This window comes from Edaphobacter sp. HDX4, assembly GCF_036877565.1.
Classification (GTDB): domain Bacteria; phylum Acidobacteriota; class Terriglobia; order Terriglobales; family Acidobacteriaceae; genus Edaphobacter.
Genome location: NZ_JAEDXW010000003.1, coordinates 173,015 through 230,685, shown reverse-complemented (window position 1 = coordinate 230,685; position 57,671 = coordinate 173,015). Strand labels below are relative to the sequence as shown.

The 57,671-nt window shown below is 59.6% G+C and carries 51 protein-coding genes (2 of these 51 running past the window's edge); 27 read left to right on the top strand and 24 right to left on the bottom strand.

The window, feature by feature from the left end; all coding sequences use genetic code 11:
- The 4 genes from fdhF to JAO29_RS05155 all read left to right on the top strand — a co-directional run.
- A protein-coding gene (gene fdhF, locus JAO29_RS05170; RefSeq protein ID WP_334267119.1) for a formate dehydrogenase subunit alpha crosses the window boundary here: on the top strand, positions 1–1,188 show its end. It extends 1,851 nt beyond the left edge of the window; 1,188 of the gene's 3,039 nt are visible here — the last part of the coding sequence; its start codon lies off the left edge, out of view; its stop codon occupies positions 1,186–1,188.
- Positions 1,189–1,256: 68 nt separating this feature from the next.
- The gene (locus JAO29_RS05165; RefSeq protein ID WP_334267118.1) at positions 1,257–1,715 is read left to right on the top strand and encodes a DUF1641 domain-containing protein; all 459 of its coding nucleotides are present in this window, start codon (positions 1,257–1,259) and stop codon (positions 1,713–1,715) included.
- 39 nt (positions 1,716–1,754) lie between these two features.
- Positions 1,755–2,312, top strand: a complete 558-nt coding sequence (locus tag JAO29_RS05160; RefSeq protein ID WP_334267117.1) for a GNAT family N-acetyltransferase — start codon at positions 1,755–1,757, stop codon at positions 2,310–2,312.
- A 17-nt stretch (positions 2,313–2,329) separates the two neighbouring features.
- Positions 2,330–2,713: a VOC family protein gene (locus JAO29_RS05155; protein ID WP_334267116.1), complete on the top strand. Its 384-nt coding sequence runs from the start codon at positions 2,330–2,332 to the stop codon at positions 2,711–2,713.
- A 10-nt stretch (positions 2,714–2,723) separates the two neighbouring features.
- On the opposite strand, the gene JAO29_RS05150 is transcribed toward JAO29_RS05155, so the two are convergent.
- Together JAO29_RS05150 and JAO29_RS05145 are read right to left on the bottom strand one after the other, a co-directional pair.
- Positions 2,724–3,182 carry a MarR family winged helix-turn-helix transcriptional regulator gene (locus JAO29_RS05150; protein ID WP_334267115.1) on the bottom strand — a complete coding sequence of 153 codons (459 nt, stop codon included), beginning with the start codon at positions 3,180–3,182 and terminating at the stop codon, positions 2,724–2,726.
- Positions 3,183–3,191: 9 nt separating this feature from the next.
- Complete coding sequence (locus tag JAO29_RS05145; protein ID WP_334267114.1) at positions 3,192–3,596, bottom strand: hypothetical protein; 405 nt, start codon at positions 3,594–3,596, stop codon at positions 3,192–3,194.
- 104 nt (positions 3,597–3,700) lie between these two features.
- Here JAO29_RS05145 and kdsA point away from each other — a divergent pair, with 104 nt between their 5' ends.
- Complete coding sequence (gene kdsA, locus JAO29_RS05140; protein WP_334267113.1) at positions 3,701–4,537, top strand: 3-deoxy-8-phosphooctulonate synthase; 837 nt, start codon at positions 3,701–3,703, stop codon at positions 4,535–4,537.
- Positions 4,538–4,769: 232 nt separating this feature from the next.
- Here kdsA and JAO29_RS05135 read toward each other — a convergent pair whose 3' ends face one another.
- Positions 4,770–5,693: an OmpA family protein gene (locus JAO29_RS05135; RefSeq protein WP_334267112.1), complete on the bottom strand. Its 924-nt coding sequence runs from the start codon at positions 5,691–5,693 to the stop codon at positions 4,770–4,772.
- 236 nt (positions 5,694–5,929) lie between these two features.
- Positions 5,930–6,523: a DUF2393 family protein gene (locus JAO29_RS05130; protein ID WP_334267111.1), complete on the bottom strand. Its 594-nt coding sequence runs from the start codon at positions 6,521–6,523 to the stop codon at positions 5,930–5,932.
- A gap of 176 nt (positions 6,524–6,699) precedes the next feature.
- On the opposite strand from JAO29_RS05130, the gene JAO29_RS05125 reads away from it, so the two are divergent.
- On the top strand, positions 6,700–6,897 hold the full coding sequence (locus JAO29_RS05125; RefSeq protein ID WP_334267110.1) for a hypothetical protein: 198 nt from the start codon (positions 6,700–6,702) through the stop codon (positions 6,895–6,897).
- Between the two features lie 14 nt (positions 6,898–6,911).
- On the opposite strand, the gene JAO29_RS05120 is transcribed toward JAO29_RS05125, so the two are convergent.
- Together JAO29_RS05120 and JAO29_RS05115 are read right to left on the bottom strand one after the other, a co-directional pair.
- The gene (locus tag JAO29_RS05120; RefSeq protein WP_334267109.1) at positions 6,912–7,670 is read right to left on the bottom strand and encodes an ATP-binding protein; all 759 of its coding nucleotides are present in this window, start codon (positions 7,668–7,670) and stop codon (positions 6,912–6,914) included.
- Between the two features lie 258 nt (positions 7,671–7,928).
- Positions 7,929–10,472: an ABC transporter permease gene (locus JAO29_RS05115; RefSeq protein ID WP_334267108.1), complete on the bottom strand. Its 2,544-nt coding sequence runs from the start codon at positions 10,470–10,472 to the stop codon at positions 7,929–7,931.
- An 885-nt stretch (positions 10,473–11,357) separates the two neighbouring features.
- Between JAO29_RS05115 and rpmE the strand changes: the two genes are divergently transcribed.
- On the top strand, positions 11,358–11,591 hold the full coding sequence (gene rpmE, locus JAO29_RS05110) for a 50S ribosomal protein L31 (RefSeq protein WP_334267107.1): 234 nt from the start codon (positions 11,358–11,360) through the stop codon (positions 11,589–11,591).
- A gap of 82 nt (positions 11,592–11,673) precedes the next feature.
- Positions 11,674–13,050, top strand: coding sequence for a tRNA dihydrouridine synthase (locus JAO29_RS05105; protein WP_334267106.1), 1,377 nt, complete (start codon positions 11,674–11,676; stop codon positions 13,048–13,050).
- A gap of 155 nt (positions 13,051–13,205) precedes the next feature.
- On the opposite strand, the gene JAO29_RS05100 is transcribed toward JAO29_RS05105, so the two are convergent.
- The 6 genes from JAO29_RS05100 to JAO29_RS05075 form a co-directional block, all read right to left on the bottom strand.
- Positions 13,206–14,051 carry a glycoside hydrolase family 16 protein gene (locus tag JAO29_RS05100; protein WP_334267105.1) on the bottom strand — a complete coding sequence of 282 codons (846 nt, stop codon included), beginning with the start codon at positions 14,049–14,051 and terminating at the stop codon, positions 13,206–13,208.
- 18 nt (positions 14,052–14,069) lie between these two features.
- On the bottom strand, positions 14,070–15,692 hold the full coding sequence (locus JAO29_RS05095) for a hypothetical protein (RefSeq protein ID WP_334267104.1): 1,623 nt from the start codon (positions 15,690–15,692) through the stop codon (positions 14,070–14,072).
- A 74-nt stretch (positions 15,693–15,766) separates the two neighbouring features.
- Positions 15,767–16,189 (bottom strand): GNAT family N-acetyltransferase, encoded by a 423-nt coding sequence (locus JAO29_RS05090; protein ID WP_334267103.1) that lies wholly within the window; start codon positions 16,187–16,189, stop codon positions 15,767–15,769.
- A 5-nt stretch (positions 16,190–16,194) separates the two neighbouring features.
- A complete protein-coding gene (locus JAO29_RS05085; RefSeq protein WP_334267102.1) occupies positions 16,195–16,728 on the bottom strand; it encodes a YfiT family bacillithiol transferase in 534 nt (177 codons plus the stop codon).
- A 233-nt stretch (positions 16,729–16,961) separates the two neighbouring features.
- Entirely contained in the window at positions 16,962–17,396 is a 435-nt protein-coding gene (locus JAO29_RS05080; protein ID WP_334267101.1) for a fosfomycin resistance glutathione transferase, read from the bottom strand.
- Positions 17,397–17,449: 53 nt separating this feature from the next.
- Positions 17,450–18,838, bottom strand: coding sequence for a sensor histidine kinase (locus tag JAO29_RS05075; protein WP_334267100.1), 1,389 nt, complete (start codon positions 18,836–18,838; stop codon positions 17,450–17,452).
- 410 nt (positions 18,839–19,248) lie between these two features.
- On the opposite strand from JAO29_RS05075, the gene tldD reads away from it, so the two are divergent.
- Positions 19,249–20,706 carry a metalloprotease TldD gene (gene tldD / locus JAO29_RS05070; protein WP_334267099.1) on the top strand — a complete coding sequence of 486 codons (1,458 nt, stop codon included), beginning with the start codon at positions 19,249–19,251 and terminating at the stop codon, positions 20,704–20,706.
- A 20-nt stretch (positions 20,707–20,726) separates the two neighbouring features.
- Here the strand turns inward: tldD and JAO29_RS05065 are convergent, their stop codons facing one another.
- The 3 genes from JAO29_RS05065 to JAO29_RS05055 form a co-directional block, all read right to left on the bottom strand.
- Complete coding sequence (locus JAO29_RS05065) at positions 20,727–21,734, bottom strand: potassium channel family protein (RefSeq protein ID WP_334267098.1); 1,008 nt, start codon at positions 21,732–21,734, stop codon at positions 20,727–20,729.
- A 653-nt stretch (positions 21,735–22,387) separates the two neighbouring features.
- Complete coding sequence (locus JAO29_RS05060) at positions 22,388–23,608, bottom strand: PQQ-dependent sugar dehydrogenase (protein WP_334267097.1); 1,221 nt, start codon at positions 23,606–23,608, stop codon at positions 22,388–22,390.
- Positions 23,609–23,850: 242 nt separating this feature from the next.
- Entirely contained in the window at positions 23,851–24,894 is a 1,044-nt protein-coding gene (locus JAO29_RS05055) for a ThuA domain-containing protein (RefSeq protein WP_334267096.1), read from the bottom strand.
- A 121-nt stretch (positions 24,895–25,015) separates the two neighbouring features.
- Between JAO29_RS05055 and JAO29_RS05050 the strand changes: the two genes are divergently transcribed.
- The 3 genes from JAO29_RS05050 (at position 25,016) to JAO29_RS05040 (ending at position 28,701) form a co-directional block, all read left to right on the top strand.
- A complete protein-coding gene (locus tag JAO29_RS05050) occupies positions 25,016–25,570 on the top strand; it encodes a hypothetical protein (RefSeq protein ID WP_334267095.1) in 555 nt (184 codons plus the stop codon).
- A gap of 328 nt (positions 25,571–25,898) precedes the next feature.
- Positions 25,899–27,167: an MFS transporter gene (locus JAO29_RS05045; protein WP_334267094.1), complete on the top strand. Its 1,269-nt coding sequence runs from the start codon at positions 25,899–25,901 to the stop codon at positions 27,165–27,167.
- A 43-nt stretch (positions 27,168–27,210) separates the two neighbouring features.
- Complete coding sequence (locus tag JAO29_RS05040; protein WP_334267093.1) at positions 27,211–28,701, top strand: hypothetical protein; 1,491 nt, start codon at positions 27,211–27,213, stop codon at positions 28,699–28,701.
- 199 nt (positions 28,702–28,900) lie between these two features.
- On the opposite strand, the gene JAO29_RS05035 is transcribed toward JAO29_RS05040, so the two are convergent.
- Positions 28,901–29,320 (bottom strand): ester cyclase, encoded by a 420-nt coding sequence (locus JAO29_RS05035; protein ID WP_334267092.1) that lies wholly within the window; start codon positions 29,318–29,320, stop codon positions 28,901–28,903.
- Between the two features lie 336 nt (positions 29,321–29,656).
- Here JAO29_RS05035 and JAO29_RS05030 point away from each other — a divergent pair, with 336 nt between their 5' ends.
- From JAO29_RS05030 to JAO29_RS05010, 5 genes are all read left to right on the top strand, one after another.
- Complete coding sequence (locus JAO29_RS05030) at positions 29,657–31,045, top strand: TldD/PmbA family protein (RefSeq protein WP_334267091.1); 1,389 nt, start codon at positions 29,657–29,659, stop codon at positions 31,043–31,045.
- 17 nt (positions 31,046–31,062) lie between these two features.
- Positions 31,063–32,451, top strand: coding sequence for an excinuclease ABC subunit C (locus JAO29_RS05025; RefSeq protein WP_334267090.1), 1,389 nt, complete (start codon positions 31,063–31,065; stop codon positions 32,449–32,451).
- 83 nt (positions 32,452–32,534) lie between these two features.
- Complete coding sequence (gene rpe, locus JAO29_RS05020; protein WP_334267089.1) at positions 32,535–33,221, top strand: ribulose-phosphate 3-epimerase; 687 nt, start codon at positions 32,535–32,537, stop codon at positions 33,219–33,221.
- A 55-nt stretch (positions 33,222–33,276) separates the two neighbouring features.
- A complete protein-coding gene (locus tag JAO29_RS05015) occupies positions 33,277–34,542 on the top strand; it encodes an outer membrane protein assembly factor BamD (RefSeq protein WP_334267088.1) in 1,266 nt (421 codons plus the stop codon).
- Positions 34,543–34,712: 170 nt separating this feature from the next.
- Positions 34,713–35,078: a hypothetical protein gene (locus JAO29_RS05010; RefSeq protein WP_334267087.1), complete on the top strand. Its 366-nt coding sequence runs from the start codon at positions 34,713–34,715 to the stop codon at positions 35,076–35,078.
- Between the two features lie 87 nt (positions 35,079–35,165).
- On the opposite strand, the gene JAO29_RS05005 is transcribed toward JAO29_RS05010, so the two are convergent.
- On the bottom strand, positions 35,166–35,702 hold the full coding sequence (locus JAO29_RS05005) for a hypothetical protein (protein ID WP_334267086.1): 537 nt from the start codon (positions 35,700–35,702) through the stop codon (positions 35,166–35,168).
- A 104-nt stretch (positions 35,703–35,806) separates the two neighbouring features.
- Between JAO29_RS05005 and JAO29_RS05000 the strand changes: the two genes are divergently transcribed.
- Positions 35,807–36,514, top strand: a complete 708-nt coding sequence (locus tag JAO29_RS05000; protein WP_334267085.1) for a class I tRNA ligase family protein — start codon at positions 35,807–35,809, stop codon at positions 36,512–36,514.
- Positions 36,499–38,583 (top strand): valine--tRNA ligase, encoded by a 2,085-nt coding sequence (locus JAO29_RS04995; RefSeq protein WP_334267084.1) that lies wholly within the window; start codon positions 36,499–36,501, stop codon positions 38,581–38,583. The genes JAO29_RS05000 and JAO29_RS04995 overlap by 16 nt, the downstream gene beginning before the upstream one ends.
- On the opposite strand, the gene JAO29_RS04990 is transcribed toward JAO29_RS04995, so the two are convergent.
- A complete protein-coding gene (locus JAO29_RS04990) occupies positions 38,573–38,998 on the bottom strand; it encodes a hypothetical protein (RefSeq protein WP_334267083.1) in 426 nt (141 codons plus the stop codon). The genes JAO29_RS04995 and JAO29_RS04990 overlap by 11 nt on opposite strands.
- A 65-nt stretch (positions 38,999–39,063) precedes the next feature.
- Between JAO29_RS04990 and nadC the strand changes: the two genes are divergently transcribed.
- From nadC to JAO29_RS04950, 8 genes are all read left to right on the top strand, one after another.
- Positions 39,064–39,948 (top strand): carboxylating nicotinate-nucleotide diphosphorylase, encoded by an 885-nt coding sequence (gene nadC, locus JAO29_RS04985; RefSeq protein ID WP_334267082.1) that lies wholly within the window; start codon positions 39,064–39,066, stop codon positions 39,946–39,948.
- A gap of 2 nt (positions 39,949–39,950) precedes the next feature.
- The gene (locus JAO29_RS04980; protein ID WP_334267081.1) at positions 39,951–40,754 is read left to right on the top strand and encodes a biotin--[acetyl-CoA-carboxylase] ligase; all 804 of its coding nucleotides are present in this window, start codon (positions 39,951–39,953) and stop codon (positions 40,752–40,754) included.
- Between the two features lie 57 nt (positions 40,755–40,811).
- Entirely contained in the window at positions 40,812–41,531 is a 720-nt protein-coding gene (locus JAO29_RS04975; protein ID WP_334267080.1) for a hypothetical protein, read from the top strand.
- Between the two features lie 16 nt (positions 41,532–41,547).
- Positions 41,548–42,843: a 23S rRNA (uracil(1939)-C(5))-methyltransferase RlmD gene (rlmD, locus tag JAO29_RS04970; RefSeq protein ID WP_334267079.1), complete on the top strand. Its 1,296-nt coding sequence runs from the start codon at positions 41,548–41,550 to the stop codon at positions 42,841–42,843.
- A gap of 44 nt (positions 42,844–42,887) precedes the next feature.
- On the top strand, positions 42,888–45,587 hold the full coding sequence (locus JAO29_RS04965; protein ID WP_334267078.1) for a ComEC/Rec2 family competence protein: 2,700 nt from the start codon (positions 42,888–42,890) through the stop codon (positions 45,585–45,587).
- A gap of 111 nt (positions 45,588–45,698) precedes the next feature.
- The gene (locus tag JAO29_RS04960; RefSeq protein ID WP_334267077.1) at positions 45,699–46,259 is read left to right on the top strand and encodes a CHRD domain-containing protein; all 561 of its coding nucleotides are present in this window, start codon (positions 45,699–45,701) and stop codon (positions 46,257–46,259) included.
- A gap of 96 nt (positions 46,260–46,355) precedes the next feature.
- Positions 46,356–46,640, top strand: a complete 285-nt coding sequence (locus JAO29_RS04955; protein ID WP_334267076.1) for a hypothetical protein — start codon at positions 46,356–46,358, stop codon at positions 46,638–46,640.
- Positions 46,641–46,684: 44 nt separating this feature from the next.
- Positions 46,685–47,194, top strand: coding sequence for a GNAT family N-acetyltransferase (locus JAO29_RS04950; protein ID WP_334267075.1), 510 nt, complete (start codon positions 46,685–46,687; stop codon positions 47,192–47,194).
- 3 nt (positions 47,195–47,197) lie between these two features.
- Here the strand turns inward: JAO29_RS04950 and JAO29_RS04945 are convergent, their stop codons facing one another.
- The 6 genes from JAO29_RS04945 to pgl all read right to left on the bottom strand — a co-directional run.
- A complete protein-coding gene (locus tag JAO29_RS04945) occupies positions 47,198–47,833 on the bottom strand; it encodes a pyridoxamine 5'-phosphate oxidase family protein (protein WP_334267074.1) in 636 nt (211 codons plus the stop codon).
- A gap of 189 nt (positions 47,834–48,022) precedes the next feature.
- On the bottom strand, positions 48,023–51,790 hold the full coding sequence (locus tag JAO29_RS04940; RefSeq protein ID WP_334267073.1) for a TonB-dependent receptor: 3,768 nt from the start codon (positions 51,788–51,790) through the stop codon (positions 48,023–48,025).
- A gap of 348 nt (positions 51,791–52,138) precedes the next feature.
- Complete coding sequence (locus JAO29_RS04935; protein WP_334267072.1) at positions 52,139–53,437, bottom strand: MFS transporter; 1,299 nt, start codon at positions 53,435–53,437, stop codon at positions 52,139–52,141.
- On the bottom strand, positions 53,410–56,013 hold the full coding sequence (locus tag JAO29_RS04930) for a M1 family metallopeptidase (RefSeq protein ID WP_334267071.1): 2,604 nt from the start codon (positions 56,011–56,013) through the stop codon (positions 53,410–53,412). The genes JAO29_RS04935 and JAO29_RS04930 overlap by 28 nt, the downstream gene beginning before the upstream one ends.
- 62 nt (positions 56,014–56,075) lie before the next feature.
- Entirely contained in the window at positions 56,076–57,119 is a 1,044-nt protein-coding gene (gene glk / locus JAO29_RS04925; RefSeq protein ID WP_334267070.1) for a glucokinase, read from the bottom strand.
- A protein-coding gene (gene pgl / locus JAO29_RS04920) for a 6-phosphogluconolactonase (RefSeq protein WP_334267069.1) crosses the window boundary here: on the bottom strand, positions 57,120–57,671 show its 3' portion. It continues 240 nt past the right edge of the window; the window shows 552 of its 792 coding nt (coding positions 241–792); its start codon lies off the right edge, out of view — the gene reads right to left on this strand; its stop codon occupies positions 57,120–57,122. It abuts the gene before it with no gap.

Below are 57,671 nucleotides of genomic sequence, written 5' to 3'. Positions count from 1 at the left end.
ATGCCCAACGTCTACTCCGGTTATCAGAAAGTCGACGACGAAGCTATTCGCGCCAAGTTCGAGGCCGCCTGGGGAGTCTCTCTGCCTACCACCACCGGCAAAGACAACCACGAGATGATCGACGCCATCCTTGAAGGCTCTCTCAAGGCCCTCTACATCAAGGGCGAAGACACCATCACCTCCGACTCCAACGCAAACTACGTAGCCGCAGCTCTCTCAAAGCTCGACTTCCTCATCGTTCAGGACATCAACTTCTCTGAGACCTGTCGCTTTGCCGATCTTGTCCTCCCCGCGGCCGCCTCTCTCGAAAAAGACGGCACCTTCACCTCCACCGAGCGGCGCATCCAGCGCATCTACAAGGCCCTCGAGCCGCTCGGCGAATCCAAGTCCGACTGGGAGATCATTCAGCTGATCGCAAACCGGCTGGGAGCGAACTGGAAGTACAAGCATCCCTCCGACATCATGGACGAGATCGCCTCCGTGACGCCTCTATTCGCTGGGGTCACCTACGAGCGCCTTGAAGGCTTCAACAGTCTGCAGTGGCCCGTCGCCGCCGATGGCAAGGACACACCGCTTCTCTTCACCGAGAAGTTCCACTTCCCTGACGGTAAGGCGCGCTTCTACCCCCTCAAATACGTTCCGCCCTCCGAGGAACGCAACGAGACCTTCGATCTCCACCTCAACAACGGGCGCCTGCTTGAGCACTTCGAGCAGGGATCGATGACACGCCGCACCCCCGGCATCCATGCCATGACTCCGGACAACTTTGTAGAGGTCTCTCCAGAGCTCGCAAAGGAGCGCGGCGTCACCACCGGGACTCACGTTCTGCTCCGCTCCCCCTACGGCGAATCCCGCCTCCAGGTTCTTGTCACGGATCGCGTACAAGGCAAACAGCTCTATATGTCGCTCAACTCCGTCGACGAGCCCGTAAACCGCCTCACCAGCAGTCACACCGATCGCGCCACGCATACACCGGCCTTCAAGGAAGTCTCGGTTAACATGACCATCCTTCCCAACCAGGCAGCGTACGAAGATAAAGGTCCGCTTCCACGCGGCAACTTCCGCTTCGGAACGCGCACGCCGCAAAAGGGAGTGGAGATCGAGCGTAAGTGGGCGCGGCCGGACTATTACCTGCCCGGCACCGGATCGAACGACGACCTCATCCACATCAAAACGACTCAGGTCTGATACGGTCGCTCTACTTACCGTTGTCATGTACCAATCCGGCAGACCAGTCCGGCAGAAAGGATCTCCCGATGGCCATTCCTCTTAGCTTCAAGCCGCAACTCCTCGATCCGCATCTGGAGCTTGAACGCCGCCTGGCCAGTGCGCCGCGAGAACATGCCGAGGCGCTGCTGGTCGTCTATGACATCCTTCAGGCTGCCCACGAGAACGGCACCCTCGACGCCGTCCATGGTCTCGTCAGCGCTCGCGATAAGATCGCGGGGCGTCTGGCCGAATATGCCGGAACCCCGGAGGGCAAGACCGCCCTGCTCAATCTATTGGAGGCCGGCAAAGTGCTCGCCTCCCTCGATCCCGCCGTCCTCGCTCCTCTCTCCCACGCGCTGCACCAGGGAGCAGAAGAACACAGGCGCGAAGACACTCCTCCTTCACTCTGGCAGCTCTTCCGCCGCGCCTCGAGCAAAGAAGGCCGTCGCGGACTCTCTTTCTTCACTCTCATCCTCACCAATCTCGGTCGTTCCCCGAAGCGCTAAACTACTTCCGGACTCGGATTTCAGCCACACCGAACGATCATGGCAATCCATTCGCCCTCCGCCGACGACGGCACCAGACAGATTGCGCAGCCAGACGGAAAAAGCCTTCTGCTGCGCACCCACCGCCCCGGCGACATCGGCTGGGTCGTCGAACGTCATGGCCTGCTCTACTCGCAGGAATATGGCTGGGACGAACGATTCGAAGCTCTCGTAGCTCGCATCGCTGCTGACTTCATCGACAACCTTGAGCCGGAACGGGAACGCTGCTGGATCGCAGAGCGTGATGGAAAACGCCTGGGATGCATCTTCCTCGTGCGGGACCGGGAGCAACCCGCCACAAGTCCTCTCACCGCACGCCTCCGCCTGCTGCTGGTTGACCCATCCGCGCGCGGTCTGGGTCTCGGACGCACGCTCGTCAGCCAGTGCACACTCTTCGCGCGCGAAGCCGGTTATCAGCGCATCGTGCTGTGGACGAACAGCGTCCTTGATGCCGCACGTCACCTCTACGAAGAAGAAGGATATCGCCTCGTGCAGCAGAAGCCGTACACTGCCTTCGGCAAGGAGCTCATCTCTCAGGATTGGGAGCTCAGGCTGTAACGAAAAGGAGCGCCGCCGTGCTTCCCCTCAACGATCCCATCGCCTTTATTCCCATCATCGACGCCAACAGGTCGCGGCAGTTTTATGTCGAGATCCTCGGCCTCAACTTCCTATCGGACGACGGCTTTGCTCTTGTCCTTCGCTCCGGCGCCATCGATGTCCGGCTCGTGCGCATGGGATCTTTCTCTCCCACGCCTTACACCATCTTTGGCTGGAAGGTTCCCGATATCGACATTGCTGTTCGTGAACTCTCCCAGCTTGGGATCTCCTTTGAAAAATATCCATTCCTCGAGCAAGACGTCTCCGGCATCTGGTCTGCACCAGGAGGGGCAGCACAGGTGGCCTGGTTCAAAGACCCGGATGGAAACATCCTCTCCATCTCGCAGCACCTTCAATCCTGAGCTGGGGGATCTAGCGACGGTTCCTTCGCTCCTCCGCCTTCGCCACGGCCCTGTGGATCGCCTCCAGGCTCGCCCACATCCCGGCCCACTCACGTTCCGTCATTCCCTTGCGCAGCTCTTCCCCTGCCTTACGCCAGCCTGGCCGAGCCTCCCGCACTCGCGCTCTGCCCTCCGCCGTCAGCGAGATGCTTCTCCGCCGTGCATCCTTCCCCGGGGCCGACTCTACCCAGTCTTTATCTCGTAGAAGCTTCAGATTCCGGGAGAGCGTCGTCTTATCCATCCCCAGCATCTGCGCCAGTGCCGCCTGTCCGATCCCCTCGGTCGAATCCAGTGTCATCAGCAACGCAAACTGCGCAGCCTCGATGCCTGCCTCCGACAGGCAGGCATCATAGAACTGCGTCATCAGGCGAGCCGTGCGCCTCGTCGCGGCCAGCGCGCATGCCGGATCATTCGTCCGTCTTCCGTTCATTGCTTAACCCTACTTCGCTTCAGTCTCACCCGTCTGCGGCTTCGTCAACAGTCGCATCGGAGCCAGTGGCCCCACCGGAATGAACTCCAGATCGACCATCCCCGCCTTGTCCAGCGGCAAAGCTCCCATCATCGCCTTGGCCTCGTCCACCGTTTGGCAACGCAGCAAGAAGACCACGCCCTTGCCATCGGCGCGGGAATACCACTGATCGATCTTTCCGTTCAGATACAGCAGCATCGTCTCCCGAGCCTCTTCCGGCAACACCTTCATCAGATCGGGCATACTGACGCTCGGCTTTCGCGTAAGCAGCACCATCACGTCGGTTACCGGTACAGGAGGAGGTGCAGGAACAGCGGCGCCCTGTGCCTGCATACCCACACCAAGAACAAGTGCAGAAAGACTGAGAAGGCTCATGGAAACTCTCCTTTGAAAGTTGCATATGCAACATTTCCACTCGTTGTAGATGCAACTTTAGCGGGTTCGCTCCAAAAACTTTCCGCCGTGGTCAAATATCTCTTGTGAGCAACGCTACCAACCACCCCTTCGATATCGGCGAAATCTCCATAGGCCGGGGAAAGCTCTTCCTGATCGCCGGGCCTTGCGTCATCGAATCCGAGCACCACGCCCGCAGCATGGCCGACGCAATCCAGCGCATCACCTCTGATCTCTCCATTCCCGTTATCTTTAAAGCCAGCTACGACAAAGCCAATCGAACCTCCATCCACAGCTTTCGCGGTCCGGGAGTCGTAGAAGGAACAAGAATTCTGGGCTCGATCGCCAAAAGTACCGGCCTGCCGGTGCTCACCGACGTGCACACGGCGGAAGACTGCGGCCGCGTCGCAGAGGCCGTGGATCTCCTCCAGATCCCCGCTTTTCTATGCCGCCAGACAGATCTGCTGATCGCAGCTGCGGAAGCCGCTGCCAAAAACCATCGTGCCATCAACATTAAGAAGGGGCAGTTTGTCGCTCCAGCCGACATGCGTCACGCTGTGGAAAAAGTCAGGGACAGCGGCTGCGGCCGGGTCTCCCTCACCGAGCGAGGCACGAGCTTTGGCTACAACAACCTGGTCGTCGATATGCGCGCCCTCCCCATCCTGCGGGAGTTTGCCCCCGTCATATTCGACGGAACTCATTCAGTCCAGACACCTTCTGCCGCAAACGGCGTCTCAGGCGGCCAGCCGGAGTTCATCCCCGTCCTCGCCCGGGCGGCCGTCGCCGCGGGTGTCGATGGAGTCTTTCTGGAGGTCCATGACAATCCCCCTCAGGCGAAATCCGACGGTGCCAACGCCCTGCACTTGAACCATCTTCGGGGCGTTCTTGAACAACTTCTTGCAATTCACTCTGCGGTAACCTAGCATCTCTTTACAACTTAGCAACCACTCTCCTTGGTTCTCCTTTCTGTAGTTGTCACTTCCTCAAAAAATGTAAAAAAAAACGGCCCCTCGCTCGAGGGGCCAATCTGCCTTGGTTCTCTCTGGTTAGGAGAGTCTATTGCGGGAGCGATCTAGGCCGCTCACCAGCAAACCGTTCAATCTTGCGGGCGACACAGAGAGTGTCCATGCCGCCCTTTGGGGGAGGGCTATACGTTTACTGATTGGCCTCGGGTGGTGCGCTGACGCCCGACGTGGAACTCTGGGGCGAGGCGGGTACGTTGTTGGATGCAGAGCTGCTGTCCATGGTTGCCAGACTGTTGTGCAACAATGTCACGCGAACTCCATTGACCACGGCCTTCTCTCCATTGTCGGACTTCGCAACATTGCGTCCGAGGCCGGTGCGATAAATACGGTAGACGGGAACCTGATGCTCGGTAACGAGATAACGGGCAACTGCATCTGCCATCGCCTGCGACGTCTGCACGCCCGACCGGCTATAGCCCTGAACCTCGACGATATAGCCCTTCTCGCTCGCCAGCTTGGCGGCGACATCGTCCAGCTCAGCCTTCGCCTTGGGACCAAGGCTCGTGCGTCCCTGAACGAAAGGAACGGAAGCGGAGGAGATCTCCGAGTACTGGTCCAGGTTGGTGACCGTGTTGTTCAACGAGGTCGTGCGGTTGCTTGCATTGCTTGCCAGCTGCTGTGCGGCATTTGCCTGGTTGGCGGCTGCGGCGGCATGCTGGTCAGCAAGCTGTGCGGCGCTCTGGGCCTTGTTGATCCCGGCCGTGGCGCGGGAGTCTACGTCGCGGATGTCGTTTGCATTCTTCGCTTGAAGCTGGTCAAGCTCGTTGGTGCGATCCTTGATCGGATCCACCTGCCTATGAACCCACTTCTTCCGGGCCAGCGGATTCATATGACCCCAGAATCCTTCCTTGGACTGTGATTCCAAGGGCTTGCCCGTTGCATAAGTCGACTTGTCATCGACACTCATCTGGCTTGGTGCTCCAGACGCCGAGGCAGAGGTCGTGTCCTGTGCCGGCGGATTGGCTTGGGTTGCTGACTGCGCGAGTGCGCTCATACCCATTGCGGTGCCGAGTACTACAACTGAGAGACCAAATTTAGTTCCGGTTTTCATCATGTCTTCGCTCCTCATGCACTGCGCCTGCCGTTTCAGACGCCTGTACACCCTGATCTCTAGCATGTAGCGTGCCAAACTCCTTTCACGCTAACTCGGTTGAAAACAGGAAGCTTAGACGACCGGCTCAGATGGGAAAAAATCTCCCTCCCCAGAAACGTCTGCAATTTCTTCCGGGAGCCCGGTAAGTATTTCTGGGAGACTATGAAAGCGGGAAAAAGATATCTGCTGAGAATGCCTTACCGCTTCTCGACTTTGATCACGCGGATCTCCGGCATCTGCATATTCCAGTTCGCCGGAATCGACTCGAAGATCAGCCGAAACTCCCGCTCATCCCCGGACTTCAACGGCTCCGCACGCACCGGTTCCGTGTCGACATAAGGCTCGCGGGTGCGGATGAGCGTCAGCGGAACAGTCTCCACCTGGGGAGGCATCTGCTCCTCATTCTTAAACAGAACCTGAACCGTCACCCCCGTCACCACCGCCGAACCCTGGTTACGGATATGTCCGTCGATAAACGTCGACTTGCCTCCGGAGAGACTCGTCGATTCGCTCATCTGCAGCTGCGTTAGAGGAAGGTTTGCGGCATACGCATCCGCAGGCTGAACTCCCGTGACGACCGGAGCCCTGCGATGGCCCAGGAGCAGCAGTGCCGCCACAATCGCGAGAACGACCGCACCTGCAATCAGCCACGCCGAAAGCGGCATCCCGCCGGATCGCTCCGTAGGCGAAACAAGGATGGTTGGAGCCTCCGCTTGCTCGCCGGAGACGATCTTATCTCTGTGCGACCTCGTCTCCTCAGCTGCTCGCTCGATCTTTTCTTCGTCGCTCATCTCTGGCCGAAATTCTATACCGTCTGCTCCACTCGCAAGTGCGGAACCGTCATCACTACGAACCTCCAAAGCTTCATACGCCCGGGGTTATCGCAATTTTCATCACAATAATCAGCAGGAGGGTGCATCATCATGACAAGCATCGACATCTACTGCTTTAGAGCAGGAGAACGGGCATGACTCCCCTTTTCGCATTCCGTACATCTAACTCGTCAGATCCCAAGGGAGCACTCCCCGAGATTCGCCCCGTCGCAGCCTGCGCAGGAGCGAAGACGGTGCTCAGTACTCCTGCGACCTCATCCCGCGCTGCCGATTATGCCTATCGCATTGCCACGCTCACGGCGGGGCTGGTCCTGCTTGCCACAGTCATGTAAACCGCGTCCTTCCGCTACGCGAAACTCGCACGTTTGACCTTCTGGCGGAAGTCTTCTCCCTGCATCTCCATCACCACGCACATCTCCTGCAGGCGCGATCGCATGCGCTCTCCGATGCGATCCCCCAGGGTCTCTTCACGCAGACGCACTGCCGCATCTCCCCCAACGGTTCCCAGCGGAGGCAGATTGGCGTAGTTGGTCGTGATGATGGTCGTGCGGCGATCGTTGTAGCGCGTGTTCAGGATGTGGGCCACCGTATCCCACACCCAATCCGTCGGTTTGGCAGCCCCCAGCTCATCCAGCACCAGGACCTCAGCATCAAAAACCGGTCGTAGCACCTCGAGCTCGGTCTGCCGAACCTGCTGGTTGTAGCTGTTCTGCACCTGCTTCAGAAGGTCGCGGTAATCATAGAAGAGTCCGCTCGCCCCGCGCTCCACCACCAGGGCCTGAAGAATCCCCACCGCCAGATGAGTCTTGCCCACACCGATGTTTCCCGTCAGCAGCAGTCCCGTCCCATCCGTCTCCAGCGGATAGCTCTCGACAAAACGCTTCGCCCGCAGCAGCGCCGACCCAAGAGAGCGATGCGACGAAGGAAATTGCGTATCGTAGCTTTCCAGCGTGCAGTGCTCGTACCGTCGTGGAATACCCGCCCGCTTGATGCGCAACTGGGCACGATGGGCGATGCGGCAGACACAATCCTCCGCAAACCGGCGGCCGTCGCGCTCGACGACCCGCAGCCCCGCGCCCTCGCAGATGGGACAGATCTCAGCCATTGGTCCCTCTAGTATCGCAGCACCCGCGCCTCCGTGCCTCTGTGACAATCCCCACCCAATCAAGGAAATCTCCCCCAGGCGTTTCGACCTGAATCTCCACAGGAATCGACCTACAAATGAGAAAGCGAAGCGCAGCCACTTTCAAACGTGTCATCCTGGCGAAGTGCAACGCAGCCACTTTCGCAGGTGTCATCCTGAGCGAAGCGGCGCAGCCGCGCAGTCGAAGGATCTGCGGTTCTGCCCCACCCCAGATTCAACCTACTCCGCCCGCAGCGCCTCCATCGGATCGATCGACGCCGCCCTCTTCGCCGGAATCAGCCCTGCAACGGCCGCCGCCACACCCAGCGTCGCCAGCGCACCCAGCAGAATCCTCGCATCCACCTTCGTCACTTCATACAGCTGCGACGTCACATAGCGCACGCACAGCAAAGCCACAGGGATTCCGATCGCCAGCCCCACCGCCGCCTGGACCATCGCGCCGCGCAGAATCATCGTCACCACACCGCCGCGGTCCGCTCCCAGCGCCATGCGTATCCCGATCTCCTGCGTCCGCCGCACCACCGTATAGGTGGTCACGCCATACAGTCCGATCGCCGCCAGCAGCAGCGCCAACCCTCCAAACAGCGTTGTCAGCCGCGCCACCAGCCTGTCGTTGTTAAAGCGGTCATTAATCTGCTGCTGGAACGTCTGAAACTTCACCACCGTCAGGTTGGGATTGATCCCCGCAAGCGTCCTCCGTGCCGCAGTCTCCATCTCCTCCATCGGCCGGTCCGTCTCAACCACAATGGCTGCCGCGTACAGGCTCAGATCGTCGCCGATCCGTTGCTGGTCCATCCGGCTCGGCCTCCGCTGCGTCATCGGCAGAAAGTACATGCTGTGGTCCTTCAGGCGCACGTCGGTATACGCCGTGTCTTCCACCACCCCCACAATCGTGAAGTCGGTCGAGTCCTTCGGACCGACGCCCCCAAACCTCATCCCGATCGGATTGCGCCCGTCCATGACCTTTTTCACGAACGTCTCGTTCACCACCGCCACCGCCGGCGCCGACGACGTGTCTTGGACGCCGATCCCGCGCCCCAACACCACCTTCGTGCCGACCGAATCGAAGTACTCCGGCGTAGCCTTCACATACGAGGCGTGCTGCTTCTTCCATGGCTCGCCCGCCACCTGCACGCCTGTACTCCAGTTGTTGTTCTCCATCGGCGTGTAGGTCGAGATCCCCACCTTCACCACTCCCGGAATCTGGTGAAACCGCTCCTGGACCGTGCGGTACAGCGCCTCCACCTCCGTCGTCTTATACCCCGCCGCCTGCGGGTTGAAGTGGATGATGTAGCGGTTCCTCGCATCCAGCTTCATATCCGTATTCTCCAGCTTGCCCAGGCTCTGCGCGAACAGCCCTGCTCCCACCAGCAGCACCAGCGAAAGCGCGGCCTGCAGGATCACCAGTCCTCGCTGCAGCATGCTCGCTCCCGAAGCAGTCGTCCGCGAGCCCGCTCGCAGCGCCTCCGCCGGCTGCGCCTTCACCGCCATCACCGCCGGGCTTATCCCGAACAGCGCCCCGGTCACCAGCGCCAGCGCAAACGCAAAGCCGATCACCTCGAGCGAAGGACTCGCGTTGATCGTCACCGCCTGCTCGCCTGGGAAGGCCAGCGCGATCAACATCTTCGCTCCGCCATACGCCACCGCCAGCCCCGCCACTCCTCCCAGCACCGACAGCACCACGCTCTCCGTCAGCATCTGTCGCACCAGCCGTCCCCGCTGCGCTCCCAGCGCCGCTCTCACGCTCATCTCCGTCCGGCGCTCCATGCCGCGCACCAGCAGAAGATTCGCTATATTCGCGCACGCAATCAGCAGCACCAGCCCCGCCACCCACATCAGCAGCTTAAGATTGGCCTCGTACTGCTCCTTCATAAACTGGATTCCACCGCCCCCCGGCGCCAGCGTCGCGTAGGCCTTTGCCAACAGCAACTCTCCCTTCGTGCCCTTGAAGTCCGGATAGGTTCCCAGAACCTGCTTCAGCGTGGCGTTCACCTTCTGCTGCAGCTCGGGCGTAATCGTCACCCCCGGCTTAGGCCGCGCGATAATCTCCAGCCATTGCAGCGATGGGTCGTGGACAAACGTCGCATTCGCCAGTACCGGCATCGACTCGATCGGCAGATAGAACTCCGGAGGCGATGCCACCAGCCGGTCTCCGAAAAATCCCTTGGGAGCCACCCCCACAATCGTTACCGCCTTCGTGTTCACCCACAGCGTCCTTCCAATCACGCCCGCGTCGCCGTCAAAGTTGTGCTGCCACGTCGAGTAGCTCACAATCGCAACCATCGGCGCGCCCTGGCGATCGTCAGCGTCCGTCAGCATCCTCCCCACCACCGGCTTCAGCCCAAAGGTGCGGAAGTAGTTTCCGCTGACAAACTCTCCCACCACCGAACGTGCCTGCGCCTCCGGCACATCCCTCCGAACCGTCAGAGGAAAAAACGGAAAGCCCCCCTGCATCGCCGCCATGTCCTCAAACTCCGGCAGATTCTTTTGCAGGTAGTGATACGTCTCCGTCGAGAACAACGAATACTTTCCATCCGAGTTCGAGCCGCCGTTCACACAGCAATCCGTGCCGTCTCCCACCCGCACCAGCGTCGCCGGATCGGTCACTGGAAGGCTCGAAAGCAGAACGCCGTTCACCAGCGTAAAGATCGCTGCATTCGCCCCAATCCCTAACGCCAGGGTCAACAGCACTGTCACCGTAAACGCCGGGGTCTTTCTCAACTGCCGGAAGGCAAACCGCACATCCTGGAACACGGTAGTCATAGCTTGGCTCCTCTCAAACACTTCGAAAGTTTCAAAATCAGATGACCGTAGAATCTACCTGCCTGAATTCAATCGACGCCTGAATCCCGATCGAAGCTCGAAGACCGATCAAGCCCGAATCCCGATCGACGCCTCAATCCCGACTGACGCCTGAATCCCGATCACTCCCACGAAAGCTGTCATTCTGAGCGAAGCGAAGAATCCCTGTATTTCTCCTGTAGCGCCTCGAGTCCTCCGAGGCACACCGCAGAAATCGTCTCCCGCGTCTCCTCCAGATGCACGCCCACGGCCAGAACCGCACACGCAAAACCGCCCTGAATACAACACCCACTCGCCGACGCGCTCTTCCCCGGTGTCCAAAAACGAGAAGTCTTGTCCAGCACCGGACACTCACCTACTCAGGAATCACCCTCTCCGGCTGTCAAGCCCTCCAAAAACGCAGACGGTTCATCATGTCCATGAAAATAATAGGCTTATCAACCTGGAAAGGCATGCCGAAACCTGCCTGTTCTCCCTCACCGAAACGGTAGAATAAGACCAGACGATATTTAGCGAGGAAATATCGGGCAACAAATCGTAATTCGCCTGAAATCAATATTTTACATACTTACCCTCTTGTTTTCAGGAATTTACGCTTGAAGTCCAAGCCTAAGTCCTTTGCTTGGAAGATTTTGCGCAGATTCGAGGGGGTGGGCCACCCTGCCGCTCCGATCCTGTTCTAAAGCCGGCCAAGGTGATAAAATAAAGAAAGCTTGCCGCTCCAAAGGCGTCGGGCTCGCGACAGGCACATCGATGTGACGTGACCATACCGTTGCAAGCGATCCGCGAAACCGAACAAGCAAATCTCACGCGCCGGCGTAAAGAACGTCCGGCGAAAGGATCGTTATGCCGAAAGAAGGAATTCACCCGAAGTACGAAACCATCACCGTCAAGTGCGCCTGCGGAACTCAATTTGAGACCCGCTCCACGCACAAGGGCGATATCGTGCTCGAAATCTGCTCCGCCTGCCACCCGTTCTTCACCGGCAAGCAGAAGCTGATCGACACCGCTGGACGCGTCGAGCGCTTCCGCCGCAAGTTCGCCCAGTCGGACGCAGGCAAAGCCGCCGCCAGCAAGTAAGCGGAGACAGCATCAAACGGGAGGCCTCCGCCCTGCGGGGGCCTTCTTATTTGCCCGGAACGCCTGAGATACTGACCAAGCCATGAAGAAGCGGTACACCCTCGAACAGAAGAAGTGGGACTCGCCCGTCGAGCACGCAATGCCCACGCACGCACGCGTACCCGCAAGCTTCAACATCGGCAACGTCACCATCGCTCCGGCAACGGTCCTGGCCCCCATGGCCGGAGTCACCGACACCGTCTTCCGCCGCTTCATCAAAAACGCCAGCCAGTTCACCGCATCCTCATCTCAGAATTGTCATCCTGAGCGAAGCGCAGCGAAGTCGAAGGATCTGCGGTTCTCCTCCAACGCGGGTGCCCCACCTCTCGATCCTGGGATGTGGGCCAAGGATCTCACCAACGTAGAGGCAGAGACCACGAACCAGCAGTCCGGCTGCGGGCTCATCATGACCGAGTTCACCTCGGCTGACGGCCTCTCCCGGATGCGCGAGACCAAGCGCAAGCGCTACCTGACCTACTACGACGACGAGCATCCCATCGCCGCGCAGCTCTTCGGCTCCAATCCCAAGACCCTCGCCGACTCCGCCCGCATCGTTCAGGACGCGGGCTTCGACATCGTCGACCTCAACCTCGGCTGCCCCGCCAAGCGCGTCGTTGCTTGTAACGGCGGCTCCGGCCTGCTCAAGGATCTCCCGCAGATCGAGCGCATCTTCAAAGCCATCCGCTCCGCGGTGACGATTCCCTTCACGGTGAAGTTCCGCATGGGTTGGAACGACCACCACATCGTCTGCGTCGAACTCGCAAAGATGGCCGAAGACTGTGGGCTCAACGCCTGCGCCCTCCACGCCCGCACCCGCGAGGACGGCTACACCGGACAGGCGCGCTGGGAGTACATCGCCGCCGTCAAGGACGCCGTCAAAATCCCGGTCATCGGGAACGGCGACATCCGCACCCCGGAAGACGCCGCCGCCATGGTCGAAAAGACTAGATGCGATGCCGTCATGATCGGCCGCACCGCGCCCTCCAATCCATGGATCTTTCGCCAGATCGCGCAATACACCGCCACGAAGGAAGCGACCGGCGTCGGAACCTACGACATCCCGACCAACGACGACCGCTACCGCATGATCCGCACCTACTTCCAGATGCTGGTCGACGAGATCGCTCTCGAAGAGGCCGCCGAAGCCGCTCGCGCCGAGGCCATCATCGCCGCCGGACAGATCGCCCGCGACAAACGCCATCGCGACGCCGTCGGCAAGATGAAGCAATTCGCCGCCTGGTTCACCCACGGCGTCCCCGGCGGAGGAGCCCTGCGGAAACAGATCTTCGATTCGAAGAACGGCAACGCAGTCATCGATGCCGTAGAGAAGTTCTTCGAGTCGCAACAGAACTCCATCGCAGCCGACGATCTCGTCCACGATGACAACGTTCTTCTGACAGAAGCGGCTTACTGCGACTGAACCTCAACCGCGCACCAAGAACAAGATGCGGTGCATCGTGCGATACAGAATTACCCTGCGCCTCCCGCCAGTTCGCATCAACCATCACCGTGTCATCCTGAGCGAAGCGCAGCTGCGTCGAAGGATCTGCGGTTCCAATTCAACACGCCTCAGCTTCACGGTCGCCGCGTATACACCCGCACATAATCCACCAGCATCCGCTGCGGGAACACAGTCGACTCGTCCGGATTACCGGGCCAGGCTCCGCCAACCGCGACGTTCAGAATCATAAAGAACGGGTGATCGTAGACCCACTTCGTTCCCTGCGGAAGATCGTTCGGGGTTCGCTCGACGATCAATCTGTCATCGAAGTAAAACCGGATGCGCTCTGGCGACCACTCGACCGCATAGACATGGAAGCCTGCATTCACGGCCTCGCCGGCAGGAAGATCATACGGCGCCGAGATCGCCTTCGCGCCGCTGTAACCCGGGCCATGCAGCGTGCTGTAAATGCGCCCCGCCTCGCCGATGTTTTCCATGACATCAATCTCCCCGGCAGCAGGCCAACGAACCGCGTCGATGTCATCGCCCATCATCCAGAACGCAGGCCAGATTCCCCTGCCCAGTGGCAGCTGCATTCTTGCTTCAAACCTGCCGTAAGCCTGAGTGAACTGACCTTTCGTAGTGAGCCTCGCGGAAGTGTAGGGCCGTTCTATGCCGTCCAGACCGATATAGTTCTCCTTGCGCGCGGTGATGACAAGATTTCCACCTCGCTGCTGCGCGTTCTCGAGTCTCGATGTATAGCTCTCAAGCTCCTTGTTTCCCCAGCCGCTGCCGCCCGTGTCGAAGGTCCACTTCGCCAGGTCCGGAGGACTTCCATCCGGACCGTTGCACTCATCACTCCACACCAGCTTCCAGTGCGGGTCCGTTATCTGCGCCGCCTTCTGTGCAGATGCAGCGGAACAGAACAGCGCCAGCCCAGCACTCAAAAGCAACAGAGTCAGGGTTCGCTTCGATTTCATCGTTCGCATACTCAATCCTTACTCGACGGTAGCTGCGAAGCTCGACGGACGATCCGTGCTGCGCTTGCGCCAGACCGTCTTCAACTTCCGGCGCCAGCGTTCGTCCAGACCGACCAGCTCCCAATCGACATCAGGGGAAAGATACCGCAGAACGACTTCGGTCGCAGGGTGCACCCTTAGCGCCGGGGCCACCAGATAGAGCCTGGGCGACCGTCGCGAGAGAACGACATCACTAAAGTAGCCCGCCCGTTGCAGCCCTCCCGTTCCATAGCCATTCCCTGAGCCATTGTCGTCATGGAGATGATGCCAGCGTACCCGGATCCAATAGTCGAGTCCCTGCAACGCCAGATGGAGATCCTCCTCCGCCTTCAACTCGATGACGGCGAGCCGGCCATCGCGAAGAACACCCAGCAGATCCAGCATTCCACGATCTCCGCCGACAAAGGCAGGCACCTGCGTGTAGACATGTCGCGGATCGAGATGCGCATCCAGAGGCTCGAGATCCTGCCGGAGAACACTCTCCAGCCAGCGCTCGGGCTGCATCCGATACAGCGGATCCCGCTTGTCGCCACCTGCGTGCCTTCGCTCAAACAGACGCTCCACCAGCTCACGCAGCTCCTGCTCCGTATCGCTGGTAAGAGCCGTCTCGTTTGCCCCAGCCCCAAAGGTGATCTCTTCCTGCACGTTGAAGGAGTTGCCCGCATAGCCGGCGCGAATTCGCGCAAACTCCAACCCATGCAGCAGAAAAATCATCCCCGCACTACTCGTAACGATTGCCTCAACTTTTGCCCTTGCGGACTCCGGGATCATGGACATGACGCGCATCTCCGCCGCTGCAAAGCGCTCCCGTACCGCAGCCCGATCCGGAGCATGAATCAGGCGGGTGGTGATATTGCCCGTGTCCGCAGGCTCTCGCTGCTCGAGATCCTCGGTCTGAGGATTCAGCTCCCACAGCTCCCACTGTGCCGCGCGATGGTTCAGCCAGCCCATGCGCGTCGCCGTCAGCGTTCCCATGCCTTGTGGCACGATCAGCTTCAGCCCTTGCCAGACGCGGCGTCCATCCCCCGTGGTTCGGCAACACTCCAGCCAGAGGATGCCGATCGTCAGGATTCCATCGACGGTAGCCTGCGCCTCTTCCGGATTGACCGCCACGACGGCCCACGCCTGCTGTCCCTGCACCATCGAGCCCCGCGCGTACGCTGGTCCGAAGCTCTTCTCCAGGTCCATCGCCGTCCGCAGGCCTTCCACCTTCCACTGCGGAAAAGCACGCAGGAGCACCCGCTCCACCACGCGCAGATACTTCGTCCGCGTAGCCTCACGAGTGGATGGCGTTCTTCTGTCCCGATCGGCAGCAAGCTCCAGAACCTGCGGCCTTGTCTGTCCGAAACGGAGCACAAAGACCCGCAGCATGGCGCCGCGAGACTCAACAGACACCACCCGGCGGATGAGATTTATCTCTTCGTTCCATAGATGGAACGTACAGCGACCGTGGTCGGCCGCGAGACGATACTTTCCCGAGCGCATATCGAAGAGGACGCGGCCCTCTTCCAATACCGCAGCATTCGGGTAACGAGAGAGAAACTCCTCGATGGCTGCAGCGATCGCCTCGGGCGGCTGCTCCTCCATCGGCTTGCGTGCCATGCCGGATAGACCGGCTCCTGCTCCACGAGTGAAAGGCATAGCCGAACGCTAACACACCTGCGTCCGCTCGCCTCTCAAAGCGGCATCTGGAAGTGGAAGTCCGTGATGCGAAGCCCCTGACGAAAGTAGAAGGCGTGAGCTTCGTTCCGGTGTGTTCCTGAATCCAGCGAAAACGTCTGGCAGCCCTCCTCACGAGCCCGCGCCACCAGCCATGAGATCATCTGGGCGCCGAATCCGTGCGAACGCATCGCCTCATCCGTGACGAGATCGTCCACGTAGAGTGTCTTTCCGCTCCAGAGAACACTCATCACGCGAAATCCTGCGACCGAAGCTACAGTTCCCTCGTGATCGAGAAACGCGAGACGATACCCCTCGCGTTGCTGCTGTTCAATTCGCTCTACAAACGTGTCTGCTGCAAGCATGGGCCGGAGCTGGTGCATGACTGGAAAACATCGCGCAATCTGCTCCCTGCTCTCCGCCAGATAAATACCAGCCATCTGACCTACCAGTTTTCGCTGACGCGCAGATGGGTGATGTGCGCGACATGGTGGCGGGAGTGCCACGCATACATCAGAGTCGCCACATCCAAAGGCGTCTCGCCATTCTCCGGGTGACGGTAACCCCGCTGCCACTGCTCTTCAGTAAACGACTGCAGCAGCATGACCCAGCGGGCATGGAGACTTTCAATCAGTTCGAGCGACCACTCCACAGGAGCGGCAGAGTCGTGCAGCGTGGCCCAGGCCTGCTCGTTATAAGGCTTGATTGTCGGCCAGTCCTCCGTAAGCGCCAGGCGCATACGGATGAAGGCATTCATGTGGCTGTCCGCAATGTGATGTACCAGCTGGCGTACTGTCCAGCCGCCTTCACGATACGGTGTGCTCAGTTGCCCCGAACCCAGCCCTTCGACCGCATTCCGCAGCTGTTCCGGCAACTCCGCCAGCGTGGCGATGGCGTTTTGCCTTTCTTCAGAAGAAATTGTCTCTGGACGTTCGAATCGTCCGATAGGGTAGCGCGGATCTGTCAGCGTAACACTCATCCGTGTATCTCCTTTCTTCTCTCTTTCAAGAAAGCTAGCATACGTCGGTTATGGAATCGCGAGAAAAGACGAACCCCTGTGCAGGATTCTTTCCACAGTGCGATCCTCCGGGCCTGCTGCTGTCTGCGGGGAGTGACTCGCATTTTCTGCTCTCAATGCTCGAATAAGCACTCAGTCAATCACAAGGACGATCATCGCAACAGACAATCATCGCGACCCAGAGGCAAGACATCTCACTCCGCCGCACCATCCCGCGCGGTATCAAAGATGACCAGCTCTCTCGGTGGATTCTTGCGCAGCTCTCGCATCCGCTCCTCGAGATTCGAGGTGTGGATCTCCAGCTTGTGTCCGTTCGGATCGAGGAAGTAATACGAGCTCCCCGGGCTTCGGTTTTCCTGCCAGCATTCGGCACCCGATGCACGAAGCCGCTCCACCGCTGCGGAGAATTCAGCCTCTCTCATCGTGAAGGCTACATGCGTGTACTCCGGCAGACTTCCGCTCCGTGTCCTGTCATCCAGCGACAGGCAGATCCAGTCCGATCCCGCTTCGAGATAAGCGCCCTTGTACCACCTGGCCACAGGCCGCATACCCAGCACATCCGCGTAGAACGCGAACGATGCCTCAAGATCTCTTACCGCAAAGGTGATGTGATTCACTCCACCGACCATGTCCAGTGTCTCTCCTGCGCAACAACGGACCGTCCGTGCGCCGCATCACGCTCTCAGGTTGCACTCGGCAGCGAAACCCGGAACACCGTTCTGCCGGGACGCGATTCGAAATCGATTGCGCCGTCATTGTGGCGCACCAGCCGCAATGCGATATCCAGTCCCAGTCCAGTCCCCTGCCCCATCGGCTTCGTCGTGAAGAATGGATCGAAGATGCTCGACTGAATCTCGGCGGGAATCCCCGCGCCGTTATCGATGATGCGCACCACAACCCGCTCGCCATCGCGGGCCGCCTGCACGCCTACGCAACCTCCGTCCGGGGCCGCATCCAGCGCATTGTCCAGCAGGTTCCCCCATATCTGGTTCAGCTCGGCAGCGTATCCCATCACTCGCGGCAGACCCTCTTCCACGTCCAGCGTCACCTTCACCGACTTATCCCGCGTCTTCGCATGCAACACTGTCACCGCATTGCGCAGACCGACGGTCAGGTCGAGGCTCTCCGCGACCATCGCCTGGTCCATGTGCGTAAAGCCCTTCACCGCCACGATGAGGCTCGAGATGCGCATCGATGCACCACGAATCTCCGATGCGAGCCCTCGCACCGCACACCCGCTCGCCGCCCATCGCAATACGGTGTTCAGCGTCGGCCCCTGCACCATCGCGGCGACTGCATTCAACTGCTCCAGCGTTACCTCCGTGTCGGCAATCATGGGAGCATCCCGCGTGTCCAGACCACGCGCCGCCAGCCAATCCGCAATCGTATCCTCGCGATCGACCTGTTCGATCGCAGAACGCGAAGATGCCTTCTTGGCCAGGCACCGTTCACGCAGCGATTCGATCGCCGTCAGCTGAGCCTCCGACAATCGCGCCATCCCCAGCGCCAGTGTCGCGTCCTCCGATTCCTCCAGCCGGTCCGTCAATACACTCACGCTGCGTTCAATCGCGGAAGCCGGATTGTTCAACTCGTGGGCCAGACCCGCAGACAGCTTGCCCAGCGAGATCATCTTCTCGTTCTGCAGCTCTGTCGACGTAAACAACCTCGCCCTGTCCACCAGCCGATGCACCAGCAGCGACGTCAGCTCGAAGCACTCATGTGCCATCACCCGCATCTCGTCTCGATGCAGCGCCAGCACCTCCGTAGGCTCCAGCGCCATCGAGTATCCCGGCGCCACGCTGATCCGCGAGTAGGGCAGCAGCCCTCCAACATCACCCGCATGCCACTCCACCAACTTGTTTGGGCCGGTTCCGCGATCGACGAACAACGCCATCCGACCTGACAGAATCAGATACATCCACTCGACCGGCTGGCCCTTGCGCGACAGTATCTCGCCCACAGCGAGCCTCCGCAGCACCCCGCGTTCCGCCAGCCAGGCCAGCTCCTCACGCGGAGCCGCACCTACTGCCTTATGCTCCACCAGTCGTTCGATCAGATCCGTTGCTGCCACTTGCTCGCAACTCCTCAGAATCAAGCATGCTTCTTCGAGACAAGGTACCAGATCGAGTTGACAGCAAACGATCCCGGAGAACAGGTTGAGCCACGTAGAAGGCGATCTCAGCGTCGATGTAGCTGGACCACCTCGATTCCGATAAGGTCGCGCATATCAGGCACAACTTCTCGCCTGCACCCCGGCTATAACGCCTGGTCCAAGCAACTTCGGAGAAGTAGAAGATATCGCCGGAGTCATAGCCCGTGTAACCCGGATACGGCACTGTTCAGCGTGGGAGAAATTCAACTGCAACTGGCTTTGGAGCCACCATCGGGTGACCAGAAGGCCTGCCCAGAACGCCTTTGATTTCAGGCGCCCATCCACCGCGATTGCGGCGCTGCTCTCGGAAGCCTATCATAGGTCGATACATGACGACTCCGACCCCCGATCACAAGCGCTACTTTACCGATAAGCTCGGCCTCTCCGAGCGGCTTATGGAACGCTGCCTCGCCGAGGCTCTTTCCGCCGGGGGCGAGTACGCCGACCTCTACTTTGAGTCCGTAACCTCGACCTCCCTCGGCATCGACGAATCCCTGGTCAAGTCCGCCTCGCAGGGAGTCTCCCTCGGCTGCGGCGTCCGCGTCCTCTCCGGCGAGCGCACCGGCTACGCCTACACCGACGACCTCTCCTCCGAGGCGCTTCTCAAGGCAGCCCGCACCGCGGCCCTCATCGCCTCCGGCCCGGCCAAGGAGCTCATGCAGGGCTTCCGCCACACCTCCGGCGACTCCCTCTATCCAATTACCGGCGCTACCGCCGATGCCGAGATCGCTCAAAAGCTCTCTCTTATCCAGCGTGCCGATGCCGCCGCACGCGCCTACGATCCACGTATCACCCAGGTCCGCGCCAGCTTCTCCGACGAGCTCCGCCGCATCCTCGTCGCCGCCTCCGACGGCACCTACGCCTCCGATACCCAGCCGCTGTCGCGCCTCAACGTCTTCGTCATCGCCAAGGACGCCGCAGGAAACGACGGGGCCGGCTCGACCGCCCGCGGCTCTTCCGGAGGCGGCGGCCGCATCACCATGGACTTCTTCGAAGGCGACAAGTCCCCCGAGCACTTCGCTCGCGAGGCCGCCCGTACTGCCATTCTGCAGCTCGGAGCCGTCGATGCTCCCGCAGGCGAGATGGAGGTCGTTCTCGGCCCCGGCTGGCCCGGCGTCCTGCTCCATGAAGCCGTAGGCCACGGCCTCGAGGCCGACTTCAACCGCAAGAAGACCTCCGCCTTCGCCGGTCTGATCGGCCAGCAGGTAGCATCCAGCAAGGTCACGGTCGTCGACAACGGCCGCATGCCCAACCGGCGCGGCTCCATCAACGTAGACGACGAGGGCAACCCGACCCAGGAGAACGTTCTTATCGAGAACGGAATCCTCAAGGGCTATCTCTCCGACAAGCTCTCCTCGCGCCTGATGGGAACCCCCAACACCGGCTCCGGCCGCCGCGAGAGCTACCACCACATCCCCATGCCGCGCATGACCAACACCTACATGCTCAACGGCGACGACATGCCTGAGGACATCATCAAGTCGGTCAAGCGCGGTCTCTACGCCGTCAACTTCGGCGGAGGCCAGGTCGACATCACCAACGGCAAGTTCGTCTTCTCAGCCTCCGAGGCCTACCTGATCGAAGACGGCAAGGTCACCCGCCCGGTCAAAGGCGCTACCCTGATCGGCAACGGCCCCGAGGCCCTGAAGTACGTCTCGATGGTCGGCAACGACCTCGCTCTCGACGAAGGCATCGGAACCTGCGGCAAATCCGGCCAGTCCGTCCCCGTCGGCGTAGGCATGCCCACCATCAAGCTCGACAAGATGACCGTCGGCGGAACGTCTTAGCCCGGAAAGGCCTTGCAGCGTTATTGATTGGTCAGGATCTGTTCCAGCTCTTTGAGGCTCGACCGCTTCCCCATCACGATGAGGAAATCTCCGGCGGAGATCTCAACGTCAGGTGATGGATTGAAGATCGTCTCTCCGCGTTGCTGACGAATGGCCAGCACGATAGCCCCGGACCGCTGCAACCTCAACAGCTCTCCCAGTGTCCGTCTTCGCAGCTCCCCCTTCGAGGAGACACAGACCTCCTCCATCGTTATCTCCTGTCCCAGGTTGCTTCTGGCAAAATCCAAAAACTCCACTACGTGAGGCCGCAGCAAAGTGTCGGCGAGCTGACGTCCTGCCATCGTGTAAGGAGTGAGAACCGTGTCTGCTCCGGCGCGACGCAACTTCTCTCCGGCCTCTTCCTCCGTCACCCGCGTAACCACCGTCAACTTGGGATTAAGAGCCTTGGCCGAAAGAATAATGAAGAGATTCTCCGCATCGGAAGCCAAAGCAGCGATCAACCCCTTCGCTCTCAACACACCCGCCCGGCGAAGGCTGTCGTCCTGCGTAGCATCCGCAATGATCGCAAGCATTCCCGCATTCGTTGCCCTCGCAGCACGTTGCTCATCGCGATCGATCACCAGAAAAGGAGCTTTTGTCCGTTCGAATTCAGCACAGGCATTTCGGCCTACGCGGCCAAAACCGCAGACGATGAAGTGGTCGTGCAGATTCTCGATCATGCGTCTTTTCCTGCGCTTGCCATAGCTATCCTGCAACTCGAGTTCAATAATAGTTTGGGTCATCGCGCCGACTGCCAGAAACATGGCGGTCACACCGAACAAAATCAGGAAGGAATTGAAGACCCGGCCGGCATGGCTGAGGGCACGGATCTCCTGGTAGCCGACGGTTGTGATCGTCGTGAGCGTCATGTAGAAGGCATCGAACCAAGAAAATCCTTCGATCAGTCGAAAGCCGGCCGTGCCCAGCGCCAAGGTGAAACCCAGCACTCCAGTGATCAAGGTGAAGCGGCGAATCAGACGGTCAGCCATTTGGTGCGATCCTCGTAGTGATGTTCAGCCCATTGCTGATTCCTGTCTACGTTTCGGCAGAGCCTTCTATGCCAGGTGTAGTGAACCGCTATCCGCAGCCTTGGCCGGGTGCCGGGTGGCCCATTCGCACCAGGGCGTCAGTGAGATTAATTGCTCAAGAGCGCATCCGTGCGAGTGAACAACCGCCGCCGAGAGCTCTGCGCGTCGATCTGACTTGCAGGAGGGACCTAACTTGTATGAGGCGACCTAACTTGTATGAAGCCATCTAACTTGTAGGAGGCGATCATAACTTGTATGAAGCGATCTGCCTTGTATGAGGACGCAGGCCCGCCGGGGTGCCCATTCATGCAAGCTTAATCGCATGAGTGGGAACAATCGCGCACGAAAGTGCGATCCGCCTCGTTTAGGGCACAGCTTCAGCTGTGCCGAAAAGCTCGCCGCGAAGCGGCTACCGCTCTGCCGAAGGCCGGAGCAGAGTCCCAAGGACGTCGCGACCCGATCTCCTTCACTGCTAACGCACCCTCAATACGCGCAAAAATCCACTGCCGCGCATTTACGCGACAAGGGAAAAAATGGCTCAGGCCACCATCCCTGGATGGTGAACCTAAGCCGTCGATCATCCTGCGCCTGAAACAATCAGGACAGACTTAGCATTACTTCGGCGTCACACGAAAGACCCCGCCCGTCCGGGAATCCTCAAGCAGCCACAGTGCACCATCGGGAGCAACCTCGACGTCGCGGATTCGGTGACCCACGTCCCACCGCTCGGCGGGTTTGGCGCCGCCCGTGCCGTCGAAGGTAATACGGTCCAGGGTCCGCGTCGCCAGACCTCCCATCAGGGCCGAGCCCTTCCATTGCGGGAACATCGCACCGTTGTAGAAGATCAGGTTGCCCGGCGCGACGATCGGCGTCCAGTAGATCACCGGCTTGGTCAGGTCAGGCCGCGTATCCGGACTCGGGATCGGCACGCCATCGTAGTTGGTCGCATAGGAGACCAGCGGCCAGCCGTAGTTTTTGCCCGGCTCAATCAGGTTCAGCTCATCGCCGCCGCGCGGACCATGCTCCACCTCCCACAACCGGCCGTCCGGCGCAAAGGCCAGCCCATAGGGCGTGCGGTGCCCGGTGCTCCATGTCTCCGCCGGAGTCAGGTTCGGCCCCGGGAAGGTATACGTCCTCAGCACAGGAGCCGTCTTCGCCGCTTCGGTATTCGCCGGAGGATCGATCACCGGAACGCTCGCCGCCCCGGTCTTTCCCGCCATCGGATTACCCTTTGCAGGCTTGCCGTCCAGCGTCAGGTGCAGGATCTTGCCCAGCGGCTGGTTCGGATCCTGCGCAGGCGTCATGCGCTGTCGATCGCCAACCGAAAGAAACAGCGAGCGACCATCCGGGGCAAAGGCCACCTGCGCACCGAACTGTCCCCCATCACCCCTCTCGCCATCGCGCCAGATCACCTTCAGATCCTCAAGGCTCGCCGAACTCTGGCCGAGTGCCAGCTTCGCCTTTGCAAGCGCCAGGCTCGAGCCGCCTTCCCCCGGCTCTGAATAGGTCAGGTAGACGCTGTGATCCTTCGCATAGTGCGGCGAGAGAAACACCCCCAGCATGCCGCCCTGTCCCCGATACAACACGGCCGGAACGTTCGCGACGGGAGTCTGCGCCCCCTGCTGCGTGACCAGAACCATTCCCCCGACCTTCTCGGTAATCAGCATCCGCCCGTCCGGCAGAAAGGCGATCCGCCACGGCAGACGAAGAGTCGTTACCTGGACCATGTTGAAGGGCACGCTGGCCTCAGGCTTCTGGTCGCCTGCATTGATCTGCGCCTCCGCCCCTGTTGTCGCCAGAGCCAGAAATAGCCCCGCGATCACTATCTGTTTCATCTCGTTTTCCTCTGTCTATCGATTGGTCTGGCGTTGGCGAACTTCTACACTACGTCTTCTCTTCGTCGTATCTGTATGTGTTCATCACTTAGATGACTTCAGGACGAGATGCCTGATCTTCGCACTCTCCCACACCACCCGAAGAGAGATGCAGCGCCGATGAACCGGGAAGCACCGTATCCACGATAACGTGGTCCCGGTGCTCCCCGTACTCTCGGTGCAGGTCAACCCAGCAAGACGCGCTACTTCTCGCTCGGGCTGTCGTTCGCGGGCAGATCTCCCAACGCATACTGAATCCCAGCCAGCACGTGCTCCATGATGGGAGTCATCGCGTAGATGTGCTCGCTGTGGCCAAGCGCCTCATAAAAGACACGGCCCTTGCCCTCATGGCGAATCCAGCTGAGGCCATAGTCGCCGTCCGTGCGCTTCGTCGCCGCCGGTTCCTTCGCCTTGTCTGCATCGCTCATCTTGGCATAGTCAAGACTGGTAAGGACGTGCACCCGCTTGCGCGAGAACGAGTCCTGCGCAAACGTGTAGATCTCGTCATGGATGGTGAACTCGCCATGGAACATCTGCGTCAGCGGACTCTTCGGATCATCGATCTTCACCGTGATCTGCTGCGGAAAGAGCCAGTGAAATTTGAAGTAGCCGCCGATCATCACGTCGAAGTCCGGCCAGGTTCCCGTCGGAGATGGTCCCTGCGTATGGTAGCTGTCGCCCGCAGCATGAATACCTGCCAGCCCCTTGCCTCCACGCACAAAATCCAGCAGCGCCTTCTTCCGTGCCTCGGTCGCAGCCGGATCCTTCGGATCATCCAGAAAGCCCAGCGTCGTGCTGTCCAGGAAGATCGCATCGTATCCGGCAAGATTCTCTGCCGTGATCTGTGCCGGGTCATAGGTGATGGTGGTGGACCATGCGCCTGTCTTCTCCCCCATCGCCTTCACCGTCTCCGCGGCCAGCGGAATGGACGAGTGAACGAACCCTGCCGCATGCGCCAGCACCAGCACCTTGCGAGGCTTCTTCGGCTTTGCATAGGCCTTCGACGGCAGATTGTCCAGCATCGCAACGTAGTCCTCAAGCTGCGGCTTCTGGATCTGCACCCCATTCTCGATGCTCTGTTTCCGTGGAGGGCTGGGGAGGGTCTGCTCCTTGAGCTCCATCGTAGACAACGTGTTTCCACTCTGTGCCGATGCCGAAAGGCAGCAGCACAGTGCAAGGACGGCGGCGGGGACCGATCGAACCATCTCTCCCTTGCGGAAGAATGGGGATCGCAACAGTTGCTTCATAATCCTCCTGAAAAATCCACCCAAGGATATATCCCCGTGGCTGCTTCCGGAATGACAATGAGGTTGGCGTGCCTTGTTCCCGGTCCAAAATCTGCCCTTTCACTCGTGATAATGCTGGTGAATGCACATCGCAGGCTCGTGGATCTTGCTCGGCTTTATCCTCCTGATGGCGGCGACAGCACTCCTGCTGCTGCATCTCACAAAGGTCGGCGTCATCCTCCACCAGAGAATCCCCGACCGCCCTCACCGCCGCCTCCTCCTCGCCTCGATCTCCTTCTTCATCACCTTCCTTGCGGCTCGGCTGCTGGTAGCCTCGATCACCCATCACATCGGGCCATTCGGCTACGTCGTCGTTGGCGGAAGACATATCCACCACCTGGTCTGGGGGATTCTCCTCCTTCTGCTGAGCGGTTACGGAACGCTCGCCGAAGCCGGAACCGGAGATACGCCGCAATCGATCTTCTTCAGTCGCCTGCTCTCCATCGCCTACGGATCCGGCGCAGCTCTTACCCTCGATGAGTTCGCACTCTGGCTCAACCTCGACCCTGCAGCCTACTGGTCCAGCCAGGGACGAGAGAGTATCGACGCCATCATCCTGTTCGGTGCGCTCCTGGCAATCGGTACATGGGGCGTCCCTCTGCTGCGCCGAACCTCGGAACGCCTCTCGCATCCGTAGAAGACCAAATCACAGCGGGTGCCCTATCTTCGCGACAGCCTCATCGTTGCTAAGGTGAGACATTCGCGCAACGCGCGAACCCTCTTCGCCACAGGCGCAGCTCTTAGGCGGCGTACACTTGCTCTTCAAATGTCAGTGAAAAGATTTCAATGCCGCCAGGAACTCAAAAAAAACACGCAGCGACCCGGTCCGAAGATTCCTTCGGTCACAAATTACCCCGTAGCCAGGGGAACAAATGCGACTTCGTCATCGTGCCGCCATCCCATCCCTGTACGATGAATTATCTATAGCTCCTAACCTGCCGCTCCCGGAAGAACTGTAAGCACGAATGTCTCGCAGCCCAAACTTTTTCGCTCGCACCTTCCGAGCCTTCCACTATCGGGACTTTCGCATGATGTGGATCGGGGCCTGCGTCTCGACGATCGGCACCTTCGTCCAGCAGTTCGCCCAGAGCTGGCTCGTCTATGACCTGACGAAAGATGCCTTCTATCTCGGCCTCGACCTCTTTCTCGGTCAGCTCCCCATCATGATGTTCTCCCTCTTCGGAGGCGTCTTCGCCGACCGCATGGATCGGCGCAAGATGCTGCTTGCCTCCCAGTACATCCAGATGGTCTGCGCCTTCCTTCTCGCGGCTTTGTTTGCCACGCATGTCATCCAGGTGTGGCACATCCTCGCGCTGTCCTTCTTTGTCGGCCTCGGCCAGTCCTTCGGCGGCCCCGCCTACTCCGCGCTCCTGCCATCGCTCGTAGATCCTGAAGACCTCTCCAACGCCATCGCGATGAACTCCATCCAGTTCAACCTGGCGCGCATCGTCGGCCCCACCATCGGCGGAATCGCTTACACCACGCTCGGCGCAACCTGGTGCTTCACCCTCAACGGCATCTCGTACGTCGCCGTCATCATCTCGCTCTTCATGATCCAGGTGAAGTTTGTCCCGGCAAAGTCGACCGTCTCCGTACTAAGCAGCATGAAGGAAGGCATTCGCTTTATACGATGTCGTGACGGCATGAGTGCCCTCGTCATCCTTGCCTTCTGCACCACACTCTTCGGCTTCTCTCTCAACAGCTTCCTTCCCGTCTTCGTTCGCACCGTCTTCCACAAGGGTCCAGAGACCTACACCATCCTGCTCGTCTGCTCCGGCGCCGGATCGATCGCTGGCGCGCTCTCCGTAGCCGCCGTCGAGCGCATGAAGGGGCAAGGCCGGCTTACTCTTCTTATCCTCGTCCTTCTGGGCATCATCATCGCGGGCTTTGCCATGTCGCGCTGGCTGCCTCTCTCCTGCGTCCTCATGTTCCTGGCTGGAACCGCCATCATGGCGTCCGCCTCGTTCATGGTCTCGCTCGCCCAGCTCCTCACCACCGACGCCATGCGCGGACGCGTCATGAGCGTCTACAACCTCGCCTTTCGCAGCGGAATTCCCCTCGGTGCTCTCGTGCTCGGCAAGCTGATCCCCATGTACGGAGTCACAAAAGCGCTCTCGGGAGCCGGGCTGGCGCTATCCGCCATCTCGCTCTACTTCCTCCTGACTAACCGCGAATCCACCTTCCGTCCCGCCACCCGCCAGCCATCTGCCTCGCCACACAGTACCGCCATGTAAAATCTTCCTGCCACCGGAACCCGGCATCGCATCGAGGCGATAGATGTCCTATCTGCGGCAAATACCGCTGGCACTCCTGCTTCTCACGCCCTGTTACGCCGCCCAGGAAGCACACAACCACCCCGCCCCGGAAAAGCTCGGAGACGTCTCGTTTCCCGTCTCCTGCAAACCCGTCGTTCAGCCGCAGTTCAACCGCGCCGTCGCTCTGCTTCACTCCTTCGCCTACGCTGAAGCCCAGGCCGCATTTCAGGACGTGGCAGTGCGCGATCCCTCCTGCGCCATGGCTCACTGGGGAATCGCCGCAACCTACTTTCATCAGCTGTGGGAGCCGGCCATCCCACCCGCAACTCTCGCCTCAGCGCAAAAAGAGATTCAAGAGGCCCAACAGCACAAACCAGCCTCTATGCGCGAGCAAGGCTTCATCGCTGCCCTCGCCCTGGTGTATCAGCCCGCCGCGCAGATCCCTTATCGGACACGAGCGCTCAACTACCAGCACGCGATGAGCCAGGTCGCCTCCAGTAACCCCGCCGACGTCGAGGCTCAGGTCTTCTACGCCCTTGCGCTCCTTGCCTCAGCCTCTCCCCGCGACAAAACTCATGCCAACCAGAAAGAAGCCGCGGCGTTGCTGGAACCCATCGCCCGCGCCTACCCCCATCACCCCGGCATCCCGCATTACCTCGTCCACGCCTACGACAATGCAGAACTCGCACCACGCGGTCTTCCGGCAGCAAAGGCCTACGCGCAAATCGCTCCCTCCGCACCGCACGCCCTCCATATGCCCTCGCACATCTTCACGCGGCTCGGCCTGTGGGACGACTCCATCACCTCCAACCTGGCCTCAAAGCAAGCGGCACACCAGCAGGGTGATCTCGGCGAAGAGCTGCACGCCATGGATTACCTCGTCTACGCCTATCTGCAGACCGGCCGGGACAGCCAGGCGGCCAAGATCATCGAACAGGTAAAAACACTATCCAGCCTTAAAACCGCCGACTTCAAAATCGGCTACGCCTCTACCGTCATGCCGATTCGCGTCATCGTGGAGCGGAATCGATGGTCCGAAGCTGCGGCCATCGTTCCCCCAACCTCTGCCCCGCCGCACGTCGTCGCCATGGCGGTCTGGGCTCGTGGCCTCGGCCTCGCCCGCTCCGGCAGCCCATCGCAGGCCGCCGAGGAGATCCTGCGATTGCAGCAGCTCGAACAGCAACTCCTCACCTCGGGCGATGACTACTGGGCGGCACAGGTCAATATCCTCAGGCGCGAGATCGCCGCCTGGTCAGCCGAGGCCAGCCATCAACCCGAGGCAGCAATAGCCCTGATGCGCTCCTGTGCCGACGATGAAGATGCCATCGAAAAACTTCCCGTAACCCCCGGCCCCATCCTCCCCGCCCGGGAGCAGCTCGGTTCCCTGCTCCTCGAGCAGAACCAGCCCGCCATGGCGCTCAAGGAATTTCAGATCGCCCTCGCCAACTCCCCCAACCGCTACGGCGCAGTGCACGGAGCCGAGCGAGCCGCCCAGCTCTCCAGCAGTAAATGACGAGTCGTTCTGCTCCGGCATCGACCGGCCTTCTTCACAACAGTCCCTGAAACACGAACGATTGGACCTCAATTAGAACGTGTCATCCTGAGCGCAGCCTCTCGCAGTTCATCGCGAGCGGCGTAGTCGAAGGATCTGCGGTTACTCCGCAGGTCTCAAGTCCGTCGAAAACCGCAATCGCATCCGAGCGTGTACGGCGCTAACCCGGCGGGATCACTCCAAGCTGCTGCATCATTCCCATCGTATCCATCAGGATGCGGCTGTCCTTCATCTGTCCATTCACAACCCTGTCGAACACCGTACCCTTCACACTCACACGCTTGCCCGTAGCCGGAATCCCCATAAACTCCCCTTTGTGGGTTCCCGTCCAGGTAAATCGGCTTGCGACCTTTTCGCCTTCGCAGATGTGCTCTTCAATCGTCCAGCGAATATCCGGAAACGCCGCCCGAAACACCCCGATGACCTCCTTCAGTCCCTCGCGCCCTTGCCTCTGCCCTGGAAGAGGATCAAGCTCCACAAAATCCTCCGCGACAATCTCGTCCATCACCCCGAAGCTTCCTTGATTGATCGCCTCTTCCACAAAGCGCGCGATCACTTCCTTGCTGCCTGCGCCATCCATACCAGCACCTCCTTCTGAAATAACGTGCCGCCCCACGCTATCGGGGCACTCCCGGCCTGTCAAGTTCCCAAACGGTTCAAACTGCTGGAAACAAGCCATTTACGTGCTGCCGATGAGTTGCATCTACGTGCGTATCATTGAGTTAGGAGATCAGCAGGACCAGGCAAGCACACACAATGGAAAGATGTGGCTGCTAACCCTCGTGCTTTGAAGAATTTACCGGTAAGTTGCCTAAATGGAATATTTTACGATTTTGGTCCACCTTCAAGTCCAATGGAATGAAGATTTTGCGCAAATAAGCGGGGGAGTCCCCACCACAGGTATCCTTAGAGCAATATGTCGATCCAGACGCCCACCAGCCCCAAGACCGATCTCCGCCAGCTTGCCCATGACGTCCTCAACCGCGCCCTCAAAGCCGGAGCCACCGATGCCGAGGCGGTCGTCTATGAAGGCGACGAGTTCTCCGCCCGTGTGCGACTCGGTCAGGTCGAGACTCTCAAGGAGTCCGGCTCGCGAGCCGTGGGCCTGCGCGTCTTCCTCGGCCAGAAGGTAGCCAGCACCTCGTCTTCAGACTTCTCGGAAGAGGCAGTCAGGCACCTGGTCGACGGCGCGATCGCCCTCGCGAGCGTAACCAGTGAAGACCCCTTTGCCGGTTTGCCCGCCGCCGAGGAGTTCGGCCAGCTCGAAGGTGACCTGAAGCTCTACTTCGACGACGTCAACCAGATCCCGCCCGCCGATCGCATCGAGACCGCCCGCCGCGCCGAGGCTGCCGCGATGGCCTTCGATACTCGCATCCAGAACTCCGGCGGGGCCGACTTCGACACCGGAACCTCGCACAAGATACTCACCAACTCCCGCGGCTTCACCGGCGAGTATCGTCGCAGCTACTGCGGCTTCTCCGTCTCGCCCATAGCGATCGACGAGAAGGGAGGAATGCAGCGCAACTACTGGTACTCGAGCTCGAGGACGGCCTCCCGGCTCGAGTCACCGGAGGAGATCGGCCGCATCGCCGCCGAGCGCACCCTGCGCCGCCTCGGAGCCCGCCGTGTCCCAACCCAGAAGGCCCCGGTAGTCTTCTCGCCTGAGATCTCGCGCTCCATCATCGGCAACATCTTCGACGCCGCGAACGGCGACGCCATCTACCGTCACGCAACCTTCTTCGCCGACATGCTCGGCAAGCAGGTCGCGGGCGAGAACATCACCGTCATCGACGACGGCACCTTGATGCTCGACGGCGTGGGCGGCTTCGGAACCTCTCCCTTCGACGGAGAAGGCCTGCCCTCGCGGCGAACGGTGCTGGTGCAGAACGGCGTGCTTGAAAACTACGTCAACAACACCTACACGGCGCGCAAGCTGAACATGCGCTCGACCGGAAACGCCTCCCGCGGACTCGCGGGGAATCCCGGCATCGGCTCCGGAAACTTCTATCTTGAGCCCGGAACGCAGAGCCCAGACGAGATCATCGGCGGCATCAAGAACGGCCTCTACGTCACCGAGACGATGGGCTTCGGGGTCAACCTCGTCACCGGCGACTACTCGCAGGGCGCAGCCGGAATGTGGATCGAGAACGGCGAGCTGGCCTATCCGGTCGAAGAGATCACCATCGCCGGAAACCTGAAGGACATGTATCACAACATCGTCGCCATCGGTAACGACCTCGTCTTCCGCAGCTCGGCGGCGGCGCCAACAATTCAGATCGAAGGCATGACGATCGCCGGAGCCTGAAGAATAGAATTTCAGAGGTGGCGGCGACCTTCCAGTTCGAAACGAGCGTCGGCTTCTCACCGGAGAGAGCCGACGAGACTCTGCGCTCCGTTCCAGCGCTGCCTGGGGTCTTCGCACTCTACGGGAAGCAGGATGGCGCTCAGCCGTACCTGACGCGGGCGGCCGACCTGCGCCGGCGCATGCGACGCCTGCTTGATCCGCCGGAACTGCAGTCCAAGCGCCTCAACCTGCGTGACCGAGTCGCCCGTATCGAGTACACGGTGACAGGCTCGGAGTTCGAGTCGACCCTCACTCTCTATCACGCGACCGCAACGATCTTCGGCGATGCAGAAGCTCGGCGCCGGCTCCGGCTGCACACACCGGCGTTTCTGCGATTCACTGTCGAGAACGAGTTTCCCCGCGTCTATGTCACCAATCGGCTCTCAAAGCGGGGTGTGGCGCAGATGTATGGGCCGTTTCCATCGCGGGCGGCAGCAGAGCGATACTGCGATGCCGTGCTCGACCTCTTCAAGCTGCGGCGCTGCCATGAGGATCTGCATCCTTATCCCGAACATCCCGGATGCGTCTACGGCGAGATGAAGAAGTGTACCGAGCCCTGCAAGCAGGCCTGCACGCCTGAGCAGTACGCAGCCGAGGCCGAGGCCGTGAAGGCATTTTTGGAAACGCGTGGCGAGAGCATGCTGGCGAGCATCGCTCTGGAGCGGGAGCGAGCCTCAGAGGAGATGGAGTTCGAGCGCGCCGCTCAGCTTCATGAGCAACACCAGAAGGTAAAGGCGGCCTCCGCACTGGCAGAGGAGATCGTGGGGCCGATCCCCAGGCTTCGCGCGATCATCGTCCAGAAAGCAGCGCCTTCGGAGGAACGGGAGGATGAAGCGGCACTTTTCCTGCTCTCCTCAGGGTGTCTCGTCGGGCCGGAGCGCCTGTCCACACTGGGAGTACGAGCGGTCAAAGAGCAGACGAGCGTGGGCAGTTCGCTCTTCGCGCAGCCGTTGATGTTGGCCGCGATTCCTATTGAGAGCGAAGCGACGGAGCCCTCCGCGAAGGCTGTCTCCTCTCCGGAGGAGCGCGCGCACGCCGCGATCGCGCGTCTTGAGGAGCGTGGCGGTTCCAGCAACGACCTGGCACGGCTAAGCGATCATCTGTCGCTGCTTCGGCGCTGGTACTACCGTCCGGAGAAGCAGCGCGTGGGGGAGGTCTTCCTTCCCAACGCTGACGGCAGCTGGCCGGTCCGCAGGATTTTCCGCGGTGCGGCTCGGGAGGTTCTGGGAGATCCGACCCCAATTCCCGATGTGCAGCGGGATACTGCAAAGAAGGTTTCAAAGGAGACGCGGACGCGCGTGCTGCACAAAGGACGTCCTGACGTGGAACGCGTGGTTCCCATCGTGGACCGGAAGGCCGGTGAGTAAGTCAGACCGGCGAGTAAGTCTTCATCTTTCGTCTGGCGGGCACGCCGGACCACGCTGATAAACTCACAGCAGGAGCGCACCCTTTGATTGAACTGGCATTTTCGATACTGGCATCCGACTTCGCGCATCTCGCCGAGGAAGTAAAGGCAGCGGAGCGCGGCGGTGGAAGCATCGTGCATGTGGACGTGATGGACGGACACTTTGTTCCAAACATCACCTTCGGCCCTCCGATGGTTCAGGCGCTACGCCCCGTGACGAATCTTCCGCTGGACTGCCACCTCATGGTGGAGAACCCGGACCACTTTATCCCGGCGTTCGCCGAGGCAGGTGCGGACCTGCTGAGTGTTCATCAGGAGGTGTGCCGCCATCTGCACCGCACGCTGCAGCTGATTTCGGACCACGGCATGCTTCCGGGAGTAGTGATCAACCCGGCAACTCCGGTCGATACCCTCATCGAAGTGCTCCCCATGGTGCATTACGTCCTGGTGATGAGCGTGAACCCCGGGTTCGGTGGGCAGAAGTTCCTCCCGTTTGCTGTGGAAAAGATCGCGTACCTGGCTGAGCTGCGGAAGCAGATGGGACTGAATTTCCGTATCGAGGTCGATGGAGGGATTGCTCCCGATACTGTGGCCTCAGTCGTCCAAGCAGGAGCGGAGATGCTGGTCGCCGGATCGGCGGTCTTCAGCAAGGGGAAGACCGAGCAGAACGCGAAGAAACTATTGAAACTTGCCCGGGCTGCGGAACCAGACAAGGCCACCGGGAAGGACTAGAATAGAACCGAGCCTGAGCACCCCGGGTGCGAGGCGGATGTGAGGTTTACGGCTGATGAATCATCGTTTCTCTTTCTTTCCCAGCGTGCGGGCTGCGGTCCTGGCTGGCGCGACGGTCGCCATGATGGCTGCTCCTGCGCTGACGTACGCGCAATCCACCGGCGCTGCCCAGACGACGCCCGACACAACCGCACCAGCCCAGGACACAGCCGCGCCAGCCCAGACGGACGCGACGCTGCAGGCTTCGCCGGACGCCTCCGGGAAGAAAGACAAGAAGAACAAAGAGGACAAAGTCGTTCAGTCGAAAGACACGAAACGGCACATGAAGGACTCCAAGAAGACGGATGCGATGGCCGAAGCCGACGCAAAGCTTCCTGACCGCCAGCTCTACGACAAGGCGTTGATCGCCACCAAGAAGGGCCACTTCGACGTAGCCCGGCTGGACCTTCAGACCCTGCTGAACACCTATCCTGATTCCCAGTATCAGATGAAGGCAAAACTGGCGATCGCCGACAGCTGGTATCGCGAGGGCGGAACGGCGGCGCTGACCCAGGCGGAGCAGGAGTACAAGGACTTCATCACGTTCTTCCCCAACGCGCCGGAGGCCGCCGAGGCCCAGATGCGAGTGGGCGATATTTACTTCCGGCAGATGGATAAGCCGGATCGCGACTATTCCAAGGCGCTGCACGCGCAGGACGAGTACCGCCTGATGCTGCAGCAGTTCCCGGATTCGACGCTTGTTCCGGAGGCAAAGCAGCGTCTGCGCGAGGTGCAGGAGGTGCTGGCGACTCGCGAGGCGGAGATCGCCGCCTTCTATGGCACCCATGAGAACTGGCCGGCGACCATCGCCCGATACCAGACGGTGGCGGACACCTATCCCCAGTTCAGCCGCATGGACGATGTCCTGGTAGCGCTTGGCGATGCCTATGCGTCGGAGGCGAGGATTGTGCGTTCGCAGCCGCAGCTTCCGGAGGGCGCGAAGGCGCGACTGGTAAAGATCTATGACGACCGGGCGATCGCCGCGTACCGAAAGGTTGCGCTCGAGCACTCCGCATCACCCCACGTCGAGGACGCAAGAGACCGTCTGGCGGCGATGAACGTTCCTATCCCGACGCCCACTCCAGAGCAGGCCGCCGCAAGCGCCGCGCTCGAGAACAGCCGTGGACAGTACCATATTCAGGACCGTGCCAAGCTGATCATCCTGCGACGGCCGGATACAGTGCTCGCAGCTCACTCCGGTGAGCCGCCGCTGGTCGATCCCAAGGCGACACTGGCACCGGCGTCGTACGAGAGATACAGAAGGACTATGCTTCGGCTCTGAACCCGGCTTCGGGTGAGGGCGCTCCAACAGGCGGAACGCCGCCGGCAGATGCTTCTCCGGAGACCCCGGCGGCCGCAGCAGCTCCAGCCCCCGGTGGGCCGGCACAGCCTGCGGCTCCGTTGCAGCTTCAGGACATTCCGGCCTCGGGCGAAGGAGCCTCGGGAGCCACCATGACCAATGTTCCGGCGAACGAAGCGCAGCCCGCAACCGCAGCCCCGACCGGCGGTGCGAACTCCATGGGAGTTGAAGTGCTGACCCCGGGAGCGAATGGGCAGGCTGCACCGGCACAGAACAATCAGCCGAATGGCGGCTTGAAACCTGTGGGACCAACGAACACCGCAACTCCACCACCCATTGAGAAGCCAGAGACGGCACCGGACGCGATGAACGATGTCGACCCGAATGCTCAGCCGAAGGGCCAGGCAGTGCAGCCGGCCAATGGCAAGAAGGCTCCCAAACCAGCATTCAATGATGACGACGAGTCGTCGAGCACCCATAAAAAGAAGAAGGGCCTGAAGAAGATCAACCCCTTCTAAGAAAAAGCACCTTCGAAAGAAAGCCCCGGGAAAAGAGTCCCGGGGTTTTCTTTTGTGCATCGTCTCTATTCTGCGAGATTTCGATAGCTAGCGAGGAGGTGGGGGCGGAGGCTGAATGCCTCGTCCCTGGGGGTAGACCGGGAATTGATAGCGACTGCGGCGCACGAGGTGAACGATCAGCCAGATGATCCCGACGAGGATAAGCAGGGGTGCCAGAAGGATGAGGGTTCCGATAGGCTGCGGGATGACAGATTGAGAGCCGTGAATGGCAGCTCCGTCAGCCAGGTGGGCGTCTCCTCCAAGAATGGCAAGGTCGCCGTGGACGGCGGAGCCCTCTCCGAGATTGACATTGCCGAGCAGAACGGCCGTATCGCCGGAGATGGTATGACCTGGATCGACCGTGACCGAACCGAAGGCGACAGCGACATCCCCTGTTGCGTCGCCATGAAGGTGAACAGAGCAGAAGGCGCAGGCTACATCGCCGACCGTCTGTCCCTCGGCAACGGTGATGTCAGAACCGAAGCTGGCTCGATCGTTGCCATTGTGTCTCTTTGCGAAGGCTGAAGGCGGGAGTAAGAGGACAAGAGCGGCGGAGAGAACAATTCTGCCAGGCTGTCTGCGCATGAAAAAACCTCGTGGGTTAGTGTACGCCGGAGGGCTTCTCCGGAGTGGTTTGGCTTTCTGAGCAGGAAGAATGGCTTAGAGCGGATGCTAACCTTAAAGCACACATGAGCCACGAACTACCGAAAGCATACGATCCGTCCGTTATCGAAGAACGCTGGGCCAGATACTGGGTGGAAGAACATCTGTTCGATGTTGCCACCCCACAAGATACGGATGAGCAACGAAAGAAGTTCACCATGCTGCTGCCGCCCCCGAACGTGACGGGACGTCTGCATATGGGGCACATGCTGAACCAGACGGAGATGGACATTCTGACGCGGTGGCACAGGATGCGCGGCGAGACCGCGGTCTGGGTTCCCGGAACCGATCACGCTGGAATCGCCACTCAGATGATGGTGGAGCGGCAGCTGGCCAGCGAAGGCACCAGCCGATGCGTGCTTGGACGAGAGGCGTTCGTCAACCGGGTTTGGGATTGGAAAGAACTCTATGGCGGCGCCATCCTGGACCAGATGAAGCGCCTTGGCGCGAGCGTGGACTGGAGCCGCGAGTACTTCACCATGGACGAGCGGCTGAGCGTCGCCGTGAAAGAGTGCTTTGTGCGGCTGTGGGAGCAGGGGCTGATCTATCGCGGCGCCTACATCGTGAACTGGGATCCGGCGATCCAGACGGCGGTCAGTGACCTTGAGGTCGAACACGAAGAACGGCTGGGCAAGATCTACCACATTCGCTATCCGCTAGCGGATGGAAGTGGCTCCATCGTGGTCGCGACGACCGGCCGGAGACGATGCTGGGCGACGTGGCAGTTGCAGTAAATCCCACCGATGACCGCTACACGGCGCTTATCGGTAAGCTGGTCCGGCTGCCTTTGAGCGGAGTCGACGGAGGGCCGGAGCGCGAGATTCCTATTCTCGCCGACGACTGGGCCAAGCTGGAGTTCGGGACGGGCGCCGTCAAGGTAACCCCCGCCCACGATCCCAACGACTTCGCCATCGGGCAGCGGCATGGCCTGCCTAATCTTTCGATCCTCAACGAGACGGCGCACGTTGCGCTGCCGGGCTCTCCCTACGACGGGATGGATCGGTACGCCGCACGCGAAAAGATTGTGGACGACCTGCGGGAGAGCGGTCTGCTGGTCGAGATCAAGGACCATACCCTGTCGATCGGCCTGAGCCAGCGCACCGGGGTGGTGATTGAGCCGCGGCTATCGCAGCAGTGGTTTCTGAAGATTCAGCCGCTGGCCGACAAGGCGATTGAGGCGGTCGATAAGGGATACATCCGGTTTACTCCGGATCAGTATCGCAAGACCTATGACGAGTGGATGAAGAACATCCATGACTGGTGCATCTCGCGGCAGCTCTGGTGGGGACATCGGATTCCGGCGTGGCACTGCGGTAAGTGCGGGGAGATCCTGGTGGCTCGCGAGACACCGTCTGCGTGCAGCAAGTGTGGTTCGAGTGAACTGACACAGGAGACGGACGTTCTCGACACCTGGTTCTCGAGCGGCCTGCTTCCGTTTACTGTATTCGGCTGGCCGGGGAAAGACTCTCAGGGGCTGACCCCGGATCTGGCTGCCTTCTATCCGACGGAACTGCTGGTGACCGGCTTTGACATCCTGTTCTTTTGGGTGGCGAGGATGATCATGCTGGGATGCCACTTCATGCTGGATGTTCCGATGCCGGACGGATCGAAGCGAACTCTGAAAGATGCAGTGCCATTCCGTGAGGTCTACATTCACGCGCTGGTCCGCGACGCCGACCGCCAGAAGATGTCGAAGACGAAGGGCAATGTGATCGATCCCATCGAGATCGTGACGAAGTACGGCACCGACGCCGTTCGATTCACGCTGGCCAGCATGGCATCGCCCGGGACGGATATCGCCTTCAGTGAATCCCGAACCGAAGGCTACCGAGCCTTCGCCAACAAGATCTGGAATGCAGCGCGCTTCCTGTTTATGCAGGTGGATCGCGCCCGGCAGGCAGGGTACAAGATGTCCATGCTGGCCAGCGGAGCCGTGCCGGAGCTTCCGGCGGAGACGCCGCTTGAGACACGGTGGATCTTTGGCCGACTCCACGCCGTAAGTGGCGAGGTCGAGCGTTCGCTCGCGGATTACCGCTTCGATGAGGCTGCGGCTGCGATCTACCAGTTCTTCTGGGGAGAGTTCTGTGACTGGTACCTGGAACTGGTGAAGCTGCGGCTGGAGTTCGGCGAAGGGATCGAGAACAATGCCACCACGGCACTGACCCTGGCATCGCTGGTCGCGGTGTTCGAAGCGGCACTTCGCCTCCTGAGTCCGTTCATGCCCTTCCTGACCGAGGAGTTGTGGCATGCGCTGTACGAGGGCAACGCACCCGCAAAGTCGATCGCCCTCACGCGCTATCCCCTGCCCGGCGATTTCGCAGCCGATGATGCCTCCGTGGCGGCGATGACGAACATGCAGGAGCTCATCACGACCATCCGTGCCCTGCGCAAAGAGTTGGGAGTTCCCGAGAAAGAGGCCGCCCCCATCCGTCTGCATGCAGAGAATCGCGTACTGGCGCTGGCAGACGCAAACCGCGACATGCTGACGAAGATGGCGCGAGTCTCCGAACTGGAGTTTGCCACCGAGACGCTGTCGGGAAGCAATGCGCGGGCAACCGCTGCCTTCGACGTTGCGGTGATCTACGAACGGCAGATCGACGTTGCTGCCGAACGGGAGCGCTTGACCAAGGAGCTGAGCAAGCTTGAGAAAGGTTTGACGGCTGCCGAACGACAGCTCTCGAACGACACCTTCACGGCCAAGGCTCCGCCGCACATCGTCGAGGGGCTAAAGAAACAGGCCGCCGAGACGAAGATGCTCTATGAGAAGGCAAAGACGGCGCTCGAGGCCCTGCCTACGGCTTGAGCGGACTCTGCTTCTGAAGTGGGGGACGCGGTTGATCCTCCACCTTCGTCTGTTCGACGGCGATGGAGACGTTCTCGTGTTTGATGTCGAGTCGCAGGCGATTGAAGAAGCTCATATAGATGTTCGCCACCCATACCAGGGCGAACCACGCGATGAGGTATCCCCGCCATCCCGCATAGAGCAATTGAAATCGAGTGATGATCAGAAAAAGCGCTGCAACGTAGTGGCTGAAGCAGTATTCGCAGGTAAAGAGATAGAAGAACTTCCGGGGGAGCAAGGCGTGGCAGTTCTGGCTCCTGTCTTTGCACCACTCCCTTGGTTCGCGAAAGACCTCTTCGTGAGTAACCGTCCACGCGACGCAGGCGATGGGGAGTCCCAGAATAAACAGGTAGGCAAACTGTACAGAAAGTGGCATCGTCATCGTGGCTAACATCCAATGTGCTAGCAATGAGATGCATCTTAGAGGTTTAGGATTACAAAATGGACTGGAAGAGCAGGCGGATACGCACCATCCTCGAAGCAGCACTTGCCGAAGACAAGGTGAACCAGGATGTAACGACAGCCCTCACGATTGACCCCAAGTTGCGCGCTACCGGGACGATTCTGGCCAAGCAGGCCTGTGTCGTCTCCGGATTGGGTTCAATCCCCGTCATCCTGGAGATCTTTGGCAAAATGAGTGGCGGACCAACAGGACGCTTCGAGGTCGTAAGCCATTCGGAGATCTTTGACGGCGTACAGGTCAAGGCAGGACAGCCGCTGGCTGTCATCCGTCACAATGCGGCGGCGCTGCTCTCCACGGAGCGCGTCATCCTCAACCTGATGCAGCGCATGTGCGGCATCGCCACGCTGACCCGCGATTTTGTGAATGTGGTCTCCAAAACCAAAACCAAGGTGCTGGATACGAGAAAGACGATTCCAGGCCTGCGCGTCCTGGATAAATATGCTGTGAGCTGCGGAGGAGGGGTGAACCACCGGCTCGATCTGCAGGACGGAATCCTGATCAAGAACAATCACATCTCACTCGGGGGCGGCCTGCCAACCGTGCTGGAGAAGGCGCTGAAGGGGCACAAGCCCGGCCAGGTCGTGCAGGTTGAGGTCCGCAGCGATACGGAGCTGGAACAAGCTATCGCCGGCGGGGCACCTTCCATTCTGCTCGACAATATGACTCCGGCGCAGACGAAGAAGGCAGTGAAGAAGATTCGAGCTGCCCTTCCGGAGACGACGATCGAGTCCTCCGGCAATATGAATTTGAAGACGGTGCGGCAGTATGCGCTTGCGGGCGTCGACTTCGTCTCCGTGGGGGCACTGACTCATTCGGCAACCGCGGTTGATCTAAGTATGCGCATCACCGCGGACGTGTATTAGCCGTGGCTGGGTTTGACACGAGGGAAGTTGAAGCGGGTATCGCCGACACCCAGTTTGTCGGTAGCTTGTTGCACCTGGCAGCGGTGGAATCGACGAATACACTCGCTGTTGCAGCCGGACAGGCGGGGGCGCGGACCGGCGTATGGGTCGCAGACATGCAAACGGCCGGTCGTGGACGAGGTGGCCACAGCTGGCACTCGATTGCAGGAGACGGTCTGTACGTCAGCGTGCTTGTATCTCCGGCACTGCCGCTCACGAAGGCGTTGTGGATCTCCCTCGCTACCGGACTGGCGGCGAAAGACGCAATTGCAGCTACCACCGGGCTTAATATCGACATCCGATGGCCGAACGATCTTATGGTGCGAGAGCGAAAGTGCGGCGGGATCCTGGTCGAAACAGCGATAGCCCCGGCCAGTGCAGCTGCTGCGGACGCCACGCTGCGTTATGCCGTTATCGGGATCGGCATCAATCTCAATCACCAGTCTTTCCCGGAAGAAATCTCGCACCTCGCAACCTCGCTCCGTCTCGAGACCGGAGAGATGGTAAGACGAGAACCGTTGCTGATCCTCCTGCTGCGCTCGCTCGAAAGAGAGTTGCAGCGGCTGACAGACGATGAGGGGAACGATCTGCTCGCTCGCTTTACCGCTGCCTCAAGCTGGGCTGCCGGCAAACGAGTGCACGTCGAAGAGGCCGGCGGATATTCCGGCACCACAGCAGGGCTGGACAGTCGCGGATTCCTTCAAGTCCTCGGCGACGATGGTATCCGTCGCACTGTGCTCTCGGGCGGAGTTCGAGAGACGATCTAGAGTTGTAGTCGCTTGGGAATTTAACGTAGGCCCGGAAGCAGCCTCAGGACAGTTAGCATGCGAAATTATTTCAATTACTTTACCGAGATAGAAGAGCGATTCCAGCAGCGACGCGGATCACTGCTGATGCTGTCGACGCTCGATTGGGCACTGATCGAGACATGGCGCGAGGCAGGCATACCGCTGGAGACTGTACTTCGCGGAATCGACAACGCCTTCGATAAGCATGATGAGCGCACCCGGCGTTCCACAGGACGCATGCGCAAGGTCAATGGCCTGGGATGGTGCGCGCAGAGCGTAATGGAGGCCGTCGAGCAGGCGATGGAGGCAGCCATAGGGACTGCATCTGCAGGAGAGCCGGAGCAGCCGGTCGACAGCGGGTTCGAAAGCGAAAGAGTGGCAATTTATCTTGAACAGAATGCCACGATGCTGGAAGCAGCAAAGCTGAAGCCGCCTGCAGATGACGTCGGACGAGAGACTGCCGTGCGCCTGCGGGCATTGGCCGCCGGTCTACGCGTGGATCCCTCAATGCGACTCGAAGACCTCGATCGTACCCTGAGTGTGCTCGAAGAGAAGATCTTCGCCGGTCTACTCACGGCGGCCGATGAGGACGAACTGACTGGATTGCGTGAGCAGGCCTCGCGCGAGTTGGCGCCGTACAGGGGAAAGATGCAGGCCGTACAGATCAAGCAGATTCAGCAGCAGTTCCTGCAGAAGAAACTGCTTGAGGCTCGGAATCTGCCGCGACTGAGCCTCTTTTACATGTCTCTGGGGTGAGAGGGATCTGCAACTGATGAGATTGTCTATCGAAAAAGTGGTGTACGGCGGCTCCGGTATCGCACGGCAGGAGGGTCAAGCCAGCGCCGGAACTGTCTTCGTCCCATTCACGCTCCCCGGGGAAGAGATCGATGCTGACCTGATCAGCACAGATGGCAGCAGGATGGACGCCTCGGTCAAGGAGCTTATATCCGCCTCTTCTGATCGCGTCCTCCCACGCTGCATTCACTTTGGTGTGTGCGGCGGATGCCAGTTTCAGCACGCAAGCTACGACGCTCAGCTTTCGCTCAAGCGAGAGATCCTGCAGGAGACGTTGCAGCGCGCCGGATTGAGTTCGCTTCCCGAGATAGAGATCCATGCTGCTGAGCCATGGGAGTACAGAAACCGGATCCGCCTGCGTCTGCAGGAGTTCGACGGAAAACTACGCGCCGGCTACCTGAAACGCGGCTCGACGGAGTTTCTGCCCATCCAGATGTGCCCCATCGCCGCACCGATTCTGTGGCAGGCAGCAGAGATCCTGCTCGATGTCCTGGAAGCATTTCCGCAGTGGGCGAAGGCTACGCAGGAGATTGAGCTTTTTACCGCAGACGAAGAACAGAAGATTCAGCTTACGTTTTTTCTCAGCAGTATGCCTGCAAAAAACTTCGCTGAACTCTGCAATGCACTCCTGTTGCGTATACCCCAGCTTGCAGGGGCCGGAGCACAGGTAATAGAAACGCCAGGCAAAAGCCGAAGATTCCAACGCGCCATTCCCATTGAGAGCTGGGGTGCGGCAGGTTTGACCTACAACGTCGGCGAGGAAAGTTACTGGGTGGGCCGCGGAAGCTTCTTTCAGGTGAATCGGTTTCTCGTTTCCCGTCTTGTCCAACTCGCGACAGGGGGCCGTGGCGGCAGACTGGCCTGGGATCTGTACGCTGGTGTTGGCCTCTTTTCTCGAGTTCTGGCAAAGAACTTCGCAGAGGTCGTTGCGGTGGAGGTGGAAAAAGGAAACCTCGAAGCCAACTTTCGAGGGGAAGGACGCAGAGCGGTAGCTGCGACGACGCTTGAGTTCCTTCGGCAGGCCGTCCTCGAACGCGACCGCCCCGAGTTGATCGTCATGGATCCACCTCGCGCCGGAGTTGGTACAGAGGTCTGCAGCCTGATCGGCCGCTTGAAGACTCCAGAGGTCGTCTACGTCTCCTGTGATCCTGCAACGCTTAGTCGGGATCTCCGCGAGATGGTAGACTCCGGCTACAAGATGGATCAGTTGCATCTCGTCGATATGTTTCCTCAGACCTTCCACCAGGAGACTGTGACTGTGCTGCGGCGTTGATGCAGTCGTAATTACGACGGAACGTTCTGAGGGGCCCTGCAGAGATGGTCCAGGCCACAGAGAAGATTGAAAGACTGCAGCTGCGGCGAGCTCCGCTGTTAGCCGCCTCCTGCTGGTTCGCCCTGGGCTGCATCCTCGCACGCAACTGGCAGCCGCCTGTACTCCTTCTCATCGCGTTTGCGCTCCTGCTCGCGCTTACGCTGCTATCATTGCGCCGGGCTCTCCGGGTAGCGGCCGCGCCGGTGGCTGGCCTCTGGATTCTCACCGGAATGTGGTGCTGGCATATTCGACCCACGCCACAGGCGCAAAAAGACGTGTTGCATTACGCCGATGGACTGAGCCGTCAGATTCGCGGACATATCGTACGCGTGCATGCGCTGGCTCAACAGAAGAACACAGAGGGTCAGGACAAGGATTTCTCATCCTGGAACGAATCTGACACTCAAGCAGGTTCAGCTGTCTCTGTCGACATCGCTTTAGAGGCGATTGAACAAGTAACTCCGGATATCTCACGAATGGTTCCGGTAACAGGAGGCGTGCGTGCAACGGTGATTCTGCAGGGGGACATTCCTCCCCGGCTTTCGTGCGGAGAAGAAGTGGAGATGCCGCTCCGGCTGAGGATCCCGGAGAGATATCAAGACCCCGGGGCATGGCAGTATGCGGACTACCTTCTCTCGCAGGGCATCGCAGCTCATGGCAGCGTACGCTCACCAAGTATCCGTCTTCTCTCTTCAAACCCTGGAGATCTGCAATGCCGCTTGTATGCTGCGCAGGCATGGGGCTCTGACCGGATGCTGCGAGTCGTACACACAGCGGCGAATCTTCATCTGCCAACCGCTCTGAAGCTTACCGATCAGGATGCGGGGATGCTCAACGCGATGATCTTCGGCGATCGTACGCGATTGAGCCATACGCTTCGGGCAGGGTTTGAACGTACGGGATCATTTCATCTGTTTGTGGTGTCCGGGATCCATGTCGCACTTCTGGCTGGTCTTGTTTACTGGATGTTTCAACGCCTGCTTCGTCGCCGCTGGCTCGCAACAGGAGCGACGCTCCTGCTGATGACCTTGTATGCGCTCCTGACAGGATTCGGGGCTCCCGTGCAGCGCGCGCTTTTTATGACCACGGTTTTTCTTGTGGCCCGGCTGCTCTCTCGCGAAGGAAGCGTTCTCAATGCACTTGGCGCCGCCGCTCTTGCACAGCTGGTGTGGTCACCGTCCAGCCTCTTCGAGGCCAGCTTTCAGATGACTTTTCTCGCCATCGTAGCGATCACCGGGATTGCTGTTCCCTTGGGAGAACGGACCTTTCTTCCCTATCAGCGCGCATGCCGAAGATTAGACGAGTTATGGAGAGATCCCGTCCTTCTGCCACGGCTGGCGCAGTTTCGCGTGATGCTGCGGATGTGGAGCGAAGCTCTCGCAGGCGTGCTGGGAAGGTGGTCGCGAAACCTGCCGGGATACGGGACTCGTGCACTGCTCTTCGCTCTGGAGCTTGCGCTCGTCGGAGTCGTAGCAGAGATGGTGATGGCGCTTCCGATGGCCATCTACTTCCACCGTGCCACGCTGTTTGCACTTCCGACGAACATGCTGACCGTCCCTCTGATTAGCGTGCTCGTTCCAATGGCGATGCTCACATTTTGTGCTGCACTCGTTGGTTCATGGCTTGCCATCGTGCCTGCGGCAGCGACTGCTCTGTTCCTGCACGGGATTTTAGGAAGCATCGGATGGATCAGCCAGATGAGAACGGCAGACCTCCGGGTCCCGGCTCCCGCATGGTGGATTGATGTCCTGGCGATAGCAGTCTGGGCGTTCTGCTGCTGGGCGGTCAGGAGATCCCGGGGATACGCATTGGCTGCTGCCCTCGCGCTTCCTCTTGTCCTGGTTGCCGTCTTATGGCCTGAACCCGCACTCATATCGCGCAACGCTTTGGAAGTTACGGCGCTGGATGTCGGCCAGGGCGACTCACTCTTTGTCGTGGGTCCGGACGGCAGCACGATGCTGGTGGATGCAGGCGGCCCGGTTGGAAGAGTGAAGGAAATCTCCAACGCTGCGATGACGTTCGATGTGGGCGAAGAGGTGGTCTCTCCCTATCTCTGGTCTCGTCAGGTTCGCAGGCTGGATGTGCTGGTGCTAAGTCACGCGCACAGCGATCACATGGGCGGAATGCCCGCTGTCATGCGCAACTTCCGTCCTCGTGAGCTTTGGGTCTCGGTCGACACCTCATCGGAGGCTTATCGTACTCTGCTGGAGGAAGCCTCTTCGCTTGGAATCAAGATAAGGCATCTGCGCGCCGGAGGCCGCATCGACTGGGGAGGCGTGCAACTGAGCGTGCTGTCTCCGAAGGCCGGCTATGCGAATCCCGGAGAGCCCGCGAACGATGACTCGCTTGTCCTGCGACTGCAGTATGGCAGGTCGTCCGTTCTTCTGGAAGGCGATGCGGAGGCTCCCAGTGAGAACGCGATGCTGAGAGACGGTATCGCTCCTGTAACCCTGCTGAAGGTCGGCCATCACGGCAGCCTGACATCCACAACTCCTGCTTTTCTGGCCAGGCTGGCCCCAAAAGACGCCGTGATCTCTGTCGGCAGAGACAATACCTTCGGACATCCCAGACCGGAGGTGATCTCCAGAATCGCAGCAGGTGGAACCCGTTTGTTTCGAACGGATGAGTTCGGCCTAACCACCTTCCTGCTGGAACACGATGGCACGATCCGGAATGTCTGGACTCCTTACGGCGCCAATTACTGAGCCAGGTGACAACATTTTTACAAATGCAGCCTGCCTTTTCGTCATCCAAACAGACTAGATCCGTTGCTACAGCTCTGGGCCCTCGAAATTCATCTTCTAGAGGAGCGAGATATGACTTCACGAAAGAGACTGTGGGCAGGATCTCTCCTGTCCGTAGCATTGTGTATCGCGGCACCTGCATTCGCGGACACCATCAGCTATACAGCCCAGCTAAGCGGTCCGGGTGAGAACCCTCCAAATGCCTCTCCGGCAACCGGCACAGCATCCTTTCTGCTGACAGGCGACACCCTTCAGATTCACGTTACCTTCACTGGCCTGACTGGAGGCGCTGCGTCTGCAGCTCACATCCACTGCTGTGCCGAACCCGGAGTCAATGCGCCGGTATGGGTTCCATTCGCTAACTTTCCAAACACAACCGCAGGAACTTATGACGCGACCGTCGACCTGGCTACCTTTGCTTTCGGCGGAGGAGGCACAGAGGCGGCCCTGATCGCCGGAATGAACAACGGTACCGCCTACACGAACATACACAATGCTGTCTTTCCCGGAGGCGAGATCAGAGGGCAGATCATCCCCACTCCCGAGCCGGGAACATTTCTACTTCTCGGAACCGGAACGGTGGGATTGATCGCACTGCTTCGACGGCGTGTTGCACCTCGATCCAGCCTCTAGGTCGGAGGTTCCGCCGCTGAGTACCGGCCTCCAGCATCCAAATCTGCACACGGCGTCCTTTCAGGAGTACCGTGGGAGAAGCGGAGGCCAGAGCCGATGGAGAAAGAGCAGCCGAAGGAGACCGAGCAGGGTGTCGTCTCTTCAAAGACGAAGGAAGAGATCGAAGAACAGAAACTCATCCGAAGAATGCAGATGATGATGAACATGGTGATGCAGGTGATCGCACAGGACAGGAGCCTTTCGATCGAGGAGGCATCCCAGATGATTGCGGACTCGCGAAAGGCAGCTCTGTCCATGTTTCCCGGCAAAGAGCTTGCCTACGATCTGATATGGAGACCGAGATTTCAGCGTCTGATGCGCGAACGCTTTCGCATCATGTAAGTCCATGGGCAGATCGCCATGCGTGGCCTTGATAGGCTGGAAGCATGGAGATACGGCTGGCGGATGAGAACGATCTGGACGCCCTGATGGCGATCGTGCGGGGTGTTGTGCCCCTAATGCGAGCCGAAGGAAATCTTCAGTGGGGCGACGACTACCCTAACCAAACGATATTCCTGCAGGATATCGACCTGAGCCGGCTGTGGGTCGCAGTCATCGACGCCAAGGTTGCCGGGTCGATCGCCCTTACAACGGATGCGGAGCCTGATTACGAGCAGGCGAACTGGGATAACACTCTCCCCGCGGTCGTCATCCATCGGCTGGCAGTCGATCCCGCCCAACGAGGAGCGGGGGTAGCGAAGGCGCTCATGCTGCACGCAGAGGAGGTTGCCCTCGCCAAAGGGATATCCCTTATCCGCACGGATACGAACTCCGAAAACAAAGCGACTCAGAGACTCTTCCCCAGCATGGGATATCGGTTCGCAGGGGAGATTAGTCTGCGCGCTAGACCGGGCCTGAGATTCCTCTGTTACGAAAAACTTCTCTCGCGCCCCTGAACTTCATTGCTGCTGGCCCAGCGCCGCAATCTTCTGGCGAAGCCTCTTGTTCTCTTCCTGCGCTTCGACCAGCTGTTGCCGCAGCGGTGCGATCACCTTCGCGACCTGCTCTTCAGTAAATCGCGGAGTGATGTATTGCTGGCAGTTCCAGTCAAACGCCGCCACCCGGATCAGCACAACACGCTCGGTGAATCTCCGCTCTTCGGGCGAGGTGAGTTGATCGGTATAGGGCGCGGCTGCTTCTCCCTCGTACACGGCAGCGTGGCCCAGGATCTTAAGTCGTGTGCGCGATGGATAATCCATCAGAAACATTGCTACGCGATCATCGTGATCGAGATTGCCCATGCTGATGTACTGTCGATTGCCGCGATAATCCGCGAAGCCGATGGTGTGGTCGTCAAGGACACCCAGAAAGCCGGGTCTTCCTCCGCGATGTTGCATATACGGCCAGCCGGTCTCGCTTACCGTTGCGAGATAGAAAGAATCGCGCTCCGCAATGAAGGCTTTCTCGTACTCTGTCAGGACGCCACCCGGTGCTCCGATCTGCTCCATGCGCTCATACTGTGCGCGGCTTCCGTGCCGTATCTGCTGCTCTTTCACCAGCGGAGTGAATGCTATCTGCGCGAAGCCGCGGCTCATAGGAGGCTCCATTCTTGATCGGCCTCTATTGGATTCCGGGTTCCGTTCAATGATGCTAACTTTCGCTGCGCCGATACGCAGGGCCAAAGTCTCAGGCCATACCAGCACTGATAGCACGAACTAAACTCTCATCCAAAATAGAAAGAGGCCGCCCGAGAATCTCGGGCGGCCTCTTTCTTCGTGCTGCTTTTAGAACTCGACTCGCAGCGCCAACTGTACGGCTCGATTGATAGCTGAGTTGCCATCGACCGAAAGTACCCCGTAACTGCTCGAGTAGGCCGGGGCGTTCGACTGGCCCAACTGCGCCAGCGTAGGTCCTGACCAGTTCGAGAGCGGAGCATTCCCCGAACTGTATACAAAGTGGGTGTGGTTGGTGACGTTGAACATATCCGCCTGGAGCACCAGCTTGGTACCTTCGTGCGATCCAGTCGGAACTCCAAAGCTGCGACGCAGGCTGATGTCGAGCTTGTAGTTCGGCGGCTGGAAGAGACCCGGCAGCGCTGCCGTTCGGGCCAGCGTGCTGAACTGGTAAGCGGGCGTCGCCACGAAGGCCGTGGGATCCAGAACCTGAATCTTGCTCAGATTGGCTTGGGTAAATGGCAGCGTTACTGCCTTTTTCCCGTTGCCGATGTAGTTGGGATTCAGGACCGGCTCGCAGGCGCTCTGCGACGGATTGGTATTGCAGGAGTTCATGGTGACCGCAACCGGAGCACCCGAGTACGCCTGGAAGATCGTAGAGAACTTGTATCCCCCAAACAGAGCGCGGGTCAGGTAATGACTCCCGCCAAACTCCCCTTTGCCGAAAGGAAGATCGTAGGCACCGGTAATGACGAACTTGTGCCGCTGATCACCGAGGGAAAGGCTCTTATCGAGCGAACGTGCCCGATGGAACTGCCCGTCGGCCGCGAAGGCGGCGGGTATGTCATAGCCCGACCGGAAGGTTCCGTTATTGTCGATGTTGCGTGACCACGTGTAATTGACCATGAAGGTCAAGCCGTGTGACAGCCGCTGATTCATGTAGACCTGCAGCGCATGATAGCGGGTGTTGCCAACAAATCCGAAGGAGTCATTGACACCGCTGTACTGCGGGAACGGCTTCAGTAGCTGCGTGATGCTCGGATTACCTACGCCGCCAAACGTTGCGTAAGGAAGCGAGAAGCCCTGCTGCGCGATCGTAGCCTTGCCCGCCGTCGACGAGACTGAGTTGCCCAGTTGGTCGCGGAGGTACAGGTACTTCGGATCGAGCTGATTGGCCCACTTGCCGCGCCCGGTCAAACTGTCCGGAGTAAGGAAGTGTCCCTGTGATCCGACATAGCTCATGGTCAGAGTCATGTCGTTGGTTATCTGATGTTGGAAGCCGAAGCTCCAGGTGATGAACTGCGGTGCACGCCCGCCGTAGTAAGGGTCCGTGTAGGTGACGCTCTGCGCTCCGGCCGTGCTGTTGGTCGTGTAGTACGTTCCAAGTGCAGGGTCAAGCGTCGGCGGCTGCGTGTAGGCCGGATAAGGATTGTCGATGTTCCAGTATTGATTTCCCACCTGCCCCGGAGTCGGAGAGATAAATTGCGTAGAGGGAGATGTGCTGAATCCCTGCAGGCCTGATCCTTGGCGCGACTGCGCCGAACCACCCACGTTGTTTCCATGGGTGTAGATCACGCCCCAGCTTCCGCGCCACACCGTCTTTGGATCGCTCTGGAAGGCGAACCCGATGCGTGGACCGAGGTTCTTCATGTAGTCGTTGACAGGCTTGCTGCAGTTGCAACGGTCTGCCCCCGAACCGCCGAATGAGAGAGCGCCGGGGCTGCCCGTGAGAGGGTTCGTCTTGTTGGGATCGAAGTAGGAGAACCGGTCCTGGCTCTCCCGATATGAGGGGTAGTAGTCCCAGCGTAGGCCGATGTCGAGCGTCAGGCGCGAGGTCACCTTCCAGTTGTCTTGAATATATGGCGAAATCGGACGGAATCTTCCTCCCGTCTCAGGAACCGAAGAGAGTGTAAAGTTCGTTCCTCCGGTGACGGCTCCTACCAGAAAGCTCGCATATCCCTGGCCGCTATTGGGATTCAGCGTGGTGGTTCCCGCGTTATATCCCCCGGTTGCCGAGTTGCTGAAGCTGAGTTGCAGCGGATTCACACCGGTAGCATTGGGAGTGAAGTTGTACTGCAGCCAGGCAATCTGGCCACCCATCGTGAAGGTGTGTTTCCCTTTGCTCCACTCAACGTTATCGACCAGAACATATCCATTTGCCAGAGAGCGATTCGACGAATAGCCGGCCCAGCGGTTGATGTTGGTATTGCCGCTGAATGAGGTCGTCGGAAAGGAGTCTGACGTCTGCCCCGCAGGCAATCCCTGGAAGCCAAGCGCAGAAGCGCCGAAGTCGCCCCCGATATCCTGGTTGTAGCCCGGGCCGTCGTACCGTCCGTAGCCGTACTTCAGCTGGTTCACGATATGCGGTGTGATCGCATACGTGTGCTCGAAGAGAAAGACCTTGGTCTTGGGTGCAAACTGCTGGGACGAGATGTACGGTGGAGGCATTCCGTTGGTGTTGGAGCCTGAGCTTACGGAAACAGCCGCTGGCCCAGTCGTCGCCTGACGCCCCCAGGCCAGCACCGCCGAGAATGTCTGCTTGGAGTTGATCGTGTAGTCGATTCGATTGGTCGTCGTCCAGTTATTCAAACCGGTCGAGTAGTTCGTTACGTAGTTGTTGGCCAATTCGGAGTTGATGGGAGCAGGCAAAAAGCTCTGCATATTTCGCGCGACCGCCGAGATTCGCGAAGCCGGAATCACGTTATAGGTAGGCAGCCCATTCTTCAGCCCCCGGAAAGGCGCACGCGTGAACTGCTTTCCATCTGCGCTGACGACTGTCGTATTTGGATCGAAGAGAGCGGGAGTCGTCGTTCCAAACTGCTGCGTGAAATCTCCGTTGCGCATGTCGAGCGTTGGGATCGTCTGGCTCTGATTCGGGACCTGGCGCGAATAGCGATAGCCTTCGTAGCCGCCAAAGACGAACAGCTTGTTCTTGATCACCGGAAAGCCGACAAACAGTCCGTACTCATTCTGGTGCTCCACCGGTTTGGTGGGTTGGCCTGTCAGTGGGTTGTTGACCTTCGTGAACCCCCACGTGTCGAGTGCCGTATTGCGAAAGTAATCGTAGACCACGCCGTGAATGTTGTTGGTTCCGTTCTTAACGATGTAGTTCTGTACACCCAGGCCTTCGTAGACCGCAGAATATCCGACCGTCTGAACCTGGAACTGGTTGATGGCATCGACAGCCATCGAGGTCCAGACAAAGCGAGGATCCCCTTCGCCGGCGACCGAGGTAATCGGTACACCGTTGATGTAGATCGCCGATACCGCGCCGCGGCTGCCGCCACCGTTGACGATCCCCGCGTTGGTGGTCAGGTTGCCGTTGCTGACGTTTGCCGAAACACCAGGAAGCAGCGAGGCGAAATCGGTCGCCCGCCGCTGTCCACCGCCATCCTGGATGATAGGCAGTGCAGAGTACATCTCCTGCTCCATGGTCACGCCCAGGGTGGCATTTGAGGTCTCAAGCGGTGGGGGAGCAGCTGTAACCGTGACCGTCTCATTAACCTCACCGGTAGTGAGCGCAACGTCGACGGTGAACGTCTGCAGTGCATCGACGGTCACGTTCTCTTGGGTGAAGCTCTTAAAGCCGCCCATCGTGACGGCCAGGGTGTACTTCCCCGGATCCAGAGAGAACGTGTAATCGCCCGAACCAGTGGAGAGGGTCGTCTGCTTGGCTCCCGTTCCATTGTTGGTAATCACGACCTTCGCGCCCGGAACAGCCGCGCCGGTCATATCGGAGACTTTGCCGTTGATCGATCCCTTGCCAGCGAGCTGCGCCCTTACGGTCTGCCCCGCAAAAAGCACCGCCATCAGCACCACAAGAGAATAAACAAGAGAACCACGCCGACGGACCCCTGGCGCATCGCTATGGGTTTGCATTCTATGACCTCTCAAAAAACTGCTTCTAACTGGTCGCTTCCGCGTCTTTCGAAAACCCTGTGCGATGTTTTTGTGCGCGGTAAGGTCAGACCAATTATTTTAGTGTCGCTAAGAATCCACTTTTATCTCGACATCTGTCAAGCGCAATCGGCGGAAAATGTCACTGCTGGATTAGCTGCAAAAACTGGGCTACTTGGAGTTCGATGAGATCGTTGGACTTCCACGCCGGAAGACCTCCGTGATTTATTGGTTAGACCTTATCGGGAGCGAAATTTAAAGGGATCGACATCTCGTAGAGAAAGCCGCATGATCAGGCAGACGCGCGCTTCCGCACGGGTGCTCTGGCGATTAGGGAAGCAGAGTCCTAGCAGATGAAGATCTCGAGGTCGAAAGGATGCGCCATAGAGCGGTTCCGACGGGCGGAAGACATGCCACCAGCCAGAACGTCAGCACGTACTGCCGGTGATCGAAGAGATGTCCAAGCACCGGCATCAGCAGCCCCGTCACAAGTGCCCAGGCCGAGATGGAGAAGCCAGCGAGAAATGCGGAGTGCTCTTTAGGCAGCACTGCCATTCCGTCAGCAAGCGCGAATACCACGAACCCTCCGGCCACGAACATCTGCAGGAAGAACAGAACCATGGTGGCTGTAACGGGAAGCCGGGTTTGAGCAGCCAACGGCGCCAGCATAATCAGAAATCCAGCAGCAGACAGCGCAAGGAAGACATCGCCCGGCCTCCTCGATCGGCCGTCCTCCAGGTCAGTACGGCGTCTGCGATCTGCCAATCTTCCAAAGACAAGGTAGCCTGCCTCCCAACCTGCGGGAGGCAACCAGAGCAGGTGCCCCAGCGAAGCCTGGCTCAGATGCATCACGCGAGTAAGGTACAGCGGCGCAGCATAGAGTCCGAAAGCCAATGGAGCCGCCCCCAGGCCATATGCCGCTGCAGCCGCAAACAGGTTGCGGTTCCAGCGAGAGCCACTCGCACTGGGGAGTTCCCTTGTCCTCAAAGCCTCATTTGCTGGGGCGGCATACCAACCGCAGACCCGCAGCACGCACCACAGACCGATCCACAAGACGCCGAGTAACGCCGTCACTCCAAACGCGGCGCGCCATCCCCAGCGAATCGCAACCGGTGTAATCAGCAATGGCGTGACCGCAGCGCCGAGCGAGCTTCCGCTGTAAGCAATCCCCAGCCCGAAGGAACGCTTCTCCTCCGGCAGTGTCTCGGTCACTGTCTTCAGGCCCGCCGGAAAGGTCGCTCCCTCGCCGAAGCCAAGCACACCCCGCGCGAAGCACATCCCTGCGAAGCCCATCATCAGCCCATGACTCCCCGAAGCAATCGACCATATCGCCACCGCAATGATCGTAATGATCCAGAGGCCCGCGCGGTCCATCCAGAGACCCCAGATGGGGTTCGCCACCATATAGCTGAGGCTGAAGACCAGGATGGCGTAGCCGTACTGGGTTGCCGACAGATGAAGTGCTGCCAGAATTGTGGGGCTCAGAATCGCGAGCACGCTACGATCCACATAGCTCAGCAGGCCCAGCAGTGTCATCGACAAAGCTGGAGCCCACTGCCGAACCATGGAAGCTCGCCGCGTGCTCGCTTCAACCGAGGTCGTCACTGTTTGCGCTGACTCGCCAGCCACTGCTCAAGGCGCGGCTCCTGTGTAGAACGCACGCGGACGCAATCGTCGATATTGTCCAGCGTCTTAGCCAAAGTCCGTTCCGCGGCATCGACCTTGTGGGTCTGGAAGAAGCTGGAGACCTCATTGCGCTTCTCTACCGAACAGAAGGTTCCCGCTGCCGCTACGACGCGCGAACCTGAGTTGGTCGTGAACTGCGCATGCACCTTCGGCCAATGCTGCTGGATGTATTCCCACGTCGTCTCGCGAGTATCGCGGGACGACAGCAGGATGGCCATCGGGATCCAGCTGTCCTGATTCCTCACCTCGCCTGAAACCACATAGTCGAGCGTGCGCCGCACCAGTTGCGGATCGCTGAACAAGGCCAGGGTCCGCAGAGCCTCCGACTGCAACCCGGGATCACTGCCATCTTTACTTGCCGCCAGGACCTTGTCATACAGCGAAGCATCTCCGTGCTCTGCCGTCACGGAGATCGCAGCTTGCGTCAGAATCGGATCGAGTCCTTTGCTCTTGCGCGCGCCGGGCCCGTAGGCTTGTTCTGTGATGTCCTTAGCCTCTGCCAGCACAGCGAGATCCTTGGCATCGCCAAGAATCTCCATCAGCTCCGCTCGTAGCAGCTGACGATCGTAGGAATCGCTCTTGTTTGGGTGACCCAACGAAGCATAAATTGGGCTGAACTCACGCCGGATCACCTCAGCGAGCTGTGTGCGGTCCTCGTCCGTCGCGATGCGAGCATCGATCGACTTCACCTTGTCCAGCGAACTCTCCATCACCAGCCCGTTGGGATCTTTTTTCAATGCCAGCACTAGATTCAGGAAGCCGCTGACATCGGCCTGTCCCGAGCGAACCAGCGCCCATCGATCGCCGAGCAGCCCAATCCGTTCCTGCGGATTCAGCTTCGTTTCAGCAGCCGCCACAATTGCGTCCAGTTGAGATGCCGTATAGCTCGTCCGGTAGTATCCCTTCGCATTGGCGTTCGCGTAGAAGAAACTTCCCGCGGCAGTGGATGGCAGCGGAACCGCGGCATCGTTCGGCGTTATCAGGTGGCATTCAGGCTTGGCCGACGTCTTGATGCAAACCGGAAGTGTCCAGCGTTGTGAAGGGTCAGCAGCCGCCCCAGATAGGAAGAACCGGCTCTGAGCTACGGGAACCTGTCCCGCCTTGTCTTGCGAAAAGCTCAACAAAGGTACACCCGGCTGGGTGACAAAGCTCTGCATGATCTTGTCCACCGGCTGGTGCGACGTTGCTGTCTGCGCGTTCCAGAAGTCTTCCGCGGTCGCATTCGCATAGAGATGCGCAGCCAGATAGTTATGAACTCCCTGGCGGAAGGTCTCCTCGCCCAGATAGTTCTCCAGCATGCCCAGAACCGCGCCGGCCTTGCCGTAGGCGATCCCGTCGAACATCTCATTGATCTCCCCCGGCGTCTCTGCCTTCGCCCGGATCGTGCGTGTCGTCTTCTGAGAGTCGAGATTCAACGTCGTATCCAGGTCGCGAGCATCGTCCTGCGGGAAGTTCCACTCGGGCTTCCATTTGGCAACCGGCTTCGATTCCATCCAGGTCGCGAAACCTTCGTTCAGCCAGATATTGTCCCACCACTGCATGGTCACCATGTCGCCGAACCACTGGTGTGCCATCTCATGAGCGACAACGATCGCGACACGCTTCTTCGCCGGAATCGCGCCGGACTTCTCATCGACCAGAAGATCGGTCTCACGATAGGTGATGCATCCAAAGTTCTCCATGGCGCCTGCCTCGAAGTCCGGCAGCGCCACCATGTCCAACTTCGGCATGGGATATTTGATCCCGAAATATTTGTCGTAATAGGGCAGAATGTACGCTGCGCTCTCCACCGCGAACTTCGTCATCGCGACCTTGTCAGGAGTTGCGCAGGCGCGAATCGGCACACCGTCAGCCTTGCCGCTTGTGCATTGGAAGTCGCCTACGAGGAACGCAACGAGATAGGTGGACATCTTCGGAGTCGTCGCAAACTTCACCGTGTGTTTTCCCGCCAACGGGCCGGCAGTATCCGAAACGATCTGCGTGTTCGAGATTGCAGTGTCGCGGGAGTCGATCACCAGCGTTATGTCGTAGGTTGCTTTCAGCGCCGGTTCATCGAAGCTCGGAAAGGCTCGGCGCGCATCCGTCGGCTCAAACTGAGTGACCGCATAGTTCCGGGATTTGGTCTTCGATAGGTAAAACCCGCGCAGCTTGTCGTTGAGAATTCCGCTATAGCTGATTGCAAGCGTCGTCTTACCCGCGGGAAGCTCGTGCGCGAAGGTGAAGGTCGCCTGCTCCTTGGCCGTATTCACCGAAACCTCAGCCGTCTGGGAGGCTGCCTTGACCGAAAGGAACTTGATCTCAGCTGCATTCAGCGTCACTGTTCTGGTCGGCGCATCCAGCACAACGTCGATCGTCTCTTCTCCCTGAAAAGTCGCCGCGTTCAGATCCGGCGTCAGTACCAGGGAGTAGTGTTCAGGATGTGCGCCGCCCGGAAGGCGCTGCGCATGGAGCCCTGAAACAAAAAGAGGAAAAAACAAAAGAACGGCGAGGAGGCGGCGGCAAACAGCAAAAGAGTACATATTCCTTTAAGAATACCCAAAAGCCTCGCCAACCTGCCGGTTCGTGACGAGATGCTACGCAGCTATTTAACCGAGGCAGCTCGTTCAGAACCGCTGCCCAGCTCTGCCGCACGAGCTTCGGCATAGCCCGCGGCTCCCAGCAGAGCACAGGTATCGTCGAGGATGATTCGTACCGGGATCGACTGCAGCAGCGCCGACATGCGTCCCTTATCGAGGAACGCCTGCATGAAGAAGCCGTTTTGCATCGTCTTCAGTCTCTTCGGCGCAATCCCTCCGCCCAGGTAAATGCCGCCCGTGGCAAGCACCTTGAGGGCAAGATTGCCGGCCTCTGCGCCGTATGCCGAAGCGAAGATCTTCATCGTCTCGAAGCAGATCGAACTTGATCCATCCTCAGCACACTCTCCGATCACAACGTTCGGATCCTCTGTCTTCATCCGTTCGCATAACCAGTTGGGCTGATCGAGCTTCTCTACATCGCGCAAGAAGCTGTAGATATTCCCTAACCCAAGCCCGGAGACGACGCGCTCAAAGCTGACCCGGCCCTTCAGCGTGCTGAGCAGATATTCCAGGAGCGCTACTTCACGAGCCGATCGCGGAGCAAAATCGCAGTGTCCGCCTTCTGAAGGAATCGGGCTGTGCTTTCTCCCGTTCCAGATCAGCAGAGCCTCACCCAGCCCTGTACCTGCCGACACCAGCCCGCGATGTCCTGTAGCTTCAGGATCGCCGGCGCTCAGAGTATGTATCTGGTCGGGAGCGAGCTCTGGAATGCCATAGCCGTTTGCCTCAAGGTCGTTGATGAGAAAGACGTGCTTGATCGACAGCGAGCGCGAGAGATCACGCGCATCGAGTGTCCAGGGAAGATTTGTCAGCTTCAACCTGCCATCCCGGACCGGTCCCGGACACCCGAAGCACGCAGCCAGAATCTGGTCCCGTTTGGTCGGGGGATGTTGTGCGTCACCCGCCAAAAACATGTTGATGACGTCGTCGAGCGAAGCGAAGTGGCCTGCAGGGTACTTCTCATCGCGAAGAGGATGGAGCCGGCCATTTTCGAAGTCATACAGTGCAAGGTGGACCTTCGTACCGCCAACATCACCAGCAAGAATCATCTAGTTCAACTCCAGAGTTCCGATACCGTTCGATGGCTCCGGCAGCTTGGCGGCCGCGGCAGCATCCAGCAAGAGCGTTAGTTTTCCGCTTGCTGGACGGATAATCTGCGAAGGATACGTATCCGGCTGGTAGGGACCCTGCAGCACCTCATGCAGCACATTTGCTTTGCCCGTGCCTTCAATCAGAAAGGCTACTTCCCTGCCCTGATTGATCACCGGCCAGGTCAGCGTGATGCGCCAGGTGTCCTTCTGCGGTACATGATTGGCCACAACGATATGGCTCATCTCATTAATGGCCTCTGTGTGCGGGAAGAGCGATGCGGTATGCCCATCGTCTCCCATACCCAGCAGGATCAGATCGAACGTAGGGGTCTCTGCGCCTTCCAACTTGAAGCTGTTACGAATCGTTGCCTCATAACGTGCTGCTGCCTCTTCCGGAGGCAGTTCACCCTCCATCCGGTGGATCCGATCTGCGGACAGAGGAACCTTCGAAAGCAGAGCCTCGCGAGTCATCCTGTAGTTGGATTCGGCATCGTCCGGGCCAACACAACG

Coding starts and splice junctions, on each gene's coding strand:
- JAO29_RS05165 (WP_334267118.1), top strand. CDS start 1,257: ATGGCCATTCCTCTTAGCTTCAAGCCGCAACTCCTCGATCCGCATCTG.
- JAO29_RS05160 (WP_334267117.1), top strand. CDS start 1,755: ATGGCAATCCATTCGCCCTCCGCCGACGACGGCACCAGACAGATTGCG.
- JAO29_RS05150 (WP_334267115.1), bottom strand. CDS start 3,182: ATGAACGGAAGACGGACGAATGATCCGGCATGCGCGCTGGCCGCGACG.
- JAO29_RS05145 (WP_334267114.1), bottom strand. CDS start 3,596: ATGAGCCTTCTCAGTCTTTCTGCACTTGTTCTTGGTGTGGGTATGCAG.
- JAO29_RS05135 (WP_334267112.1), bottom strand. CDS start 5,693: ATGATGAAAACCGGAACTAAATTTGGTCTCTCAGTTGTAGTACTCGGC.
- JAO29_RS05130 (WP_334267111.1), bottom strand. CDS start 6,523: ATGAGCGACGAAGAAAAGATCGAGCGAGCAGCTGAGGAGACGAGGTCG.
- JAO29_RS05125 (WP_334267110.1), top strand. CDS start 6,700: ATGACTCCCCTTTTCGCATTCCGTACATCTAACTCGTCAGATCCCAAG.
- JAO29_RS05120 (WP_334267109.1), bottom strand. CDS start 7,670: ATGGCTGAGATCTGTCCCATCTGCGAGGGCGCGGGGCTGCGGGTCGTC.
- JAO29_RS05115 (WP_334267108.1), bottom strand. CDS start 10,472: ATGACTACCGTGTTCCAGGATGTGCGGTTTGCCTTCCGGCAGTTGAGA.
- rpmE (WP_334267107.1), top strand. CDS start 11,358: ATGCCGAAAGAAGGAATTCACCCGAAGTACGAAACCATCACCGTCAAG.
- JAO29_RS05105 (WP_334267106.1), top strand. CDS start 11,674: ATGAAGAAGCGGTACACCCTCGAACAGAAGAAGTGGGACTCGCCCGTC.
- JAO29_RS05100 (WP_334267105.1), bottom strand. CDS start 14,051: ATGAAATCGAAGCGAACCCTGACTCTGTTGCTTTTGAGTGCTGGGCTG.
- JAO29_RS05095 (WP_334267104.1), bottom strand. CDS start 15,692: ATGGCACGCAAGCCGATGGAGGAGCAGCCGCCCGAGGCGATCGCTGCA.
- JAO29_RS05090 (WP_334267103.1), bottom strand. CDS start 16,189: ATGGCTGGTATTTATCTGGCGGAGAGCAGGGAGCAGATTGCGCGATGT.
- JAO29_RS05085 (WP_334267102.1), bottom strand. CDS start 16,728: ATGAGTGTTACGCTGACAGATCCGCGCTACCCTATCGGACGATTCGAA.
- JAO29_RS05080 (WP_334267101.1), bottom strand. CDS start 17,396: ATGGTCGGTGGAGTGAATCACATCACCTTTGCGGTAAGAGATCTTGAG.
- tldD (WP_334267099.1), top strand. CDS start 19,249: ATGACGACTCCGACCCCCGATCACAAGCGCTACTTTACCGATAAGCTC.
- JAO29_RS05065 (WP_334267098.1), bottom strand. CDS start 21,734: ATGGCTGACCGTCTGATTCGCCGCTTCACCTTGATCACTGGAGTGCTG.
- JAO29_RS05060 (WP_334267097.1), bottom strand. CDS start 23,608: ATGAAACAGATAGTGATCGCGGGGCTATTTCTGGCTCTGGCGACAACA.
- JAO29_RS05055 (WP_334267096.1), bottom strand. CDS start 24,894: ATGAAGCAACTGTTGCGATCCCCATTCTTCCGCAAGGGAGAGATGGTT.
- JAO29_RS05050 (WP_334267095.1), top strand. CDS start 25,016: ATGCACATCGCAGGCTCGTGGATCTTGCTCGGCTTTATCCTCCTGATG.
- JAO29_RS05045 (WP_334267094.1), top strand. CDS start 25,899: ATGTCTCGCAGCCCAAACTTTTTCGCTCGCACCTTCCGAGCCTTCCAC.
- JAO29_RS05040 (WP_334267093.1), top strand. CDS start 27,211: ATGTCCTATCTGCGGCAAATACCGCTGGCACTCCTGCTTCTCACGCCC.
- JAO29_RS05035 (WP_334267092.1), bottom strand. CDS start 29,320: ATGGATGGCGCAGGCAGCAAGGAAGTGATCGCGCGCTTTGTGGAAGAG.
- JAO29_RS05030 (WP_334267091.1), top strand. CDS start 29,657: ATGTCGATCCAGACGCCCACCAGCCCCAAGACCGATCTCCGCCAGCTT.
- JAO29_RS05015 (WP_334267088.1), top strand. CDS start 33,277: ATGAATCATCGTTTCTCTTTCTTTCCCAGCGTGCGGGCTGCGGTCCTG.
- JAO29_RS05010 (WP_334267087.1), top strand. CDS start 34,713: ATGACCAATGTTCCGGCGAACGAAGCGCAGCCCGCAACCGCAGCCCCG.
- JAO29_RS05005 (WP_334267086.1), bottom strand. CDS start 35,702: ATGCGCAGACAGCCTGGCAGAATTGTTCTCTCCGCCGCTCTTGTCCTC.
- JAO29_RS05000 (WP_334267085.1), top strand. CDS start 35,807: ATGAGCCACGAACTACCGAAAGCATACGATCCGTCCGTTATCGAAGAA.
- JAO29_RS04990 (WP_334267083.1), bottom strand. CDS start 38,998: ATGCCACTTTCTGTACAGTTTGCCTACCTGTTTATTCTGGGACTCCCC.
- nadC (WP_334267082.1), top strand. CDS start 39,064: ATGGACTGGAAGAGCAGGCGGATACGCACCATCCTCGAAGCAGCACTT.
- JAO29_RS04975 (WP_334267080.1), top strand. CDS start 40,812: ATGCGAAATTATTTCAATTACTTTACCGAGATAGAAGAGCGATTCCAG.
- rlmD (WP_334267079.1), top strand. CDS start 41,548: ATGAGATTGTCTATCGAAAAAGTGGTGTACGGCGGCTCCGGTATCGCA.
- JAO29_RS04965 (WP_334267078.1), top strand. CDS start 42,888: ATGGTCCAGGCCACAGAGAAGATTGAAAGACTGCAGCTGCGGCGAGCT.
- JAO29_RS04960 (WP_334267077.1), top strand. CDS start 45,699: ATGACTTCACGAAAGAGACTGTGGGCAGGATCTCTCCTGTCCGTAGCA.
- JAO29_RS04955 (WP_334267076.1), top strand. CDS start 46,356: ATGGAGAAAGAGCAGCCGAAGGAGACCGAGCAGGGTGTCGTCTCTTCA.
- JAO29_RS04950 (WP_334267075.1), top strand. CDS start 46,685: ATGGAGATACGGCTGGCGGATGAGAACGATCTGGACGCCCTGATGGCG.
- JAO29_RS04945 (WP_334267074.1), bottom strand. CDS start 47,833: ATGAGCCGCGGCTTCGCGCAGATAGCATTCACTCCGCTGGTGAAAGAG.
- JAO29_RS04940 (WP_334267073.1), bottom strand. CDS start 51,790: ATGCAAACCCATAGCGATGCGCCAGGGGTCCGTCGGCGTGGTTCTCTT.
- JAO29_RS04930 (WP_334267071.1), bottom strand. CDS start 56,013: ATGTACTCTTTTGCTGTTTGCCGCCGCCTCCTCGCCGTTCTTTTGTTT.
- glk (WP_334267070.1), bottom strand. CDS start 57,119: ATGATTCTTGCTGGTGATGTTGGCGGTACGAAGGTCCACCTTGCACTG.